A 57,671-nucleotide genomic window follows, 5' to 3' on the forward strand; every position below is an offset into this window, starting at 1 on the left:
ACTCATTGATATGAGATATGAAAAGAAAAGTACGATTTTAACAACTAATGTTGGTTTTAAATCCTGGGACGAGGTATTCCAAGATCCTAAGATAGCAAATGCAATTTTGGATCGTGTCCTCCACCATGCAACGGTAGTTAATATTATTGGTGATTCTTACCGAATTAAGGACCATCTGGAACGAGATAATTAGTAAAACTGTACATTCTTAAACAGTCAAAAGTGTACATGTTTATGTTGACATTTATACTTGTTAATAAAGGTATGAGTAACGGGCTTTTGCATCCGGCTACAATAGATATAAGTCAGAAGCTTGATAGGTTAATTAACGAATTTAATTACCGTAAAATATTCATAAAAAACGAAACTAAGATCTTTGAAGATGTAAAATAAAACAGGTATTTCTAGTTATTTTTTTGAATAACTAACATTTACATACTTGATGTTAGTGTTTTCATGTTGATATGTATGAAAAAATAGCATTGCTCGTGAAATTTGCATGTTGTTAACAATGTTCGTCTATGATCAATTTTCAATGTATTATACGTACTTCGATAACGGTAAAGAAATATTTATGTGACAGAATCTGCAATCACTGTACGTTCTGTGTGGAAATTTAAAAATTTAGAGTTATTAGCATATGGTAATTTACAATTAGGATGTAAAAGCTTATTAAACTAACGAGCAGGAATATGAACAAATCATGTTACATTAATAAGGCCTTTTCTTAATATAAGGGAAAAACTTTATGGGAAAAATGAATAGTTGAAATGACCACAATGGGGCAAAGGATTTTTCAGTGAATATAAGAAAAGCTATTAGAACTATTGGTTAATTTACTAAGAAATAGAGGGGTGGAGTTCATGTCTGTAAATATTAAAGTTTTAAAAGCTCTTCATGGAGATTGCTTAATTATAACTTTTGGACCAAAGCAAGACAAATTTATTCTAATTGATGGTGGAATAGGAAAAGAGTGTTATAGAAGTATAAAAGAGTTCATAAAAAGTCTTAAAGAGATGAACGCGACATTGAGATTACTGATACTGACACATATTGATTCAGATCATATTGATGGTATATTAAGGCTCTTTTCCGAATCTGATTTTGATACGAAAATAATTGATAGAATGTGGTTCAATTTCGGGGAATTTTTAGATAAAGAGTTAAAAGTAAGTAGAGAAAGTCAAAAAAGTGGGATTTTACTTCCTGACGAGACAACTTTAATTAGTTGGAAACAAGGAAATAACCTTGAGGAAATACTAAAGAAAGCTAGAATCCAGTATGAAAAAGCTGTTAAAAATTATGATGAATTTTACATAGACGGATCATATATACGGGTACTTTCACCAAGCTTAGAGATACTCAAAGCTTTTAATAAGCAGTGGATGGTAGAAAATGAGCAAGAAGTAAGAATATCAACGAAAACAGATTATAGTTTCTCGATAGAAGAATTAAATGATATGGAGTTTATTGAAAATATTTCGTTGGCCAATCGAAGTAGTATAGCATTTATTTTTGAGTATGAGAACAGAAAAGCATTGTTTTTAGGAGATGCATCAGCAGTAGAAATTGAAAAATCTTTGTCAAAGCTAGGATACTCTGAAGATAATCAACTTGAAATCGATATATGCAAAATATCGCATCATGCTAGTAAGCATAATACTAGTAATAATCTAATACGTATGATGAAATGTAAAAACTATATCATAAGTACAAATCTTACGGCATCGGGAAGACCGACTAAAGAATGCTTAAGTAGAATCATATGTAATTCTAAACAAGCAGTTAATTTTTACTGTAACTACGAAATTGATTTTAATACAATCTTCACTAAAGAAGAATTTGGAAAATATGAGATGAAGTTCATTACAATCGATAAGAGTGGAATCAATTTGGAGGATTTACCTAGATGATAGATAAATTTTATGATCAAGTAGTAGTTAAAACTTTGTACAAAGGAAGTCATTATGGTTCAGGAGTGTTACTACAAACAGAAAATAAAAACTGTTCATATTTGATTACTGCTTGGCATTGTTTAAATAATGACTTAACACCAGACTTAGATTCACTTCAGTTATTTCAGCAAACTAATGGGGAAATGAACCAGCTCAATATAATTCCAGATGGGACATTGATAATTGAAAAAAACGATATAGCAATTATTAAAATGAAGGCGATATCTGACCTCCCAATATATCGGATGGCCACTGTATCAATTGGTGAGCAAGTATCAATTGTTGGGTTTCCAAGAGCAATGGATAATAATTATAGTAGGATTAAAAGATTTCCTCTTGGAGCAAAAGTAATTAGTTTACCAGATGAGAATACTGTTACATTGAGTACTGAACAGACTTTGGAAACCTTAACACTAAGTGCAAAAGATGTAGTATCAAGCATTTCAGGAAGTGGAATATTCAAAGTTAATGAAGAAGAAATTTTTTTGTGTGGGATTATCATAGAATTAAGTTCACCTGATGGGGCTTTTGATGCAGTATGTGGTATCTCTCGAGAGTGTATACAAAAAAATCTAATTGATATCGGCTGGGATCCTATATGCGATATTAAAATATGTAGTTTTGATCTATTCAAAGATAAAGTAATCGAAATATTTGAAGAGCCTATGAATAGAATCTGCTCATTACAAATGCCAAACATAAGAAATAGCGTTAAACCTAATGACATAATAATGCATTGTGGAACGAAACTGGTATGGCCATACTCGGATAAGAATCTTTATAGTAAGGATATATGGGAAAGCTGGCTCCTTTATTTAATTTTTAGATCGTTGGAAAATCAAGATAACTTAAAAGATGGAAAATTCTATATGGTTGATAATGAGCGTGGTAAACGAAAAGTAAAGTTAATCTATGTAACTAATAAAACAACACTATCTGAATTCTTAAAAGATTATTTGGGTAATGCATATGTAGATGCAAGCAAAGATGCCTTCGTAATTATTAAAACTAAAAAAGAGCCTCAAATTAAGAAGCTTAACCATTCACTGATTGAAAGTGTTGTTAGAGATATTAGCAATCCTGTAAGCGTAAAGGAAGAAATGCGTATTGACGATGTCAGAAGTTGTATACGGAAGCTTTCATTAATTCATATAGGAAGAATAATAGAAGGCTTAAACATAATACTAGAAAACTATGTTGCAGAGGGCAATGACGATATAGATTTAGAAAGACAATTAGGGCAACGAATAGGAGAGATGTTAAATGAATTTTGATAAATATAATGAAGGGACATCATCTCTATCTTGTGAAGACAATTGTGGTTGGTTCCATAAAGTAAGCTGTTGGGTTGGAAAGGAATATGGTTACAATATTTATGTTTTTCAAGTAATAGTAGAAAATGAAAACGACTTAGAGAAATATTATGAAGCAATTGCAGCAACAATAGCTACAGATTTTCAAAGCAGATTAGAAAAAAGCATCGAAAAGTGGAATGTATATTTGGTCTTTTGTTGTAAGGAAAAGATATCTATGAAACTAAAAGGCGAAATTGAGCAAGATAAGTATTCAACGCGGAAATTGGTCTGGGATTCAATGGGGGAAAGTGAGATTAGAGAGAAAAGATATTTAAAAAATCGTTTATTTAATTTGAATATCTACGTTGATGACAATAATACAAGTGATAATATTTCGCTATTAGAAAAAATAAGAAGTATAAATTTGGATTTGTATCAGGCAATAAAAAATCCAGAAAAAGAAACAAGTCAGCAATTAGCGATTTATTTAGGAGGAAACTCAAGTGAACAAGAAGATTAAGGAAGTCAATATCGAAGCTTTTAGAGCTTATGAAAATTTGCAAAACTTTGATTTTGTCCATAAAGAAAGCGGAAATGTTGCTGACTTAGTAGTTATTTATGCTCCTAATGGTTATGGCAAAACATCCTTCTTCGACGCTATTGAATGGGCAGTTACTGATGAGATAGGAAGGTTTAAAAGTACAAAGGCAATAAAGCAAGAAGTTGATAGCGAAAAAGGAGATATATTAAAAAATAGAAAATCTAATGCGCTACAAGGATCTGTTCAGATAGTTAGTGAAAGCGATAGTGTTTTCGAAAAAAAGACCAAAAAGCGTACTGGTAATATGAAGAGTGACTATAAACCTGGTGATTTAGAAGCAATACCCCATGAACTGCAAGGAATATTGGATGAAAAAAATACATTCTGTACAACTAATATGTTGGCACATGATAAAATAACCAATTTTTTACACAGCTATACTGCTGAAGATAAGACAAAAGCACTTCAAATATTCTGGGATACAAGTGGTTACTCAGAAATTCTAGATAGGATATATGATTTATATGATGAAATTATGAAAAAAGAGAAATCACTGCATAGAGAAATTCAAAAAGAAGAAAGTGATTTTAAAGAATATAAATATGAATCAGTTAAAGAGCAAGATGTATACCGTTTAATTGATAGTTTTAACGCGGATAATAATGATTTCATAATTGAGCATGAAAACATAGTCGAAAATATAGATAAAGTATTAGAAAAGACTTATTCAATTTTGAGAAAAATCCAAGAATGTAAGGATCAGAATGAAACATTACTTAATTCAATTGAACTTCTAATTTCTGATTACCCGAACTATTTGTTAAATAAAACTAATTTTGAAGTATATAAAAACGAAAAAAAAGAACTAGAGAATAAGCAGAAGTTTTTAAATTTTATTGAGAAATTGTTAATTCGGAGAAAAAAAATACAAGGTGAAATAAATGAGTTATTAGAAGTTATAAATAATTGGCATATATTTTTAAACATTGAAGGAGAAGTTGTTGATAAAAAGAACTTAAAAAAGCAGCTTGAAGATGCTAAACCAGAATTGCAGAAGAGAGTAATTGAAGTTAAAGATATCATTATAAAGTGTAAAGAAAATGTTTCTGGGCATAGCAAAACTATAGAAAAAGAACTAGTGAGGAAAAGAAATCTCGAAATTGATTTTAAAAAGTACAATGAGAATAAAATCAATCTAAAAAAGTATTCAAATTTCCTAACAAAGGCAACTTTTGTGTTAGATCAGAGAGTAGAAAAACGCAAAATTTTAAGCTATGAAATAAGTAATATTGAATCATTTATAGGAAATAAATGTTCTATTGACCACATTAAGGATTTTTTGTCTAGAGAAATTTTAGATTCTAACACTAGACTTACTTCTCAGAAAAATGAAAAATCAGTTAATGAAGAAAAAATACAATTATTGGAACAAAAATACAACAATACAGTACTTTTACAAAATAAGATAAATCAACTGCTAATACAAGGAAAAGAATTTGTTGATATCACCAAAACATGTGAGTGTCCTTTATGTCATGCCAAATACGAAGATTATTCGACTCTTATATCAAGAATAACAGCGGATTATGAGGATAACTCAGAAGTAGAATACATAAAAAAAGAGTTGGAAGCAACTAAAAAAATTAATAATATGGTGATTGAAAACATAGTTATAGAGTCTGAGAATTTAAGAAAATTATTGGAAGAAATCTTGGAAGATAAGAAGATCGTATTTAGTAGACATAATGAAAGAATACATAGACTACAGCTACAAATAAATGATTGGAATAACATATCTGACAATTTAATGAATGAAAACGAGGGTATTCAAAAACTGTATAAGGAAATAAATATAAACATTCAAGATGCTGAAGCAATTACTTTGTTAAAAGCAGAAATATATAAAAATGTAGTTGACATATCTAGTAAAATAGAAGAAGAGGAGTCAAGAATTGCTGCGGATCTAGATTTACTAAACAATCTTGAAACCACATTAAAAGAAAATGAACTTAAAAATATTGAGCTTAGTGGGGAAATATTTGAATTAAATAATAACAATTCATATAACTCAATACTATTGTTTTTAGAAAATAAAAAACTTAGAGATGAAAATAATGATTTAGAAAGTGCATTGAAAAACATTGTGCATGTAAAAAACAACCTTGTTGAAGAGATGCTCTTGACTGATTCCGAATTAATCAATTTGCAGAATAAAGTTAAGGGTACTAACGAAGAGATTGCTCTTAAGTTTAATTCAATACTAATTAAGATTCAAGAATCATTAGTTGTTACAGATAGTTATCGATTACGATTAAAAAAGGTATTTGAAGTTGGTGACATTGAGAGTATTGACAATTATGAAAAAATAGATGAAAGGAAATCCAAACTCACAAAAAGAAATAATATATTAAAGCAAAATATATCTCTATTACAATCCATACTCTCTAACGTCAAGAATTTGAAAGAACATAATATATGGATTACTAAGAAAAAAGAAAATGATAGAAAAAAAAGAAAACTTGATAGTATTCGAGTGAAAATTAAAAACCTAGAGGAAAGTAAGAATATTGTAGAAAGTCATATCGTTACTCTGACAAATGCATATTTTAAATCAAATACGATCAACGAAATTTATCATAAAATTGATCCGCATCCAACGATGAATCATATCAAATTTCTTACTAAGCGTTCTGATAAGGGATTGCAAACAAACATATACACTTATGATAAAGATGAAGAAGAACAAATATCACCAATTCTATACTTAAGTTCTGCACAAATTAACATATTATCTTTATGTATATTCCTAGCAAAAGTTCTAACTGAACGTAACACAACATTTAGCACTATTTTTATGGATGATCCGATTCAACATCTCGATGGGATTAACCTGTTATCCTTTATAGACTTATTAAGGACTATTACTACTACTATGGGTAGACAGATAGTTATATCAACTCATAATGAACATTTCTACAACCTTATAAGAGTAAAGATGGATGAAAGATATTATATGTCAAGGTTTATCGAGCTAAATGGTGTAGGTGAGATTTGCAATAAAATCATTTAGTTGGACAGTTGGTAATAATGGCCAGATAAAACAAATAATTAAGTTGCTTTTAATCTTAAAATATAGCTGCTGTGGGAGAGAAATTATATGCTTGATTTTAAAGAACTTAGGGAAGATGGAGTAGATTTCGAACAACTTATCAGAGAATTATTATTAGCTGAGGGGCTAGAAGTACATTGGACAGGTGTAGGGTCGGACGGTGACAGAGATCTTATTGTGGAAGAATCATACGAAAGTGTACTAGGTTCTATAAAAAAAAAATGGGTGGTACAATGTAAGCATAAGGCTCTTAGTGGTAAGTCTGTTAGCAAAGATGATTTAAATATTTTAGAAACATGTCTTGCCGTAGGTGCAGAAGGATTTTTATTAGCGTGTTCCACTCAACCTACCTCGGCATTGTTAAGGCATTTTAAAGATATAGAAGATAGTCAAAAAATCCAAATTAAATATTGGGATTCCATTGAGATTGAAAAGAGATTAATGAAGCCAAATAATTTCCATCTAATAGACGTTTTTTTTGAGAAATCATCAAAGAAAATAGGATGGAAATTATTCAATACATTGGATTCTAAATTTTGGATGGCATATTATAAGAAGTATTTTATATATTTGTCATCTAGATCCTCATTAACATTTTGTGAGTTGCAATTCGTAGAAAAGTTAATTGAGGTCATTGAAGCTTTTAACGGTATTGACAAAAAGAAATTAATTGGGCTAGAAAGATGGACTAATAAAAGAGAATACTTAGTGCCAAGGGCAGTTCACTATGATGATAAAAATACTATTTTTACAGTTTTTTTGGATTATATGTTTTTTAGAGGCGAAAAACCAAAAGCAAGAGTAGTAGATTTTGATATTTATTTTAATCAAAACAATTGGAATATTGATGGAGTAAGAGTTAATTGGGATATTTGTTTTTTAGAAGAAAATTTTGCATCGGATCACTTCAATATAAATCATAAGGACTATTACAAAAACTACATGGATCATTTTAAAATTGGGTATGAGAGGGAAAATTCTATAATGAATTCTATTTTTAATGACTATGATTTTTTTGAAAAGGCCATAATCAATTATGAGTTACAAGACTGTATTGAATATGATAAATTTATACAAGGGCTCGATTATATAGAAGGTAATATAATTAGTTATCTTAAAAATACTGAAGGCGGTAGTTCACTAATTGAAACTGTTCTAAATGAATGTAAAGTTAAACATGATTTTGAAAAAGAGGATCAGCGTTTACAGAATACTTGGCAAATTTTATATTTAAATAGCATCATAAAGCTTAGAGAAAGAGGAATTCTATCTTCAAGCGTAGATCATCCAAAGGGTGTTATCGCCCTTAGTGAAATGGGAAAAAAGATGTGTAATTATTTTGATACATTTTTAAGGCAAGGTTGTCAATAACTTCGATCTATTTTGAGATCTAGAAAAATAGGTTCAATTTAAATCGCACATAATGGCTTGAATTTTTTATTTACAAAGAAACATAAAGTCTCTTTTTGAATAAAAATATAAAAAGCCAGTCCTTTAATGAATGAATCTACTTGAAAACTGATAGAATCGAATGGCATATGATTCTATAAAAATGAGAAAAGAAGATGTGTATTAGACGTATACTCTAGTTAAAATGTTGATAATATACAGATCCCTAGTTCTGTAAATTTGTGAATGGCTAAAAAGGACATACAAAAGACTTTATAAAAGTTGTAATAATGTTGAAGTTAGATAATGGTATGGTTATAGATTCAGAAGACCTTGCAGCTGAACAACGCGAAGCATACATAGAATTTGCAATACATTTGGCGGCGCCTAAACTTGCAAAATTATTATCTGAAGGACAAACTTCAATTGCTGATTCAAATCAATCATCAAATCAAGTAGTAAATGAAGCCTTTTTTAAATACCCTCTAATGATGACGTTAACAGGCTGCTCAATATCTTTCTGTATCTGAAGCTACAGTTATAGAGATGGAAGACGATGTTTGGTAAATTTCCCAAGTAATACGTTTAAGTAATACCATCAGGATTCCTAGGGATGAGTTAATTTAATGGGTGAAATTGGCGGTATTAGTAAATACAGAGAAGACATTTTAAAAGCTGATGCCGAGTTTGAGGAACAGAAAAGGCGTGATATAGGATATAAAACTAGAGTTAGTAAGCTACTACCTAATAAGAAATGATCCACATACTACTTGTTTTATTTAATTAGACAAGTTTTCAATGGACTTTTTTTGCATTTTTAGAGAAAAATAGTTATAATATAACCATCATATTTTATAATTCTACGAACCGCCTCTTTGCGGATGGTAGCTTTTATGTTTACTCACAGGCCCCGTTAGGAGTCTGTTTTTAATGACCGCATGCAGATGCGCAAAAATAGTTTGGAATAGACACATTTTACTAAAAAGGTAGACTGTGTCTTTTTTGTCGTCATAAAATTGACCGTTTGAAGTCCCTACACAAGAGTTGATCTGAATTCCAGGTGAAACAAACGGACGTTTAATTATAAAAAGGGAGGGTGGCTTAAATGTGTAATGGACCACAATAGGCGTGTCTTTTTTGCGTTTTTTAAAATTATATCGCTCAAAGAGCGTTTATATAAAAATAAAAGAGGAGGAGTTTCTGTGAATACAACAACCAAAATGAAGGGATTTGTTAAAGTAGTCGCTCACTATGCTTCAATCGAGGCAGTAGGAACACCAAAGGCAATTATTTGACGGACGCAGCTCTGAAGAATTATTTCTAGCTCAAACGGCATTGCTCCGGAAAAAGTCGAGGTAGTTATAACTGTTACCCGCAAAATTGCTGGTTTGCAGTTTATCGTCTGTGTAATTTGCTAGCTGTTCCCCAGCTTCAATGGCAACTTCTAAAGACTTTGTTTCAAATCCAAATTAACAAATGGTGAAGCCATTTTAAAAAAAAGTAGTTAAAATGAGTTCGAATTAGGGACTCATTTGCTTTTTATTATGTTAGATATTAACTAGAATTACTTTTGTATTTAACTAGAAAATAAGATATTATCTAATGCTAGTCTAATCTCTATAATTGATGTTTAGTTTGTTATTATCAGCTATTATTATGCTATCAATTAAGGAAACGAATAATGGTTTAAGATCTTTGATGTAATTAGAATATAAGGTTAAATCAGGAGTGATTTTTTCTGATGAGTAAAAATTTATTAGTTGTAAAATTTCGCGTACATAATTTTTAGCTTGATTAAATATTTCTAACGTTTCAAACTGACAAGGTTGGTTTTTTATAAACTCATTTAGAAAAGCAAATTCTAATTCATTAGCGCGATATTGCTTATTTATACAGGTCCCATTATTTTTATTATCTGAACAACGATATACGCGATATCGATTATTCTTTGATCCTGACCATCCAATACTCATACCGGATTTACAATAAGGGCATTTTAATAGGCCACTTAACAAGTGTGAACTAGACCTAGCTCTAGGTGATATTTGCCGTTTATTCACTAGTTGTTGTACTTTTTCCCATTTCTCTTTATCGATTATAACTGGCAAGCAATCATCATAAACTACCCATTCAGCTTTATCTTTTTTCGTTCTAATTTTTTTACTTGAATCAATCCTATTCCATACTAGTGAACCTTTATATACAGGGTTTTGCAAAAGCAACTTAATAGAACGAGCGGACCATTTTTTGTTAAATCTCGAAGGGATAGCCTCGTCATTTAGTATTTCTGCTATAGAAGTATAACCTAAACCATGATTAAGATATAGGTCAAATATCTTTTGGACAATTTCAGTTTCTCACTAATTCTTTATCTTTAAGTCTAAAACCGTATGGGCTTTGAGTTAGCCACTTTCCGTTGCTAGCAGCATGTAGCATGTTTTCAAAAACACGTTCTTTTATTCGCTCTCTTTCAAATTCAGCAACAGCTCCTAAAACTTGCAGTGTAAGCCGTCCAGAAGGAGTAGTTGTATCAAAAGATTCACTAATAGATATGAATGAAACATTATAATCTTGAAAGAGATCTATCATATTTAGCAGGTCTAAAAGTCTTCGGCTAATTCGATCTAACTTTGTGACTATAACGGATGAAATTTCACCTAGCTTTACTTTTGTAAGAAGGCTTTTTAATTGTGGTCTATTCGTAGATTTGGCTGAATAGCCATCATCTACAAAAACTAGCGGTTTAGCTTTCCAGCCCATTGCACGACAGTATGAGAATAAACGTACTTGTTGCTCTTTTAACGATATACCGTTTCTTGCTTGTTCATCAGTAGATACTCTACAATAAATTGCAATATTTTTGTGATTTTTTTGATCAGACCTACAATTCATTTTTATCCCCCACTTATGACTTATCTTTATTGCAACAAATACTAGATTCACATGTGTATGATTCCCTAGAAAAACAACTAATTGATAGAAAGAAAATCCTTCGTGAAAACAAAATTACTGTATTTAATGTTAAAGTGAATAATAAAGGGATTCGATATGCTACAAAGTATAAAGGGTATTTCCATGACAACTATATTGATTCCTTTATGATTAAGAATTATATTAATCAATACATTGAAAATAAGCCTTTTGATAATTAAATGATTCTCTGATAGAACTAAAAGGGTCTATATAACAATTAAATTGGGGTTGTTCTGGTAATGTGCGGAAGATTTGTTTTGACTACGGAGGAATTCATTACACTTGCTACACGTTTTATGATTGAAAATACACTAAATGATTATGCTCCAAGCTACAATATAGCACCTACTCAAAATGCGCTTGTCATTATAAGTCAAGATGGTAAAAATATTGCATCAAGTTTCAAATGGGGTTTGATACCGCAATGGGCAAAAGATATGTCTATGGGGGCAAAAATGATAAATGCTAGAGCGGAGACAATTGATGAGAAGCCATCTTATAAAAAGGTATTTTTCAGCCGAAGATGTTTGGTTCCAACAAGTGGTTTTTATGAGTGGAGAACAGAAGGGAAAAGTAAAATTCCTTATAGGATATACTTGAAAGAAACTGATGTGTTTTCATTTGCTGGCATTTGGGAAACATGGCTTAACCAAAATAACCAGCCCATTAACACGTTTTCCATTATCACAAGTGAAGCGAATGAGATAGTAAAACCCGTTCATGATCGTATGCCAGTAATACTTACGCCTGAACAAGAAAATGATTGGCTTCATCAATTGAATATAGACAAAGATTACTTAAAATCATTTCTAAAACCATATGATTCAAACAAAATGGACATATATCATGTATCAGCTTTAGTGAACTCGCCTAAAAACAACATTAAAGAATTGCTTAATCGGATTTCTTAATTCTTAAATGTGAACATCACTCTTATTTTCAGACAAATGTCCTAGTCCTCTTAACGATAATTACTAGGGCTTTTTTTTATTGCAAAATTAATAGAGTTATTAAGAGTCTTGATTGTAGGATTTAGTCGTAAATCATCTATTTTTTGTCGAGAAGAAGGATTTTTTGTTTACATATGGAATTGTTTAAGAATAAAGTTGAAGACTGGAAAAATTATTAAAACAATAATTATTAAGCGGTGCAAAAATAGTTTTAAAGGGTTTAATTTAAATAATTAAGGGGGCATGCAAATGGAATTTGAAATAGTTCCATCAGTCTCTGGACAAATGCCTGGAAAAAGGGCTTATTTAGTTCAGAGTAATTGGGATGACTGGTTTAGATATAACACGACATACATACTATCTTACGTTGATGTCTCTGGAAACAAATATAATATCGGCAGTTTAAAAATTGGAGAAATCAATCAATCAGATGCGCGTCCCAGCATTCCAGAACTATTCGAAAAATTAGGCGATCAATTTTTTTCTGTCGGTCAGGATGAATCATATTATAAAGAATTAAATATTTTAGGTGAAAATATTCGCGATGAAATACTTAATGGATTGAATGATATTGCATTCAACGACGTTCACTTCGAAAAAGCAAGAAATCAACATGTTCTTCACTCATCATTATTACGATCACTAACGACAGCCTCAGTAAAAGGTAAATTCCGTAGACTATCTCATGGCGGTGCGCGGTTATCAAGTTACAAATTTACCTACAAAGTTTTACAAAACAATCCAATAGATCTTTCTTTTAATGTTATTCCTGAATCTAATCCACCAACGAATATTCACGCACTCATTGGGCGAAACGGAGTCGGAAAGACACACCTAATTAGTAATATGATACAAACGGTTTTATCAGAAGGCAATCCCCCTAATGCGGATCCACTTGGTATTTTTTATGAAGACGTGGAGGGATCGAATAGCAAATATGAAGAAATGTTTGCGAACATTGTTTTAGTAAGTTTTAGTGCATTTGATACATCGCAATTACCACAAGAGCGTAATGTAGATTCACGAGGTATAAAATACTCATATATTGGACTACGACAAACCGATTCACACACAGGAGCATCACTTCCGCCAAAAACACCGAATCAACTAGCTGACGAATTTGCCGAAAGTGCATATAACTGTTGTCAAATATCTATTGTTCGATGGGTTAATGCAATTGAAACACTTGAAACTGACCCTCTATTCAAAGCGTATTCTATATCTAAGCTCACGCAGGTTAAGGAAGAAGCAGAATTTAAAGCGGAAGCTAGAAAAGTTTTTAATGATTTAAGTTCAGGTCACAAAATTGTATTAATTACGATGACTAGGCTTATAGAGACTGTGGAGGAGCGAACACTTGTATTAATGGATGAACCTGAAAGTCATTTACACCCCCCATTATTATCTGCTCTAATAAGGTCATTGTCTGATTTGCTAATTCATAGGAACGGCGTGGCTATTATTGCTACACATTCGCCTGTCATATTACAAGAGATACCTAGAAGTTGTGCTTGGATATTGAGAAGCAGTATTAGCAGAATATTAGCAGCCGATCGTCCAAGTATTGAAACATTCGGAGAAAATATTGGAGGAATAACTAGAGAGGTATTCAGGTTAGAGGTAGAAAACACGGGATTTCATAAATTACTCCAAGAAGCAGTCGGAAAATACGAAGAATATGATTCCGTTATAGATGCATTCAAGGGTGAAATCGGTCACGAAGCAAAGGCGCTAATTCGAGCTATGATTGCGAATAAGGAGTAAGGAGAATAATCTATGCGAAGACTATCAAAACCCCCTTTTAATGTAGCAACGGTATATACTGAGTGCATTAAGACAGTTAACGATGTGCAATTAAAAAATAAGTTGTCTGGTTGCTTAGCTGAAATTACTAGTGATGAAACCTTGTTTGAAACCCTTGCAGAAAACACACAATTATACCGATTCCCACTAAAAACAGTAGTTAATGGTTCAATAGATATTCCCGAAATGAAAAAAATATATACCTACAGGATGGTTAGCAATACTGGAAGAGAATATTATGATATGATATTTGAATCACCTAAAAATGGCATATGCCCATTGTGTGGTCAAAGAGAAGTTGAGACCGTTGATCATTATCTGCCCAAGACATTATACCCAACACTTGTTGTCACTCCTACTAATCTCATTCCTTCTTGTAGTGCATGCAACAGGATAAAATTAACCTCTATTCCTACTTGTAGTGAGGACGAGCCAATCCATCCATATTACGATGATATAGAATCAGAACGATGGCTCTTTTCAACATTAGCTCGTCTAGACTCAGGGTTTGTCATTAAATTTGAAGTTAGAGCACCAGCCACATGGAATCCAGTAAAAGTATTACGAGTTGAAAAGCATTTATCAAAATTCCTTTCAAGTTTGTATAGTAAAAGAGCAGGAGTAGAACTAACAGAAAAAAAACCTCGACTCAATGATTTGAGAAAAATAGGAATCACAATGGTCCAAGAATACTTGTCAGAATTGGCATATGATTTTTCACGTGTATACACGAACTCGTGGCAAACTGCAATGTACGAAACGTTAGCCGAAGACACATGGTTCCATGAAGAAGGAATCTACTTAATTGATTAACTTAGCATGACCTATTTAAATTTCTCGTGTAATATTATAAGGGAAGTGTAATAGTGAATAAAATGATAGTAATGCTAGATAATTTTATAAAAAAAGCTGCTATATATATTATAAAAAAAGATCCTTTTTTTATTGTAACGCCGAAATCTCATTTTGATAATCTGTCTTATAAGGCTAACCAGTATAATTCAACAATTAGAGAATTAGATAAACATAAAAAGGTGCTAAAAACAATAAACTTATTTATTCAAAGCGTCAACTTTGATTTGCTAGAATATGGTATTAACCCAAAAGACTATAATAAACACTATATAGTAATAAAAAGAAAAGATTCAGGCACATTAATGCTTATCGATGTAGAGACTTTTAACGAGTCGATAGATTTAACTAATATTAATCGATACAACACCAATATAATTGCTGAAGCGAGTATCAGTCGTGATTATGATGATACATACGAATTAGTTTCCATTGACTCATATCTACCAAGAAAAGGTTATGGGACAATTATTTTCAACAACATAATAAAAATAGTAAAGCAAAAATCAGGGGTTTTATTATATGGGGATATATGGGGTGGTAACAACGAAGATGGCAAATTAACGGCTTTTTATAATTATAATAAGTGCAATATAAGAAACGGTAAATTTTATTACAATATAAACAAATAAATGAACGTTGGATTGCAAATATTCGGCTGCGCATAATGCAGAAATAGTAATTTATATTCAGATGATATAGAACAGATCCGAGAGCAATTATTCATTGCAGTTGCGAATCATCTTTGCTAGACAATTTATTTATCAAACATCAAATAGATATTATCTAATGAGTCTTTACAGTTGTTACTGTAGAGCTTTTTTTATTTTATTTTAGCAGGAAAAATTACGTTCATGTGGAAATATGTAGAATATTATCAATTTAAGGATGGGCAGAAATGGGTGTATTTAACAATTTTTTAAATCAGATTGATTTCTTAAAGGTTAATATATTAGACGGCAAACCGGCATTTAAAAAACCTTTGTTATTATTACTATTAATATCACGGCTTGAACAAGGGATTTTAAATCAAAATAAAATATTATTTCAGGATATAGAGGAAGAGTTATCCGATCTTATAGTAAATTTCGGAGGTAGAAATTATAAAAGTGGACCAAAACCTAATCAACCTTTTCAATATTTAAATTCTTCTGAGTTTTGGAATCTACATTTGGCAAATGGGGAACCAGTTAGTAGCCAATATGACCTTCCTCTTAAGCTACTATGTGATAAAAATTCATTTGCTACCCTTGATGGTGATGTATATAAATTATTACAGTCATCTGCCGCATCCAGGGCAAAAGTTGCTCATTTCATTTTGGAAAAATGGTGGACAGATACGATTCAACAGGAGCTAGTAGAAGTATTGAAAATACCCATGTTGTCCGTTAGCACACCACAAAAACCAAGAAATAGAGATTTTACAGAACATGTATTAGCTAACTATAGATATAAATGTGCAATCTGTGGTTTTCAAGCTAGCTTTAATAAAACAAACTTTGGAATTGATGGCGCTCATATCAAATGGTTTTCTCAAGATGGTCCAGACACATTAGATAATGGCTTAGCGTTATGCAAAATTCATCACTGGGCATTTGATAAGGGTGTTATATCTATTAACTCTAGTGACTATAAGCTTCAAGTGTCTTCCAGATTTGTTGGTAGAGATCAAAATAGTATTGACATCATTGAAAAAATGAATGGTAGAGATCTTTTACCTTACAAAGAAGTAGCACCAAGCAATGACTTTATTGAGTGGCATAGCAAATATATATTTTTAGGCTGAAAATTGGGGTGAGTGATATGAATAAATATGGAGAAGCTGCCATTAAAGCAGTGAAAGTACTAGAATCTAATAAAATTTCACCGCTAGTTGCATGGGAGATTGCAGTCACAGAGATTTTTAGTAACAACGCTTCAAGTTGTGCAAAGGCATGTCCTAGAAATGCATTTTTGGCGTTGTGTGAAACAGGGATAGTTAATAATATCCCACCAGGTCTTTATACAAAATCTAAAATGAATAAAAGCTATGTATTGGAAGGGTTAACACTACTGAGAGAAGATTCACAATTAGCTGATGATATTAATAAACTTTGGAAGATGGTAATAGGAAATCAAAAGAAAGTGCATAACCATCAAATGAATGTATTAGTGTCCTTATGGAAAAATGGACTAATTAAATATTAAGGAGTAATCATATGGGACTATTTGATAAAATGGCAGATTCGTTTTTGCAAAACTTTCTTACTTTTACAGAACCTAAATTTCTCAAAGATTTTTCAAAAGAAAACCAACAATTAGATGATTTGCTCAAACTGTCTGAGACACTAAAAGATGGGGAAAAGAAAGATGCCATTGATAAAGATATAATCAATTTGAGGGCCGGTATTGAAGGTGAAGGCAGAGTCTATAACGAATTAAAAAACTCTTTCATACCATTTATCGGATTACATGATGTTAGACTTGAGTATAAAGGCTGCGCCGCTCAATTTGATTTTATTGTAATTACCAATAAATTTATCTGTGTGCTAGAATCAAAGAAGCTTTATGGGAACATTATTATCAACAAAGACGGTGACTTCATCCGAATGATTAAACAAAAAAATGGAGCAACATTTAGAGAGGGAATTTATAGTCCCATTACACAAAATGAGAGACATTCAAGCTTATTTAGAGAGATGCTATTAGATAATGAAATAATAAAACACACACCAGTGAAGTCATTAGTTGTATTTGCAAATGATAAGACAATAATCGATAAAAGGGAATGTCCAGTCAATATATCTTGCCAAATATATAAATATGACCAAATTAAAACATATTTAAATGAACAATTGAATGATAAGGATAACATCATGGATATACCAGGAAAAAATATGCTTAAAATTGCTAGATTTATTCTGGAAAATCACAAACCAATTGCATTTGATAACATTGCTAAATACCGTATAACAGAAGAAGACTTCCTAGTAGGATCTAAATATTCGAATAAAGAAATAGAAAAAGAGCAACAAAATAAAGAAGGATTACGAGAAAAACTAAAGGAATATCGTTTGCTTAAATCAAGAGAAGAAAACATAAAAGCATTTTACATATATAACAACAATCAAATGGAAGATTTAATACATAAGAAGCCTCAAACGATAGAAGATTTATTAAAGGTAAATGGATTTGGGGAAGCAAAAGTAAAAAAATATGGTAATGATATACTGGATATTTTTAAATGGTTCTCATAAGGGTACTTCGTGATAAGGTTAAATATATACTACGAAATTGCTAATTGGGGAGGTTCTAGTAGTTAATTTCTTTGCATTTTTACTGTTAATTGGTAGTGGTTTCTTTGTTTTTGGAATGGTATTGTAGCTTTATATAATTGGGGGGAATTGGATAGTGATAAAAACTGAAATAAAAGAAATTGAAGAATTTATTAATGCTTTACAGGAATACTTAAGTGAATATGTTGGGTATCAAATTAAATTGACCTTAAACGAAAATGAAACAGAAGAATTAGTTGCTTTCGATCTTCATACATACTTTCACTTTTCAAACCCTGATTTTAAAAAATCTGTTGAGAAATTGGCAAATATGTCCAAACAAATAATAAAAAAAGATGATTATAGTGTTGATTGGGAAGTTTTTCATAAACTAAAAAATAAATTGTCTGTTTCTTATGTTTTTGGTACATGTGAAGATGAGAAAATAGAATTTCAGAGACTACAATTTTTAAGTGATATTATTGAGTTGAGTCATAGAACTTATGAATCTATCAATACAACGCTAGGATTAATATATTCTTCTGCGATAGAAAAGCGCTATATTAAGGAACATTATGGATTTGAAATTATTGAGTTTGAGAGTCCTATTTCGATTAAGGAATTGTTTAAAGAAAAACCATTATTACGTGTTGTAGATGGAGAAATATTAAATATACTAATTGATGAAAATTTATTAGCTTATGGATTTGCTATTAATAAGCATGTAAACGAGAATTTTTCAGAAAAAATAAAAAATGATTTTGAAAAGAAAAGGATATTTAATAATTTCAAAATAGCTAAGCGTTCAATTATAGAGAATTATGAAGAAATACTTGCTAATAAAGGAGATCAAATATTAATAGAAAAGAACTCAGAAGATGAAAAATTATTTATGTATATAGTAAATCTATTTAAAGGTGGGCTCAAGAACGCAAATTTATCAGAAGATAATAATGCACATAATTTAATATATTTTAAAATTGATAATAGAGAATTAAATATATATAACCATGAAGAATGTGTTGTAGCTTTTAGTAAAGGCCAATGGAGGTTAAAAAATTATCACTTTTTACAATATCTTTTAATACAACACGTTTTATTAAGAGCACATATATTCTTTATGATGATGGAACCTGATAAGATTGGCAGAAATCTACAGGATTTGTTTGATGGGATAACAACCTTATATAACGTTATTAGAAAACTATCATCTGAAAACACAAGTTCAATTATTATGTTTGTACCTAACGAAGTAGATAATTTAAATAGTTATAGCGAAATTGATGAATTGGAAGCTAAGAATTTGTTAGGCACAGTTCCGTTAAAAGAGATACAGCATAATAGTATATATTTAAACTTGATAAAAGATAATGGTAAGCATTTAAATGTTAGAAATATAAGTGAGAACTACCTATCTATGTTATGTTCAATAGATGGTGCATTAGTGTTAGATTACAAATTAAATATATTAACTTATGGAGCAATAATTGACACATCGTTTGAAAAAAGCAGTTCTCAAACATATGGAACAGGAACGAATGCTTGTGAATATGCATCGAAAGATAGTTTAGCCATAAAAATTTCTGAAGACGGAGATATAAAAGTTTACCAGTCAGGTAAAAATGTTTTAAATATTTAAGGGGTGATATAGTGCCTAAACGTAAACGTTCATTATCAATCGACAAGAGAGTATAAGAAGGGCGTGGGCAAGGAGTAGGTGTTGACTATAAGCCGTGGGTTACTATTCAAGATGTACCTTCACTGGGTAGTGCAACGCGATTAAAGGGTAATAAAATTCCACGGCAATTTGAATTCTTTCGGATTTAGAAAGAAATTATTTTTATTTATTAGAAGACTCCGATTTAGTTGTTGATATTCGAGAACAATACTATAGAAGTTATAAAGATTTAAAAATGGAGACCATTTTTATACAAAAATCGCAAATTACAGAAGTTAAATGAACTTAAATATTATTATTACTATTATTATTGGGGATAAACGAAGATGAAAAAATTTCCGAGTTGCTTTCTCAACAACTTCATGAAAACTCATTTTCAATTGATGGAATATCTAGAGAAATCACATTAACTATAGAAAATGACAAAAATCAGTCTCTAGATTTAGATGATAAGTTCGTAAATACAGGAAAGTTTATAAATGATTAATCAAATCATGTATTGGGTCGAATTAATAGAATATGATTTTAGATGTCTTCATCATTTTACGTGAACATCGGGAAGTCTGAAATTAACAAATATTCGCAAGAAGTTGTTAGACTCATAACTGAGGTAAGGGACAAAGAATACAGGGTAGAAGTTTAGTTACCTTTCCTAAACGTTAAGCCGAGCGATATACAGGGAAGTAACTGATTTAGTTCGACTTATTATTTTACTTGGTCAATTATTCAATAGATTCCCTATTGGAACAAGGGATGAATAAGAACTCAAACAAAAGTGCTGATCGGGGGAAGAGTGTATTGAAAACTAAATCAAGAAAACTGTTCTTATACATTGATGAAAGCATTTTCAGTTATAATGGGCAAAATTACTTCGCTGTTGGGATGATGGCTGTTGTAGATGAAGCGAGTGAAAGTGTTATTGAGAAGGCATTAACAAATTTAAAGAACGATCCCGATATCCATGAAGAAAATACTAAGGAATGGGACAATAGAACATTAGAACGAGGGTATTTCCATGCGACTGACGATAGTAAGAATGCACACAGCCATTTATGCAATTCTATCAAAGAGCATCTAAATGCTAAAGTCAGCTACGTTGTATTAAAACCACATGATAGTAACTTTAACTTAACAGTTGAACAGAAACATCGAATCAATACAGAATTAGTTAGTTTAATAGCAACAGAATTTATCGGGGAAATAAAGATTGTAATTGAAAACAGAATAAGTTTCTCGGAAACTATTGCCCAACAGTTTTATGAGAATTTGTACGAGGTCATTGATGCCTCAGTATACACCCACCCCTGGTTATCGGCCAACTATCCTAAAATAGATATTGAAGTAGTGGGGAAAGAAAATCCGGGTGTTCAAGTAATCGATTTTATAACATGGGCCTTAAATAATTTCTATAGCAATAATAAAAAGGGTATATGGTTTGAGCGTCTATCCCTTCAACAGAGGATGAAATACGATCAACCAGATGGGGATTTGGCTGGTGGAGAATACTCTTTGGGTAATTCAATTAAGGAAAATCTAAACATTTATCTGCTTAACCCATATCCAGATGAAGCTTTTCCCTTAAATGATGATTTTTACAACAATATCTTTTTTGAGATGATCTACTTGCTTGCAGAACAAATATTAAATAAAATTTTCAGAGATGGATTACCTGAACATGTGATTCATTTTGAATCCGAGCTTAATGAATTGGTAACTCAGTTAAAAGGTGGTGCTACAAATTTGGAAATGATCAAAAAGGTTGCGAAGTTGTTTATACGATTGTTTGATACTATGCCTATATATTCAGAACTAAGAAAAGACATAGATTACAAAGCGTTTAAATTTATACTTCACGTTAGAAGATGCATGGGTTTAGTTGTAATGGAGAGATATATGGTTTACCTGCTGTTAAGGTGTTCAAAGAGATTAGGCAACAATTGGTAGAAGAACGAAATCAGGATCTTATTGGAGAACCCGATATCAAGCAACTAACCGATTTATTTTGAACGACTATTATAAAAAAATGGCTCCCAAATAAGCCCGATTAATGGAGAATGTGATGGTAATCAAGTTTGGGATTTTTAGTTTTCTTCTCAAATTTGTATGGTTATCGATGAAAATATATAAGGAGGTGAATCATACCCTGGTGGTATGAAGAAGATGATACAAAGAGAAAGCGTTGTAACCTTATGCGAACAATTAATCGCAGAATCAAAAGCAATTAAAGAAAATACTGGAAAACACTTTATAATTCAAAAAGTAGCCAATCACATATGTGAACGAGCATCAGAGATTAAGGACATTTGTTCAGTAGATAAGTATGATATATATTTTAACGGCAAGGTTGAAGTAGGTAAGTCAACTGCTATTTGCAATCTTTTTAATTTGGTGGATCGTAGCAAATTTACAGTAGATAAAAGACCTTCAGATGCTTTGTTGTTAAAAACAGCAAGTGGTAGGACAACTGTATGTGAAACTGTTATTACACAAATTGAAGATGATAAAAGTAAAATTATTGTTGATCCAGTTAGCGTAGAAGAATTTCATGTTCTCGTAAGGGAATATATAAAAGCTATCTCTCCTAATTACAATGCTGATACTGATTCACTTCCCCCAGAAGAATTAATAAGGGCTTTGAAAAACATGCTACATATTCCTTCAGAATACACAAGCAACGAGGATAGATATCAGTTCTTACTGGACAAATTTATGGTGGAACATACTGAAATAAATCAGAATGAATTAGTGAATATGCTTATAGTTGAGGTATCAAAGTATATAAATTATGAAAATAGAACTCAGATAGAATATTGTTGTGAGAGTGGAGATTTCAATGAGTGGTTGAAGAAACACTTTAATGATATAAACGATGGTAGGTTAGATAATTGTCCACTTCCGAGTAAGATATATATTGATATTAGGAAAAATGATATTGATATGGGTCTACCAAATTTTATTAGTCGTGTTATTGATACGAGAGGGATAGATGGCGGACAACGTAAAGACATACAAGATGTAATAAAGAATAAAAAGAGCATTTCGATCATGAATGATGAAATCGGTATGATCGGCGGAAACGCAGACTTGATGAACATAATGAAGCAAGTTCTTGTAAAAGAAAACATGGATCTAAGGCATAGAGTGTTTTTAATTGGTCTTGAAAGGGATTGCGAATTGAGTGATGTTCCTGACGCAGATGGGAATAGAGAATCAGGAAAAAAAATAAAAACGCAGCAAGCAATAAATAGAATGAAAAAATCAGGAATTAACTTTTCTTTTGAAAACATAGCTTTCTATAATTCCTTTTATGGTATAGCGATAGCATCGTCTAACAAAAAGATAATGAAAATATGTTCTGAGCAATATGATCAAGAGAAAAATGAGTTTTTCAACTTTATCGAAGATGGCCTGAAATTTATGTACTCTGGATACAGGAAGGAACTGATGGATCTTCTCGATAAGGTAAAATTACTTGAGAAAAACAGTATAACTGAGGAAGTTTTAATAAAGTTAGATCAGAGTAAAGACGCTGTAATTGTAACTAAAGAGGAAGCAAAACATCAAGTTTATGATTTGATTGGTAAATTAGAAGAAGAAATTCAAGGCACACATCCTTCTGTATTAAGGGCATCTGTAAATAGGTTAGGAATTTATCCAAGCTTTAATCTTTATGCGACCATTCAGAAACTTGGTGGTGAAGAATTTACCAAAAAATGTCTTGAAGTAAAAAGAGAATTGGTAGGAAACATTAAAGGAAGATTCGGATGTAGTGTTGGAATCGAAGAGGTAATATTACAAACTCTGCTTTCAAAAATTGACCTTGAATACTATAATTACTATGAAAAAAGTCGAGCATTATATTATGAAATATCTGATAGGGGACTCCATAATGTAGAAACATGGGAAAAGCCACTCCAGTATTGGGGGGACGGTAATAAAAAATATCGTGAGCGAGTTACAGTAGATATATTAAGGGAGGTAATGAAAAAAGAGGTGCAAAAGTCACTTTCGAAATTTTTGATATTAGATTTATTTTTTGATGGTTTGGTTAAATTTATGGATTTCAATCAACAATAAAAGGTTGAATTTTTAACCTAAATCCATCTTACCAATACCCTACTATGTAAATTGGCAAATAATTAAACATAGATGTTCCTAAATAGTTACTGCTATATTTAAGTTGACGAAGAAAGATTTCTATCCCAATGTGACAAAGACATCTCTATCACCTTTCAATCCCAGGAACGCGACCCCTCTCGCACGAATTTCGCGGAATTATACAGGGGAATCTACTAAGTCCTAAGGTTATCAGCCATACAGCGTGACAACCCTTGACATACGGTGTTTTTAGTAATGATGTATCACTTCCAAAAGTACATACTTTTAGAACAGTAAATCAAATAGAATATAAAGCCATAAAAAACTACCTTCAGGAAGTTTAAAAGTTAGTCTATAATTATTGTATATAATATAGCTGACTCTTGGACGATAATGGAGGTGTTTTTTATTAAGATAGGATATGCTAGAGTTTCAACAGCCGATCAGGAACTGGAAGCACACTAGAAATGTTAAAAGATTATGGGTGCGAGAGATTCATGGAGAAAATGTCATAGTCAATGGTATGTCATAGAAACTTTAAAAAATTTCATAATGAGTGGTAAATGTCATAGATAACCTTGTAAAAAACCACATTACCTTGCAAAATGTCATAGATAACTTGTAAAAAGCCACATTATCTTGCAAAATGTCATAAATAGCCTTGTAAAAAGTCATAGTTACCTTGTAAAATGTCATAGATAATACAAAATAGCGATATATAAGCTTTCTAAAGCTCTTTCGATTATAAACATGAGGGCTATTTTAAAGAAAAAGTTATAGTTTCCTTGGTAAATGTCATAGATAACACAAAACAGCGATATATAAGCTATCTAAGGCTCTTTCGATTATAAAAACGAGGCTATTTTAAAGAAAATGTCATAGTTTCCGCGGTAAATGTCATATTTCACGTGGTAAATGTCATAGATAACAAACAGAAACAGCTTTTTTTAACTTGTAAAGGATGTATATATACAAAAAGGGGATATATGAAATATTATTATAACTTTTGAAAAAATCGTATTTATCTTATCGTAGTTTTATAAATCCTTATTTAGCAGGCTATAAAATTTGAATTGAATATATAGCAATATATAGCAATATATAGCGAATATAGGTAAATGTCTATAATTATATAGTAAATATATAGTAATACTTCTAACCTCTATAATTATATAGTGAAAATATATAATAATAATATATTAATTATATATTATCCAATAAAAGTGAAAAGTAAGGTATTTTCTATTTAATCAAAATCTTGAATTGTATAAAATTGAAGTTATAATAAATTGACTACTTAAGTAATAGGGAATAGAATCGAGAAAAGGACAAAATTGGTAGATTAGGAACTGTCAGCACACTTGAAATTTAATAATAAAGTTTAAGAAATGTCTCGGCACTTCGCTTTAGCGATTGTGACCGAGCCTTATCTGTTTAAAAGGGGGAAATTGAAATGAGCGTTTAAATTTAAAATGTAGAAAAATATTATTATGTTATTGAAGGAAAAGATATTTGATTATAGCGTAAACGTATAATTCAATGGTAATCGGATGATTGCAGCCAAGTGTAAACACATAATAGTTAATGTAGTTAGCCATGGTTGACAAAATATATTAGGGGGAAAAAAGATGAAGAATATTGATGAAATTATAAAGGAAAGTAATCGTTTGATTCAAGAATCTAATAAACTAAAAGAATTATTTGAGATATTAGGCGAATCTGAGCCATTCTCACCAAAGTGCTTTGGATGTGAGGAATACCATAAATTTCTAAATGAACATACAAGGAAATACCCGGAGGTTTACTCAGAGGACTCATTTAATAATTCAGGGGATAAATCAGGGGATAAAATAACAAAAAATAATAAATATTAGAACAATTAAAACAAAATCATTAGGTAATAAAGCTATTTGTAGCAACCTTTAATTAAATATATCTATTAATAAAAAAAGGGCAATAGGCCCCCGACACGGTAGAGGTCATCGGTTCGAGCCCGGTTTCGCCCACCAACCACTAAGAAAAACCCTACATAATGTAGGGTTTTTCACGTTGTATCTCTGAGGTCCTTTATCTTTTGACGCTCTCGGTTGTTTTTGTGTAGTTATGTTTTTGTGTTTTTTGCTTCTTTCTCGTGGCCGATAGGTTAATGCACAGATTCCCAATTGTGATACGTGACAAGTAATTTGTTGCTATCGTCTTCGCTATGTTCAATCACTAGATGTGCAATGACTACGACTGCTGCAGAATCATTTAATAATCCTTCAACGACACCGCTTACATAGAATTTGTTTCCTAATATTCTTACATTCTCTGCATCTACTAAGACTTTAATAGGGAGTACACGCTCTTGATGCTCGACGATTGATTCTTTCCATTTTAAGACTAGATCGGCTTTTGCATATTGTTGCATTGAGACTTCCCATTGATTCATACTTTCTATGTTTCTGCCGTCATATGATGTACGTAATGATAAATAATCTCTAGTCATTTGCGTAGCATCAGCTATTGATGCTCTTGTTTCGCCTTCTTCTATTGACAAGGTGTCAGCTAATGAATTCTCTGATTTTGCCAAAGTTTTTAAAGCGTCGCCCGATACACCTTTTATGTTCTTGATGCGAATGCTTTCTGATATTTCGCGAAATAAACTTTGTTTTTGTACTTTGTTAAAAGCACCAGAAGTATAGGTTGTAATTACGCCGGTGTTATGAACTTCGTTCCATTCTATGTCGTAACCTAAAGCTTCATATATAATTCTTAGAGGAATAAAGGTTGCACTCAACTGTTGATTTAACACTAGAGCAGAGTCCATTACAAATTGTTTGCCATTTACGAAATATTCCTTTTTGTTTACGGTCATGACAATTTCAATTGCATCTTTTTTGATTTTAGCTTGTTTCAAAGTAGCATCCCATGTTACTTCGGCCTCGGCAGCTTCTGCACTAACACGTAAAGGCACTAAAGTGCGACCGTTGCTATCTATGTATGGCCTCACGTCGTTAAATTGAACTTTCAATCCGTTTACATAGAGATGAATCTCCGTTAGACTCGCTTCTGCAAAACCGATATTGAATCCCATGAACAACAATATAGTGATGATAAAAGATAATAGTTTTCTCATTTTTCATCCCCCATTTTTAAAGAAATTTTCAAATTAGTAATTTCTAAAGAAAAATATTTGTGCATAATTGTAAACAGTATGCCTACTATTAGTTTAACATAACATAGTACTTCACTTAAGTTTTTTTAAGTCACAGGGTTGTTCGGGAAGATGTTAGTAAAATTCTAAATTGACTTGACGCAGACAATTGAGATATGTTATCATAACATTATCGAAAATGATTATCATTTCTAAAGATGCGGGAGGTTTGATAATGAGTAATCAAACAAAATGTAAATGCAAGAATTGCCAATGCCATACAGGTGGCTGCGGGTGCAAGAAGTAGAATAGCGCTTTGTCGTTTAATGGGAGCCCGAATTTGGGCTTCTTTTTTTCGTCGCTATTCAATTGGCATTACATGAGTTGCGCTTAGGACTTTTAGTAGTATCAATGTGTCGATTATTGATTTTTGTGATTTATAAGTTTAGGATAGAGATGAAATGAGGTAGATATATATGAAAAAAGTTGCAATCTTTGATTTTGATGGGACTCTATATTCTATAGAAACATTTACATTTTTAATTCAACAGCTTAAAAAGCAAAAGGGCTATCGACTGAAATACCGTGAGTTTAATATTCGGTTCTTCTTTCCGTACTTAGCATTCAAGCTTGGTTTTATGAAAAAAAGCAGAATGCGAAATGATGCTTTGAAGCTTTTTGTGAGTTTATTTCGTAATATGAATGAACAAAAGATATATGAGTTCTTTCGGGTCGCCTACAAGGACTTAAAGGTTCATGTAAACGATGCGGTTTTCCGTGAATTCCAATTATTAAAGGAGCAAGGATATATTAATATTTTAGTATCTGGTGCTGTGATGCCATTACTACATTTCGTTAAGAACGATATACCTTTTGATTACGTTGTCGGTACAGAGATACCGATGAAGAATGGAATGTATGATTCTCAGCAAGAGTTTTTGTATGTTCAAGGGGCGGTAAAGGTAGAGAAGTTACAAGAGATCATTAGTAAGTATGAGTCGATTGACTGGGGTAGCAGTGTCGCGTTTGCGGATAGTTTGTCGGACTTGCCGGTCTTAGAGACTGTAGCGAAGCCAACTTGTGTTAAGCCAGAGCCTGAGTTGAGAGATATTGCTCTGGCAAGAGGTTGGAGGATATTATAAATATATGCTGATCCAATGTAATAACAGCAAGTGTACTGGATAGAACGAGTATTGAATAATACGAGGCAGTTGAAATCTGTCATTACGACATAAATAAATAAAAAGAATTGCTACGACAGCATACATTTGCATTGGATGGTAGCGCAAAATACTAAGACTAGCATATGTGAGAATTCCCTGTCCTGCGAGAAGTGCTAAATATTGATTATGTAAGAAATAAAACATGAGAATCATGAAAATACCGTAGCTTTTATACTCCACTTGTAATAGATGTGCTATCGATACAATCGCGACTAGGCCGGAAGCTTTCCATACCCAGGTGAACTTGGAATCGATAAGCCAAATCGTAAGTAGTCCAAGAAATAATGTAAAAACGATATTTAGATAATTGCTTTGGAAAGCTAGGTGAAATGGGATTTGTGATACGATGGCAAGGACAAAGAGTCGAATTGCATAGTTTTTTATATTGGATGTTTTGCGATAGCCGAGTGCTACTGCATAGGCAAAGATCGGGAATGCAAGGCGGCCGATGATTCGGAATTCGCTAACATCGGGGAAAAATATAATCCCAATATGATCGATTAGCATGGTAAGAAATGCGATTACTTTTAACAAGATCTCAACTCCTTCGTATAAATTTAATATAGATGAAAAGGTGAATTTTTACAACAAATACTCCTGGCATATTATTGCTAGGAGTATTATTTTTTTTAATAATTTTCTAAAACTCATGATTGATTTCCTCACATGACCATGTTATGATTTATAACATAATTATGTTAAGGAAGGTGTCGTAAACATGAAAAAGATAGAAGCTATTTTAAGGCCAGAGAGGTTACAGGAAACAATTAAGGCTTTAGACGAAATTGGAGTCACTGGTTTCACGGTTACTCAAGTCGTGGGGAGAGGTATTCAAAAAGATTCAATGGGTGTATACAGAGGGCAGAATTACAAGGTAAGCTTGCATCCGAAAGTGAAGTTAAAAATTATTCTTTCTGATTACATGGTACAAAAGACAGTACAGGCCATCATTAAAGCAGCACAAACAGGTGAAGGCGGGGATGGAAAGATTTTCGTATCTGCTTTAGAAGAGGCATATAATATTCGCACAGGATTAGTTGATGACTCTATTGATGAATTGAATCAAAAGGAGGAGAACTAATCAATGGAATTGATACATTTAAATACGGTTTGGATTGTTTTAGCAGCGGCTATGGTTTTGTTGATGGAAGGCGGATTTAGTTTATTAGAAGCAGGGCTTGTTCGTACGAAGAATGCTGTTAACGTTACAATGAAAATTTTTGTAGACTTAACAATTGGAGCATTATCGTTCTGGGTTGTTGGTTTTGCGATTATGTTTGGTGCTGATGCGTTTGGACTTTTTGGTACTTCATTATTTGGCGCACCACAAGGAATTGAGTTAGGATTAGATTTACCAGCGGCAGCATTCGTTTTGTTCCAGATGGGATTTGCGATTGCGTGTATTTCGATTATTTCTGGAGCAGTTGCGGAACGTATGAATTTTAAAGCATATATTATCATTGCGATTTTAGTAACAATGTTTGTTTATCCAATCTCTGGTCATTGGGTATGGCATGGAGATGGGTGGTTGGCGGCACTTGGTATGAAGGACTTTGCAGGATCTGCAGTCATTCATGCGATGGGTGGTTTTGCAGCGTTAGCGATTGCTTGGAAGTTAGGAGCTAGAAGAGGAAGATTTACTTCTGATGGAGGAGTGAATGTATTTGCTCCAAGTAATATCCCGCTTGCTTCTGCAGGGGCGTTCTTGCTTTGGTTCGGTTGGTTTGCCTTTAATGCAGGTAGTACGCTAGATGCGTCTGATGCATCGTTAGCTACCATTGCGTTAAATACGATGCTTGCGGCGGCAGCTGGTGGTACGTCTTCGTTACTATTCACGATGTTTAAGTTTGGTAAGACCGACCCGAGTATGACTATTAACGGGTCGTTATCTGGTCTGGTTGCAATCACAGCAGGTTGTGCATTTGTGGATCAATGGAGTGCAATTATAATCGGTTTAATCGCTGGTATCATAGTAATTGGTGCTACATTGTTAGTCGACAATAAGCTACGTATTGACGATCCAGTAGGAGCTGTTGCGGTACATGGTTTTAATGGTTTCTTTGGTACTGTGGTTCTTGGGTTGCTTGATACAGAAGCTGGGTTATTAACGACTGGTGAAACAAATTTATTTTTCGTTCAATTATTAGGTGCGGTAGTGATTAGCGCTTGGGGATTTGTTGGTGGATTAGGTGTAGCCTATGCAGCAGATGCACTGGTAGGACTACGTGCCACTGTAAGAGAGGAAGAGGAAGGGCTAGATATGGCTTACCATGGTATTCCTGCCTATAACGAATTGGAACGCTTTACTGATTTGCCAAAAAGCCTATACGATTTCCAAGATTCTACTGGTGTGGATATCATTCAACCGAATGGAATGGCTAGAAAAGGCTAATATAAGCGATGTATCATACTTTTTGAGTAATTTAAAGCCTCAACTTCGGTTGTGGCTTTTTTCATTACTGCTTTAGAATTGCGTGTAGTATGCTAAAATATATACGAGTAATTGACAATGCAATAGGATAAGCAGCCAAATAGGATTTCTCTGAGGAGGGGCGCTATGTTTGAATATGAGTCTAAGCACGAAATGCGAGGTATGCAAAGATGTGATTTAGTCAACTATTTCATAGAGATTGGTGGGCATGCCATAGCTGCCAATGAATATCGTGGACAAGACGGAGAAGACCAGGAATGGAAGGTTGTTGTCAATCCGCAAGAGTCCATTGTGATGGGAGCACTCGTATTGCCGGTCACTGTGTTACATATTTATACGAAGAGTTCCGTGCATCACTCGATATTTGTAGAAAGATTTCGTAAGAAATTTTTGTCTGCTGGGGGATAATGTATTTCTTTCGTTACATATAGGAGGACATGAGTATGTCTTTTAAGGATAGAGTAGTGATTGTTACTGGCGCGGCAAAAGGAATTGGTCGCGTGATTGCAAAAAGATATTGCGACGAGAAAGCGAATGTAATAATCGTCGATATTGACTATGAATCAGGTAAGAAATGCTTGGAAATGCTGACATCTAGTGGAAATAAAGCGGAGTTTTTTGAGGTTGATGTCAGTAAGTCTGAAGATATCGATAGTTTCATGCAAAAAGTGGAACAAAGATATGGTAGAGTTGATGTTTTAATCAATAATGCTGGGATTTCAGTATGGAAGCCACCGGAAGAGTTGATGGTGGATGCAGAGCCGCACTCTGAAGCGTATGCTGCATCAAAAGGTGGGATTATAGCGTTGACCCAAACTCTTGCCGCTTCTTATGCGAAAGATCATATACGAGTGAATTGTATTAGTCCAGGGTGGATCCAAACACAGGACTATGACCAGCTTCGAGAGATTGACCATCTCCAGCATTTCTCGCAAAGGGTAGGTAAACCCGATGATATCGCGAGCGCTTGTATATATCTCACGCATGGGTCGAATGATTTCATATTGGGGACGAATCTCGTCATTGATGGTGGAATGACGAAAAAAATGATGTATAGGGAGTAAATGATCAGTATATGAAATTGTGGTCTCTTATCACTCAACAGGCAGAATCCTGAAATACCACAAAACCCTATTGAAGATCAATATATAATACCAACCTATGAATGATGAAGTAGTCATTTTGTAATAGAATAGTAAAATCTTTTTTTAGATAAGTAAATTAGGACTGTTTTGTCTTTAGTGGTTATGATATTCTTGTAGTGAAATTATAATCATAATTGACTATATAGAGAATCACTACTGGAAAGAGGGGACCTCATGATTAAAAGACTGAATAGCCTGAAATTGAATGTGAAGTTACAGTTATTAGTCGTTATTGCAATTTTCATTTCATTATCGATTCTACAAGTCATCTCCGTATTTCGGAATGCAAGCTTTACGGAAGAACGAGCATTGCATACAATGGATGACAAAAGAGGCGCTTTAGAATTTTTCATTAATACAGAGATACAACAATTGCAAGAAGTGATTAGCACGAATATTGCTGAAAAGCGCTTAATTGACGCGCTAGCGACTCAAGATCGCGAAATTATAGCGAAAGAATTAGATCATACGTTTTATGCGTTACAAAGGGAATTTGGGATTACAAATCTTCAAATCAACGAATTGGATCTAAAGGTGTATTATCGTAGTCACAATCCTTCAAGTTTTGGTGATGACGTAAGCGAAAGGTCGTTGTTACAAAACGTAATGAAGAACAAAGAAGTAGTAAGTGCACTAGATTCTGGTGCCACGGGACTGGCGCTTCGTTCTGCAGGAATCATTAAAGATTCAAGTGGCAGAGAGTTAGCTGTTTTAGAAGTAGCGAAAGTGTTGAACGATGATTATTTGATTAATCTTAAAAAGGGATTTGGTGTGGATTTCTCAATATATTTTGATAATGAACTAACATTTACATCGATTACCAATGGAAGTGGTCAAAGAATTGCAAACTTTAAAGCTACGAATCAGGAACTAATACAAAATGTTCTTAAAAAAGGTGAAAATTGGTCAGATCGGATTTCTGGCTATTCTAACTATGATATATTTGCGAGCTTTTCTCCTATTAAAAATGCCGATGGTAAAGTATTAGGGATGTGGATGGCAAGTTCTAGTGCATTGCCTTATGATGAAAGAAACCAAGCAGATATATGGATTGGTGTGGTGTTCCAGATTGGTATTCAAATCATCTTCTTCCTGCTGTTATATCCAATTGTTCAATATAAGATTTTACCAATTGCAGATATGACGACTGTCATCTCATCAGTATCCGATTATGATTATCAGAAGGAAGTAAAGAGTTCACACTTAAAGCATACCGACGAAATTGGTGAAATGGCTTCAGCCATCCAAAAGATGCAAGACAATACGAAGAAAATGATTAATCAGATTCGTACAAATTCTGAGACAGTGTCTGGTGCATCGGATGACTTATTACATTTATCAGAAAAAACTTTAAATTCATTGCAAGAAGTAGAACTGTTAATTCAGAATATCCAGCAAGTATCCGATAATCAAGTGAATATTTCCAACGAAACGGCAACATCTATGGAAGAAATGGCTCATGGTATTAACCATGTTGCGGAAACGGCTTCAGGGGTTACAGAAGAAGCTACGGCTATGAAACGAGAAGCAGATCAAGGAAAGCTAGCAGTAACAGGCGCGGTTCAGAAGATGAGTGATATTAAATCGAGTGCTAAACAAATCTCTGATGCTACGAATCGCTTAATTACGGGATTAGACAAGATTAATATCTTTGTTAATACAATCAATGACATTTCAGCACAGACGAACCTACTTGCTCTTAATGCAAGCATAGAAGCAGCGAGGGCCGGTGAACATGGAAGAGGATTTGCCGTAGTAGCGGAAGAAGTCCGTAAACTTGCCGAACAGTCTGCTGGATCGACGAAGGAAATCAATTCAATCGTACATGAAATTAAAGACATTACACAGATTACTTTGAAATCCTTGCAAGAAAACCAAAAAGAGACAGAAGCTGGTATTGAGTCGATTGAAAAAGTAGATGTAGCATTTGTAAACATTATTAGTGCGATTAACAACGTTGCGGAGAAGATTGAGAGTCTATCGGCTGTATCGCAAGAAATGTCTGCTGGTTCTCAGCAGGTGAGCGCATCTGTCAATGAGTTATCGAACATCTCGAAAGAGGCAAATGATCACACGATTGCAATTACAGACAAGATTAAAGAGCAAGTACATGCAATAGAAAATATCACTCAATCTTCCCAGAGCTTGTCAGATCTTGCGCACGATTTAGAAAATATTGTAACGAAATTTAAAGTCTGAGATTATACGCTTTAAACAAGAATGTATTCAATGAAATAATGTTAATATTGACTAGATAAGTATGAATATACGAGTAACGTGAAGATATACTAGTGAAAAACGGGCTATCAGTAGTCCGTTTTTTGTACACTCCTTAAGTACTATTTTATTCAATTGATTATGATGTTAAAATTGACATAACATATCTTATTTGTGAGGAATAGTCTATGAGACTTATAGCGCTTAAAAATATCATCAATGAGACGTATGTACTAGCTAAGTCTGTTTTGTCGGATTCGGGACAAACGCTTTTAAAGGCGGGCTCTACCCTTTCACCATCTATGGTCAATCGTCTAAAAGAACGAGGGATTCCTTTTGTGTATATTGAAGATCCTTTGACGGATGGGATTAACCCGGTTGATGCAATATCGGAGGAAACTAGACGTAAAACACTACAAAAAACCACTACTATTCTAAATAACTTATTTAAGAAAAAACAAGAACGAATTATAGGGTCTAAAGATTTGGACCTAAGAAATGAAATTAATGCAATTATTACTGATATTCAAGCACATCCAAGCAGTATGTATAATTTAGTGAATATACAAAGCATGGATGATTATTTGTTCCATCATTCTGTCAATGTCGGGATTATTGCGATTATATTGGGAACAGGCATGGGATATACTAGAAACCAGTTAATAGAGTTGGGAATTGGAGCAATCCTTCATGACGTAGGAAAGACTTTAATCCCATTAGAAATTTTAAATAAACCGGATATTCTAACGGAAGAAGAATATGCAGTCATGAAACAGCATTCTCAATACGGTTATGAAATTCTAAAAGATCAGCCGGGGGTACCGCTTCTTTCTGCTCATATTGCGTTTCAACATCATGAGCGTTGGAATGGTTCGGGTTACCCACGAGGTATATCGGGTAAAGAACAACATGAATATGCTAGAATTGTGGCAATAGCAGATGTATATGACGCTTTAACTTCTACTCGATCCTACCGTCAACCATTCTTGCCCCATGAAGCGGTAGAAATGCTTTTCGGAGCGGGGAATTTCCACTTTGATTATGATTTAGTGAAGTTGTTTAGAGATAAGATTTCAATATACCCCGTGGGAATGTCAGTGCTATTAAATGATGAACGGATTGCTGTAGTATCAGAGGAAAACAAAATCAGCCCACAAAGACCGAAGGTTCGAGTGATTATGGATCGAGATAAAAAGCCAGTAAAAGACAGCTATGAAATAGACCTATATTTGGATCCGAAAATTATTATAAAAGAAGTTATATAGAAGAATAAGAGGTCACTCAAACGAAAATTCTCCTAGGAGTTAGGAGAATTTTTTCATTGATTTTACAATCATTAACATATAAGATTATGGTGATGCGCTACTACAAAAGAACCATGACGTATGTACCATGTGATAGCAGTGTTGTTGATATAATTATATTGGGGGAATGGCTTTTGAACTCACCACTTATTTTAGTCGTCGAGGACAATGTATCGAATCTTGTTTTGGCCACTCGATTACTAGAGAAGCAAGGATGGAATGTGTTAAGTGTAGATAATGGTGAGAAAGCAGTGGAAATTTATCAGCAGCATGATTTTCATGCTATTTTGATGGATGTGCAAATGCCGATTATGGATGGTTATCAGGCAACTCGAAAAATCCGAGAAATCGAGAAAACAACTGGAAGAAGAACGACAATCATTGCTTTAACAGCATTTGCAATGAGAAGCGACCGCGAGAAATGCTTGGAAGCAGGAATGGATGACTATTTGACAAAACCAATCATTGTAGATGATTTCTTTAGTAAAATGAAACATTATTTAGAGTCCTAGGAGGATACTATGAAGAAGATTGCAGTGATTGATGATAATAAAACCTTTCGGCATTTTGTCAAACAAATTCTTGAGCAAAGCAATTATCATGTAGAGGAGTTTGTCAATGCAGATGAATTTTTCTCAACTGAAAAAGAAATTTATGGTTATGATTTAATTTTGATCGATTATAATATGCCTGGAATGAATGGAATTACAGCCCTGGAAAACATTAAATTTAACCCAGTAACTCAAGGGGTACCAGTGTTGCTGGTGACAGGAGAACCTGAGCGCAAAGTAGTAGATGTCGCTGTACGGTTAAAGGTGAATGACTTTATCTCAAAACCAATTGATCCGGAATTTCTCGTGGAAAGAGTCAATAAGTTACTACGATATTAGAGATATATTGCCTCTTGAGTTTCAAATGCCCTTTTTAGTAAAGATAAGTCTTCAATCAATTGTGTAGTGGTACTATACTGATTTTGCTTAATGGAGTGAGCGATTGTTTCACATATTTCATGAATCTCATGAAAGTGAATTGTTTTGGCAATTCCTTTTAAGGAATGAATCTGTTGATATATCCGATCGAAATACATACGATTAATGATTTCGTCGGATTGCAAATCAAGGGTATACTGATCAATGGTCGCCCAAGCGTTCTTAGAGTCTTGTAAATAAAGTACTTGGCATTCCTTGACGATAGATTCTATAGATTTGTTTTGGTTATGATTCTGACTCATAATCATTCTCCTTTCATTCCCTATTATAGGTGGTATATGATGAGTTTAAAAAAGAAGACACTCCTTATTCTAACAGTTACAGCCTCTAGCTTACTAGCGATATTATATATTTTTTGGAGGTCGATTTTTCTCGGGAACTTATTAGAGGTAGAAGAAGCCAATCACTTCCGTACTTTGAAACAAGTAAAGACAACTTTTGAAAAAAATATGATCATACGAGACGTTTGGATACCATGGGTATCAAGAAGTACTTATGCTAGATAACGATGGAGAAGTTTTTCTATAAATTTTTAACTGACGAACTGGAGACAATACGAACAGAGACGACACAATTTCCTGTTATAATAATAGATGCTAGTGATTTTGATAAGAAGAATTTTAAAGATATCTTGCACTCCCACCAAGCCTATCAGTATATTGGGAATGATATCATGTTTTAATCCCATTGCAATTGCCAGATTAATAACGCTTAGAGTAGAATATAACTGAGGAGGAATTAAGATTGAGGATCATGATAATCGATGATAGTGAATCAAGCCGCAGTCTGCTGGAGCACTTATTACGAAAAGCTGAGTACGATGAAATCCTAGCATTCTCTTCTTTTCACCAAGCTTTACCGTATATCAATGATACAATTGATCTGATTCTTCTTGATATAATTATGCCGGAAATTGACGGGATTAAGGGCTGTGAAATTGTACGTAATCAACTAAAACTTAAAGATATACCAATCATAATGGTAACGGGAGAGAAGGAAATAGAAACGCTAAAAGCTGCTTTTGAAGCGGGGGCAAGCGATTATATAGAAAAACCTTTTCATAAAATTGAACTATTAGCTCGCATGAGCTCTTCGCTGCGTTTGAAGCAAGAAATTAAGGCTAGAAAAGCGCGCGAAAGTGACCTCCTAGACTTAACGAAACAGTTAACGGAATTAACAGAGGAACTTCAAGAGAAGAATAAAATCCTGGAGAACTTATCGACAATTGATGGGTTAACGGGGATTGCAAATCGTAGAAAATTAGATGACACGTTACTCATGTACTGGAAGAAAGCACAAAGAACGAAACAGCATTTTTCAATCATCATGTTAGATATTGATAATTTTAAGGCTTATAACGATCATTATGGACATCAAAAAGGAGATGAAGTTTTACGGCTAATAGCGCATGTCATCAACCTTGTTCCTAAAAGAGCGGATGATTTATTTGCCCGATACGGTGGTGAGGAATTTGTCGTTCTTCTACCAGATACAGCTGAGAACGGCGCCTACCAAATGGCTCAGAGAATTCAAAAGGAAATTATTGAGCTAGCTGTTCCACATCATTTTTCTTTAGTGAAAAGTGTTATAACTGTAAGTATGGGGATTGCTACCTTTTCTGACTGTTGTGATTTACAAGCAGAGGAGCTTTTACGTCAGGCAGACCATGCCCTGTATGATGCGAAAAGAACCGGCGGCAACAGAATAAAGGTATTTGGAGGGCGTAATGTCTAAGAACATAGTGATAGTGGACAAAGATTTAGAAGATTTAATCCCTGGCTTTTTGGACAATAGAAAAAAGGATATCATGAATCTTATGCATTATGTGGCACAGAAGGATTTTGAATCGATACGAATTATGGGGCATAGCATGAAGGGTTATGGTTCTGGTTATGGGTTTCATAAGGTGACTGAAATAGGAAGAGTTCTAGAATTAGGTGCTAAGGAGCAAAATGAAGCAATCATACTAGAGCAAATTGAAGAAATGGAAAAATATTTTGCGAATATAGAAATAATTTTTAATGATTCTATGTTATAATTATTCCAAGTTTTCTTTTTAAGGTGGTAATGGAATGATACAAAAACAGCTTTCCTATTTGCTCGTAAATGATATTCTTGCCAAAGATGTTGAAGATCCAAGGGGTTCTGGTTTGCAGTTGCTTAGTAAAGGTCATCGTTTAACCCCTAAAGACATATCACTTCTTATTAAATATGAGATTACCACTGTTCATGTAGAGGAAGAAGAAAAGAAAATATCAGATGCAATCATTCATCAGGTACATAATTTATGGTCTAACATTAACCAAGAGTTTAATGAATCTTATATAGAAAATTTAAACCAAGTAAAGCAGCTTTTTAATAGCGTAGCTTTAAATGAGGATAATTCGTCGATTGACCAAGTTCTCAGTAATTTTGCGCCAGTTTTGGAGGGGGCATTGAATCGTAGCTATCTTCTGCATGTACTGCACAAGATTAGAGGGTTTGACGACTATACCTATCGTCATTGCTTAAATGTGAGCTTACTATCCGGTGTAATTGGCAAACTCTTAGGATTGTCTCTTGATGAAATCACGGAATTAAGCCAAGCTGGTCTATTACATGATATAGGTAAAATGAAAATTAGCAATGATATTATTAATAAACAAGGCCGATTAACGAACGATGAGTATAATCGGATTCAATTCCATACAACATACGGGTATGAAGTGTTACAAGGAATGGCGATTCCTACGAAAATACAAACGGCTGCATTGGCACATCACGAAAGGCTTGATGGTTCCGGATATCCTTTAGGACTTAAGGGTGATGAGATTCCTTATTATGCGCAAATCATTGCCATTGCTGACACTTACGATGCCATATGCTCTGACCGTGTATATCATAAGAAAGAGTCCCCTTATATTGCGATAGAAGAGCTGAATAAAGGGATATATAATGGTCATTTCAATCCGCAAGTAGTATTGACATTTACACACTTTCTCATAAGTGGATATGTTGGATATCCAGTACTATTAAATAATGGGAAAAGAGCTAAGATTATGCTAATCCACACAGATGAGCCACAACGACCACTACTTTTATTGGATGGAGAGTACATTGATCTTCGTAAAAAACGAGAGTTGCATATTAAAGATATAATCTTATAGAGAAAGTGAAATATGTGGCGAATGCCAAGTTTTCTTTATAAGCGAAATGAATAATTATATTGAAAAATTATTCATATACAATATAATGAATTATATTAAACTATTGTTCTAAGTAGTGGAAAAAGGGTGGTGTAGAATCATTGGTCTATAAACATGCAAAACCGTTTATAAGAGCCTTTTCTAGTATTGCCAAACAGCAATTCGGACAAAACGTTCATATTGGCGAGCTACATAAAGGAGAGTCCCAAATTACTACCAAAGATGTAAGCATTATTGTAGGTGTTACCAATGAATTAGTGGGACAGATTATTTTTGGGATGGAACAAGATTGCTCGAAGGCTATTGTCAAAGCGATGATGGGCGGCATCGAAGTGTCTGAATTAGATGATATGGGCAGAAGTGCATTACAAGAATATTTTAATTGGGTATGCGGGAATGCAGCAGCGAACTTTATAGATTATGATCCTCCTTATACAATTGATATTACTCCACCGATCATTAGTATTGGGATATCGAAAATATATCCAAGTTGTCCTGAGGTTTATTCTGTACCATTACAGCTAGATTCAGGCATTTCAGTAGAACTTACAATGTCAGTTAAAGAACGATTTTAATTGGAAGAGGTGGAATTTATATGAAGGTACAATGGTCAAGTGATCTTGAAACGGGTGTAGGAATTATTGACGATCAGCATCGAAAACTTGTTGATCGAATCTCTGATTTTGTTGATGCTGTAGCTGAGAATAATAACGAAGATATTGAAGAAACAGTAAACTATCTTATTGGTTATACAATTCAACACTTTGGTGCAGAAGAATTGATTATGATTCGCCATGGCTATGTTGATTTTAAAAACCATAGAGATGAACATACTAGATTTATTAAAATGGTATATGATGCGAAAAAGTCATTAATTTCAGACAATCTTTCCATTCAGCAAATAGAAAACTTGCGAGATGAATTAGTAGATTGGGCAATAAACCATATTAAGGTTATGGATAAGGATATTGCTAAACATATTAAAATTTAAAAATAATAGATTGCTAGGAGGAATTATACGTGTCCGCAAAGGTGTTAATAGTTGATGACGCAGCATTTATGAGAATGATGATTAAAGACATACTCTCTAAAAATGGTTTTACAATTGTTGGGGAAGCTGCAAATGGTGAAGAAGCAGTAGAAAGATATAAAGAACACACGCCAGATATCGTAACTATGGATATTACTATGCCTGAGAAAGATGGCATTGCTGCTCTTAAAGATATCAAGAAGATAAACCCAGCAGCGAAAGTGATTATGTGTTCTGCTATGGGTCAACAAGCGATGGTTATTGATGCGATTCAAGCAGGTGCCAAAGATTTTATTGTGAAACCTTTCCAAGCAGATAGAGTACTTGAAGCTATCAATAAAGCGTTAGGTTAATAGGAGGAGTCTTGATGAAAGACCCGATCCGTAACATAACCGCATTTCAACTAGACGTATTAAAGGAAATTAGTAATATTGGTGCAGGGAATGCTGCTACCTCCCTATCAAAGCTTCTAAATAAAGCGGTAGATATGGAAGTTTCTCGTGTTTTACCAATGCATTTTAATGAAATCACTGAATACGTGGGTGGCGCAGAGCACATCGTTGCAACTGTATTTTTGCGCATTCAAGGTGATATTTCAGGGAATATGTTTTTCGTCATTAGCACTGAGGCAGCCCGGGAGCTTGTAAAAGATTTAATTGGGCAAGCAGAGGAAGAGTTTACTGAAATGTCATACTCTGTCTTGCAAGAAATAGGAAATATTTTATCAGGATCGTATCTCACGGCCTTATCGGATTTTACCGGACTAGACTTACAACCAAGTGTACCATCTTTAGCTATAGATATGGCAGGAGCGCTACTAGGGGAAGGTCTTATGGAGCTTGGACGTAGTGGCGATTATGCAATTCTAATAGATGCTAAAATTGGACTTCGTGAAACTCTTGAACTAACAGTAGTTCAAAATGGGGGAGGTCATTTTTTCTTATTGCCTGATCCTGAGTCTTTTGAAAAATTGTTTACCGCGTTAGGGGTGCAAAACCATGGAAGTAGTTAAAGTATGGATGGCCGACTCAAACGTTGCCAAATTCCCCAATTCCATTAGAACAACAGGGTTAGGTTCATGTGTTGGCGTAACCTTATATGATCCAGTGACAAAAGTTGCTGGTATGGCGCATGTTATGCTTCCATCTTCAACGCTAGCCAAGAATGATGAATTTAAAAGTGCGAAATATGCTGATACAGCTTTGCCTGAATTGTTACAAATGGTTCTAAAGGAAGGTGCAAGCAAAGCTAGATTAGTGGCGAAAATGGCCGGTGGAGCCCAAATGTTTAATTTTGCAGGTGGGTCGGACACGATGAAAATAGGCCCTCGTAATGTAGAGGCGTGTAAAGAAGCGCTGAAAAAACTAGGCATACGTTTAATCGCTGAAGATACTGGTGGGAATAGTGGAAGAACCGTTGAGTTGTTTACAGAAACAGGAGTATATTTAATTAAAACAGCATCTAGAGAAACTAGAGAAATATAAGTATAGGCTGAGGAGATATCCTTAGCCTATATTGCCATATTATTAAAAGGACGTGGCTCAAAGTATATGAGCAATATAGGAGGTATTTAAATGGACATCGTGAAAAATGGCGAAAAGGAAGCAATGATAATACCAAAGGGTCGTATAGACATGAGCAATTCTCATATTCTAAAAGATAAATTACTTGAGCTTTATAATGATAGCTATTTATTTATTACAATAGACTTTTCCGATGTTGCAGGAATTGATAGCTCAGGATTAGGGAAATTGCTATTATTCCAAAAAAAGCTGAAAGAAAAAAATGGGGAATTAAAAATCATTAATGTGAGTAGTGAGTATATTAAAAAGATGTTTGAAATGATCCACCTAAACAAAGTAATTCACATAGAAACGTTATAAGTGATTAACGACTTGAAGAATTCTTCGGGATGAGGGGTTACCTATGAATGTAAGACTAATAGAACAGGCAGAAATACAATTAAAAAAATTAACACAAGCAATTGAACAAAGCCCTGTTTCTGTTGTCATTACTGATGTGTCTGGCACAATCGAATACGTGAATCCTAAGTTTATTGAAGTCACAGGTTACACATTAGAAGAAGCCATTGGTGCGAACCCACGAGTCTTAAAATCAGGTATACAATCGACACAATATTATAAAGATATGTGGCGCTTGCTAGCCTCAGGAAAAGAATGGCGTGGAGAATTCCATAATCGTAAGAAGAACGGTGAGTTATACTGGGAATGGGCCTCCATATCACCGATTAAAGATAATGACGGGGAAATCACACATTTTGTAGCGGTAAAAGAAGATATAACGGAACGAAAATTGGCAGAGGAAAAGCTAGAAAAAGCATATGAAGAAATTAACTTGAATTTGAATAAGGCTGTGGAGCTACATAAAAAGTTCATGCCAACTTCTATGCCAAGAATTGAAGGCTTCAACTTATCTGCTCACTATATGCCTGCCCAAAAATTAGGTGGGGATTTCTACAATATCATCGATTTTGAAAATCAGACGCTCATTTATATTGTGGATGTTTCTGGGCATGGACTTGACGGTGCAATGCTTACTATTTTCCTGCGTGAAACAATTAATCATTATATATATGAGGAACATGCGAAACACAGATCATTAACTTCCAAGGGTATTTTGAATTTTATAAAAACGCAATGTTTAAAAGAAACCATATTAGAAGAACACTTTGTATGCCTTCTAGTAGGAGTATTAGACAAACATACAAATAAATTCTCATTTAGTAATGCTGGGATTCAAATCCCCATATTTATAGCCAATGAGGATGGCAGTATTTCGACGTTAGAAATTCAAGGAATGCCGATATCTTATTATATTGATCCACAGATGTATGAATTTACAGAAATAGAGATTGAAATGGATGTAGGATCCACGTTGTTTATTGCTACGGATGGTTTAATTGAGCAAGAAAATAATGGGGTACCCTTCGGACTACACCGAATCCACACATTTTTAGAGAAAAACTACTTTAAGGAATCGCAACAGCAGGTCATTAATATGAATGAGTTGTATTTCAAATTTCTTGATGGAAATGCCTGTCTCGATGATGTAACTTTCCTTGTAATTCAAAGGAATCCTAAAATATTAAGAGCATGGAATTTTAAAATTAACAAAATTGAAGATATTGCGTCATTAGAAAAGCAGTTATCTAAACTCATTTGTTGTAATGAAATAAATATGAATTCTTTTTTTATTTCGTTACAAGAAATTATAACGAATGCCATAGAGCATGGTCATAAGATGAATCAATCGAAAATAGTAAAGATTGATATTTTTTTATTTAAACATTTTCTTAAATTACAAGTAACGGATCAGGGCGAAGGTTTTGATTGGCGAAAGAGAATTGATAAGAAAATCGATCTAGAGAATTATTCCGAACGGGGTAGAGGAATTTCATTATCATCTATGTGTTGTGAAGCCATTGATTATAATGAAAAGGGAACAACAGCAACACTATTTTTCAAGAAAAATAACTCTGAAAATAATCTAAATTAATATATAGCAAGATTAATAAAGGGGTAGTCATTTGAACCGCAAGCTACGACTGTTAAGCATAACTTTATATATTCTAGCACTACCTCTCATTTCCTATTTTTTTCAGGATTATATTGTAATCGAGATTATGTCCTTGTTATTGTTGATTGGCATTGGTCATCACTTCTGGGGATATTTAGGCGCTGTCTTTACATCTTCCGTATGTGTAGGTCTTGCAACCATTGACTATTTTATTTATGGTCAGGGTAGTTATTTAATGTATGTTTTTATTGCAATTAACATGTTCGCAAACGCAATATTTGGGATGAAAATATTATTGAACGATGTTATTTTGAATAACGATGATAGCTATAGCGAGACCCTGCAAGAGTTAAGTGATAGTAAGGAACAGTTTCGCATCCTTTCTCGTGCTACACAGGATGCTATCCTAATTGTTAATGATCGAGGGCAAATTACTTATTGGAACGAAGCAGCCCACATAATTTTTGGCTATACATTTGAAGAAATCATTAATAAGCCATGGTATCTTTTAATTAATCAACACGAATATTACGATGCTTTATTAGAAGGACTCAATAAGTTTCAAGAACAAGTGGATACAGGGTGTATTGAAGTATTAGAAATCATAGCACTCAAGAAAGATGGGTTGGAAATACCTGTAGAGATTACAGTATCGACAATCTTCATGAGGGAACGTTGGAACGCTGTTATTGTTGTACGTAATATAGCGGACCGTAAGAAAGACGAGGAAAAGATTCACCGACTAGCGTACTATGATAGTTTAACGTCACTTCCTAACAAAGTTCGTTTTCAGGAAGCAGTCGATGAATTGATAGTTTCTCAAAAGAGTCTCTCCACTGATTTTGCCGTTTTTATGTTAGACTTAAATCAGTTTAAAACGGTGAATGATTCTTTAGGTCACAGGATTGGCGATATGTTGCTAATAGAAGTCGCTAAGCGATTAAGATTTTGTTTTCCTGAAGTGGAGAACATCTATCGCTTTGGTGGAGATGAATTCGCTATAGTGATTGATAATTATTACAGTGATACCGCTTTAGAGAACCTAGCTCTTACCATCATAAAACAATTTGAAAAGCCATATGAAGTAGAGGGTATGAATATTTTCTCTTCTGTGAGTATTGGCATTAGCTGCTTCCCTAAAGATGGAACGGATATGATTACATTATTGCGCTGTGCCGATACTGCAATGTACAAAGCAAAAACTGGATCGATTAGTAATTATGTATTCTTCTCAAGTGAAATGCATGCACAAGAAATGGAGAAGCTTGCAATTATTAACGATTTGCAGCAAGCGCTAGAGAGAAACGAATTTGAACTGTACTATCAGCCACAATTCTCGCTGAATAAGCAAGAAGTCTATGGTTTTGAGGCATTAATACGTTGGAACCATCAAGAAAAAGGCATCATTCCACCATTAAAATTCATTCCGATTGCAGAAGAAACTGGGATTATTATAGAAATCGGTAAGTGGGTACTTCGTACTGCTTGTCTACAGCAAGTCGCTTGGTATCAACAGCATGCGAAAGCAATGTGTGTCGCTGTGAATATTTCTATGAAAGAGTTCCAAAATACTAGCTTTATAGGCTCTGTTTCCAATATAATAAAAGAAACGGGTATCGATTCTAAATATTTAGAACTCGAAATTACAGAAAGCATTGCTATGTGTGATGTGAAGTTTGTTATTCAGACACTGATTCAATTAAAAGAGTTGGGAGTATCTATATCCATTGATGATTTCGGTACGGGATATTCCTCTTTACATGTGCTAAAGACTTTACCGATTGATCAACTGAAGATTGATCGATCGTTCATTCAAGATATTCAAAGTAACCATCAGGATAAAGCAATCGTAGAGACCTTTATTACGCTAGCTAAAAAATTACAGTTATCTTTAGTAGCAGAAGGTGTTGAATTAGACGATCAGAGGAAGTTTCTGGAGGAATTACATTGTGATATTATACAAGGGTATTTAATTAGTCCTCCGTTAAAAGCACAAGACACGTTAAGGTATCTCCAATAATGCAGACTATAAGACATCATATAACTGAGGTGTAACATGAAAAGTAGCTTCCTTTTTAAATGTGTGAAGCAGAACAATACCATAGAATATTGTAGCTTGGATGAATCACTTCATCTTACAGAAGAACAGATTGTGCTTTTAGAGCAAAAAGTTCAGGATGCATTTAATGGGAAATGTATAGACTGCTCTATTTCCTTTGGGAAAAAAGATTGTATGCTTGTTTTGCGTCCCGTTATTAAAAACCATGAAATTGTTGAGGTGATTGGTCATCTCATAGATTTAAGCCATTATCACACGTTTAAAAATACGATTCAATTATTACCTAATATTATATTTAAAGCTGAGAGAGATTCAGAGACGGGAGTAATTCGCAAGACATTTAATGAAGGTGCGATAGCGAAAGAGCTTGGTATTCTCACAGAACAAATTATAGGCAAGTCCGTAAATGATCTTTATCCAAAAGAATTAATTGACATTATGATTCCTGCGTTCAATCGAGCATTTGCAGGAGAAACAGTGGAGTTTTTGTCTGAATATCAAGGCAGGGTATTTAATAACCTTGTGAAACCGGTTGTCCCAGGTTCGGAGATAATTGGCTATGTTACTGAAATTACAGATCATAAATTAGCGGAACGAAATCTTAAGCATCTTATCCATCATGATCAGTTAACAGGCTTACCGAATCGAATTTTATTCCATGACCGATTGACACAAGCAATTATTCAGGCAAAACGTCGTAACACGAAACTCTTTTTACTCATGTTTGATTTAGATCGATTTAAACTCGTGAATGATAGTTTAGGCCACGCAGTTGGTGATAAATTATTGCAATCCGTTGCGAAGCGAATGGAGAAAAGCCTATGTAATGGAGAAACAATTGCACGTATAAGTGGCGACGGGTTTGCCATGATATTGGAGAATGTATCCGATACTAACAATATCAGAACATTTGCAGATAATATTATCGAGAATCTATCGTGCCCGTATTTAATTCAAGGAAACGAATTGTATATAAGCTCGAGTATAGGCATTAGTGTATTCCCTGATGACGGTAGTGATTATGATACATTAATTAAGAATGCAGATATCGCGTTACATCAAGCAAAAGATCGAGGAAGTAATACATATCAGTTCTACACATATGACATGTACTCGAAGAATGCAAAACGTTTAAAGCTTGAAAGTGATTTGCGTAAGGCGATTGATTATCAACAGTTTGAAGTATATTATCAGCCGCAGATGGATGCAAAATCATGCCAAATGATAGGAATGGAAGCTCTGATTCGTTGGCATCATCCAGATATAGGTTTGATAACACCCGCAGAATTCATACCAGTGGCAGAAGAAACAGGGATGATTATAGCGATAGGCGAGTGGGTAATGAAAGAAGCATGCAAACAGACTAAGAAGTGGCATGATATGGGTTATAAACCAATTAAGATATCTGTGAATTTATCACCTAAACAGTTCCAACAGGAGAAATTAGTGGAAAGCGTCGCACAAATATTAGCATCTACAGGATTAGAAGCGAATTATCTCGTGTTAGAGATCACTGAAAGCATTAGTATGTATAACATTGAATTTGTAATCCGTACCCTGGAAGAATTAAATAAGTTAGGGATTCAAGTATCGATTGATGATTTTGGCACTGGATATTCCTCGTTGCTTTACTTGAAGAAGTTTCCGATTCAATCTCTTAAAATTGACCGTTCTTTTATCAACGATATTACTAGGGATGCGGATGATGCAGCGATTGCCCTAGCAGTCATAGCTATGGCCCATAGCTTAGATTTGAAAGTGATTGCAGAAGGGGTAGAAACTGAGGAGCAATTACAATATCTTAAGCAGAATAGTTGTGATAACTTCCAAGGCTACTTGATGGGCAAACCAGTACCTGCGAATCAATTCGAACAATTCTTCTTGAAAAAGTTCGAATAATTGTAAAAAATTATTGTTAAAAAATTGTCATCTGTAAAGTAAAATATAATTATATACAATAGGAGGTAATGTACAAAAGATGAAAAGAATAGGATTATTTCTATTAGTAAACATGCTTGTATTATTAACGATTGTCATTGTGACGACACTTTTAGGTGTGGGTCAATATATTGAACCAACGGGAATCAATTATACTAGCTTATTAGCATTTAGTATGGTAGTAGGTTTCTCAGGCGCATTTATATCTTTAGCAATATCTCGTTGGATGGCTAAAATGATGATGAATGTGCGTGTGCTTGATCCACGTGCTAACCTTTCACCTAGAGAAAGAGATCTAGTGGAGAAAGTTCATACGTTTGCTAGAAACGCTGGTATAACAGATATGCCAGAAGTAGGGATCTATAATTCACCGGAAGTCAATGCATTTGCAACAGGTCCGTCTAAAAATCGATCATTAGTAGCAGTATCATCAGGCTTATTACAACGCATGGATGACGATGCCATTGAAGGTGTATTAGCCCATGAAGTTGCCCACGTAGCAAATGGTGATATGGTAACCATGACGCTTGTTCAGGGTGTCATCAATACGTTTGTAGTGTTCTTATCTCGTGTTGCCGCTTTTGCTGCGTCGAGATTTGTTCGCGAAGATATGGCGCATATAGTACATTTTGTACTTATCATTGTTTTTCAAATTTTATTTGGAATCCTAGGAAGTATAGCTGTAATGGCATTCTCGAGATATAGAGAATATCGTGCTGATTTTGGTGGAGCTGATTTAGCAGGTAAAGAGAAGATGATTCGAGCGCTTCAACAAATCAAGCAAAGCGTGCATATGGTGTCTCAGGATCAAGAGGCATACCAGTCCTTGAAGATTAACGGCGGGAAAAGTAAGCTGTTAGGATTATTCGCATCACACCCTGATTTAGATGATCGTATTCGCAGACTTCAAGAAAGATAGTCGCGTAGCAATAGCGAAACGCTAATAATGCAATAACAAAACAATAAGGGTAACGATAAGCAATTGAAACATTTGCTTATCGTTATTTTTTTAGGAAAAAAATGAGAAATAGCAGGTATTGTGGAAAATGTTGTAGAAATATAGTGGATGTAGAAGTATATGTAAACTCAAGGGATTTTGTGGTTTTGTAATATGTAGCTGGGAGGTATGCGCATGTCATTCCTAAGCGTATTGAAAAATAGTTACAAAGAGCAAAAAAACGCGTCAGCACCTGTAGATTATTTTGTTGATGAGATCATTCGAGATGCGTGTAATCTTAAAGCTAGTGATATACATTTTGAACCTAGTAAGAGTAAATATCGAATTCGTATACGCATTGACGGTAAACTTCAAGAGCGCATTAACGGGTATATGAATCAGTATCAACATATGATCAATCGCATTAAGTTTCTCGCGAATATGAATATAGCAGAGAAAATTACCCCACAAGATGGGGCTCTGCGTTGGAATAACCCAGAAGTTGATATGAGAATATCAACAATGCCTACGCCCTTTGGGGAAAAATGTGTGGTTCGAATCTTAATAAGCCAGCAGCTTAGTGCTAACTTTCAAAGCCTAGGGATGTCACCATTGCAGCAACAGCATATATCAACTTTACTTCGTAAAAACAGCGGTTTAATTGTTGTAACGGGTCCTACTGGATCGGGGAAATCAACGACTCTCTATACGTCTCTTCACTACTTAAACCATCCACAGCACAACATCATAACGGTTGAAGATCCAATTGAATACATGATTGACGGTATAAATCAAATGCAAATCCACGAACAAAGAGGCATTACTTTTTCTCAAGCGCTTCGATCGATTCTTAGACAAGATCCTGATGTAATCATGATTGGAGAAATTCGCGACCATGAAACCGCAGACATTGCGATTCGCGCATCACTGACAGGGCATCAAATTCTCTCTACACTCCATACGAACGACAGTGTAAGTGCACTCTATCGCTTAATGGATATGAACATTGAGCCTTACTTACTAGTACAAGGAATTAGTGCAATCCTATCACAAAGACTTGTAAGAAAAGTTTGCTCCCATTGTTTTGGCAAAGGATGCGATTTGTGCTATTGCACTGGCTATAGTGGGAGAACAGGTATCTTTGAAATTCTTACAATGGATGAGACAATTACAGAATGTGTCTTGGAACGTAAATCAGCGTCAGTTTTACGTGAATATTTACAGGAGAAGAAGTGGTCGTCGATGCTGAAACAAGCAGAACAACTAAAAGAGAAGGGTGTTATTGATGCAACTGAATATCAAGAACTATATTTCTCTATTATTTAATCATAAAGTGGATCGGACCAAATTTGCGAAACAACGCAGCAAGAGGTATTCATACCAGCAATTATCTTTGATCACTAAGCAAATGGCAGACTTACTGGCCTCAGGAGTAGATTACAACATTGCGTTTTTCACATTAAGTAAACAATCTGCTGGAGGAGCAATATTTCGCAATGATCGTTGGAGAATTCTATTAGAAGAAGGGAAAGACGTGTCGGCGGTATTCCGATATTATAACTTTCCTGAATTATGCGTACATACTATAGAAGCTGGAGAACAATCTGGTCGGTTGATTGAGAGTTTCCGATTACTTAGTGAATATTATGAGAACCTTGCAGAATTGCATGCCAAAGTGGTACAAGCAATTATTTATCCATGCATGATACTGATCACGATATCATTTAGTCTTTATTTCATGATTCATTATGTATTACCGAATTTTCAGCGTCTATATATAGGTATGGGTATTCCGATACCGGAAAGTACTGCTTTGATTTTCAAAATCCATGCTTTTCTCCTCCAATATCAAACTTTAATGATGATAGTAGCTGCGATAATATTGGCAATTATTATGGTTATGCTTCGCTCAAAATTTTTGCGTAGCTACATAGCATGGTTTTCATTTTACCTACCGGGGTTACGCCATATCATGCGACAAGTATATACCCATCATTTAATCATGCAGTTATCACTGCTAATTCGCGGGGGTTTGTCCGTTCAACAATCATTTGAATATATTGATCGACTTTTTTATGGGCCGATTGCAATAGATATGAAGGAGATTAAAGTTAAGGTTTTAAAAGGGGAAACATTAAGTACTATATTTCGTGATATTCCATATTTTGATTTTAACCTTATTAGCTTTCTTGAAATGGGAGAGACAACGGGATCTTTACATACGAGTTTTACAGGTGCAGAAATCTACTATAGTCAAAAAATGAAACAGTCTACCCAATTGGCGATTAAGCTGATTGAACCAACTGTAATTTTTTTAATTGGAATTTCTGTTGCTTGTATGATTTTAGCGCTATTACTTCCTGTATTTGATCTACTAGAGACGATTTAGCCTGAGTATTATTTAGAAAGGTGATGAATGGCGGATGCGAATACATATTGGAAATCGGCACGGATTTACATTGATTGAACTTATGATTTCTTTAGCTATTATTATCATGGTAACAGCAATAGCGATTCCAAATTTTCAGAAGGCAGGAGAAAAAGCACAAATCTCTGCATGTAGTGGTAACCAGAAGGTAATTCTGGCCCAAGTAGACAACTATTACTTATCTGAGAAGTCTTTCCCTGTTACTACAATTGCAGGGTTAGGTCAGTTTTACCCTGGGTTTGATATGAATCAACGGATTACGGAATCAAGTACTGATTATTATCATAAGGCTTATCACGATTTACAAACGGAACAAAGTATGTGGCATCCCATAGATATGCAAGAAATGAAAGATAAAGGGTATCTTAAGGAAATTGTTACATGCCCAAAAGACGGAATCTATTTGATAAAAATAGAAAGCGGGCAAATCAGTCAAATCATGTGTTCTGTACATGGCGATCTCAATGGAAATTAGGTAGGGCTATATGAAGACGGCGCTTAATAAGAAAGGTTTTACGCTATTAGAAACTTTATTGGTGGTCACAATTCTATGCTCGCTTATGATACCTGTATATCCGCTTGTAATGAAACAATATCATTACTATCAATTAGAGAATGAAGCTGAGACATTGGCTAAGTTTTTGGAAAAAATGAGGCAACAAGCAATATTAGAACAACAGCCGATGATGATTCGGTTTTCTACGACTGAACCGTATAGCTACGGGTTGAGGAGCGGAGTGCAAATTGTGAATCGTCATTATCTTTCGCAGGGACTTGAAATGACAACAAGTATTTCTGGTAATCAGTTCTACTTTAACTTCGTGGGCGAACCTAGAGATGTAGGTGGCACCATATCTCTGGTGCAAGCAAATGGAGAAATGAAACAAATTATTATCCATCCTTTTTCGGGGATCATTGAGGTGCGGTAGATGAGGTACGATAGACGAGGTGTAACAGATGAGTTGCGATAAGTCGTCCAATCAAGGCATGGTGTTGGTAGATGTCTTGCTATCGATTCAAATCTTTCTAGTTTTAATTCTATTTATGGTCACAACAATTACATTTCATCGTGAAGCAATGAACGCACAAGACAACCAACAAACAGCGCTTTACATTCTGCAATCGGAATTGGAACAATATATTGCTCGGCGCGAGCCACAGGACCAGTCATGGGTAATCGAAAGTGATAATTATCCTGTGTTTCATATTACTTTCAATACAGTTTCAGTGGAGCATTCGTTGTGGTTGATTACGGGCATCATTCAATGGGAGCAAAATAAGAAATCAAAGGAGATAACGTTAGCTACATATGCTTTTCAAAAATGATTTTAGATAATTATGCGTAGCTTATAACGGGGGACTTATACACTGTGTGTTTCGCCAAAGATAGTTCGTCGCTATCTTACTTCAGAATGGTGGTGTCTCTATCAGAACTAAAGGCTTTACACTAATAGAAGTACTGATTGCTCTACAGCTAATCGCGATCGTGTTTAGCTTTTTTGTGATTGGCAATCGACTACTTGTTCAGGAATGGCATATGGGTAAAGAGGTTCAAAGACAATTAGCATCCGAGAGATTGTTTTTACAGTATCTCGGTCAAGACTTTGAAAGGGCATCTCATGCTATGAAGACTAGCAACTATTTATATGTATATCTGAAGGATGGGACAAGCTATCGCTATCATTATAAACCAGTAGAGCAAAGATTAGATAAAGGCACCCGGAATGCAGGGGGCATAAGTTATCTAGGAAGAATTACGGCTGGTGTGAATCTAACGAAATTTTCTTATGAAGTAGATTCATTTGGTGTGAGTATTCAATATTCATTGGGAAACGGTCCAGATAGAGAGATGTTTTTCCGTTTTAAAGCCCAATGACATTGGCAATTTTGCGTTGCAAAATTTATTGAAGGAATTTTATTGAAGAAACTTTATTGAAGGATGAGTAGGAATGTATATCAATAATAGACAAGGGAAAGTTCTACCGATTGTTCTTACATTTACGATTCTGCTTCAGACAGTCACTAGCTTTATGTTATCGCAAATTACTATAAATCAGGAGCTCGTTGAGATTCATAAGGCACAGGTTTATGCAGATTATGCAGGTGAATCGGGGTTTCAAATGGCATTGTCGAAACTTTCAATGGACTCGCTTTTCACAGGCAATTATGTAGTGCCGTTTGACGCCACAATATGGAACAATGCGCTGATAAAAAATGTGAATATTCACTATCAGGTATTGCCTATCGGAACAGAACATGTAAAAATAAATGTAACTGCTACTTTGACTTTTGAACATATAGAATTTCCTGTTCAAAGAAAAGTAGTGGCGCGTGTAAATAAGACAAGCTTGGAAATATTACGAAGAGAAGCTTATGATTTTTAATGGAGTGGGTGTGTTGGTTTGAATATATACTTAGTAGGTATGATGGGGACAGGTAAGTCGACCATTGGTCATGCAATAGCTAGTACTCTACAAGTACCATTTATCGACTTAGATACAGTAATAGAAACGCAAGAAGCGATGAAGATTTCAGATATTTTTGATTTGCGTGGAGAACCGTACTTCCGAATGTTAGAAACCAGTGCATTACGCAATACTGGATTAGTGGGGAATCAACCTACAATCTTATCCGTTGTCGCTACTGGGGGCGGAGCATTCGAGAAAGAAGAAAATCGGAATATAATGGAAAGCTATGGGTACACGGTTTGGCTACAGACAGATATTGACGAAATTGCCCATAGACTGGCATCGGACACGACCCGCCCATTGCTACGAGAAGAGAACTTTGCTAGTTTACGTTCTCGATTACAAGAAATATTTAATAAGAGAAAAGACAATTATAGTCTTGCAAGTGTTCATGTCAATACTGATGGCAAGTCAATAGAGCAAATTGTTGCAGAGATTATTGAAGCAACGAAAAAATAATTTTGACGTTTGTTTGTTTAAATACTATTATTAAGAGGTTATACTGAGGAAAACTAGTAATTATGTATGCACAGCTAATAAATTAATAGAAGTGATTCTGAGTATGCTGTAACGTGAAAGAAACGGAGGACAAATAGAAAATGTGTGGAATATGTGGGGTATATACGAAGAATGTTCCTCTATCATCATATAATGAACAAGAAAACCAACAAAAAACGGAATGCAAAGAAATATTAGGGAAAATGACGGAACAAATTCTACATAGAGGGCCCGATGACTTTGGATTTCATGTCCATGGTCCTGTGGGATTAGGTTTTCGTCGATTAAGCATTATTGACCTTGAAGGTGGACACCAACCACTTTCAAATGAAGACCAAACAATTTGGATTGCCTTTAATGGTGAAATCTATAATTATAAAGAACTTCGTGAAGATTTACTTGTCAAAGGTCATGTATTTGCCACGGATAGTGATACAGAAGTAATTGTACATTTATACGAAGAGTATGGTGTTAACTGTGCAAACAAGTTACGTGGAATGTTTGCTTTTTTAATTTGGGATTCAAAACAGCAGAGGCTCTACGGAGCTCGTGACCCTTTTGGCATTAAGCCGTTTTATTACATTCAAACGGATCGCCGATTTGCTTTCGCTTCGGAGATTAAAAGCTTATTGCAGATACCGGAGTATGATGCTTCCGTGGACGAGCAATCTTTTTTAAATTATTTAACTTTTCAATACGTTCCAGATCCGATGACGATGTTTAAAGACATTGTAAAGGTTCCTGCAGCGCATTATTTCGTCATTGAAAATGATGTGATGCAAGTGGAGCGCTATTGGCATGCGGAATTTAAACCTGACGAAACAAAAGATTTGTCGTACTTCGTTGAGGGTATTCGTGATGTCATGCGTGATTCGGTAAAGGCGCATTTAGTCAGTGACGTTCCAAGAGGGGCATTTCTTTCTTCAGGAATAGACTCTAGTAGTATAGTTGCGCTTGTGAAGGAAATCGAAGATGTCCGCACGTATACAGTCGGTTTTGATTGTGGGAAGTACAATGAAGCGGACTTTGCAAGGGAAACGGCGAACTATATTGGAACGAAGCATGAAGATCTTACGATTACTTCAGAGATGTTTTGGACAAACCTACCACGACTGATATGGCATCAAGACGATCCTGTTGCTGACCCTGCTGCAATCGCATTATATTTTGTAGCTAAAATTGCGAGTGAACATATCACCGTGGTACTGTCGGGTGAAGGGGCAGATGAGATTTTCGGGGGATATAACATTTATCATGAACCGGAATCTTTGAAACTATTTCAATACATTCCACCAAGCGTTAAAAGCACTTTAGCGGAAGTGGCGAGTATGCTACCTGATGGAACGAAAGGGAAGAGTTTCTTACAAAGAGGGGCGAAATCTGTAGAAGAGCGATTCTATGGTAACGCATTTATATTTAATGAAACAGACAAACGAAATCTTTCTACATTAGAAGAACGATTCTTCCAGTATTATAGAAAGCCCTCCGATATCACACAAAGCATTTATGGTAGAGTCAAGTCCTATGACGACGTGACAAAGATGCAATATTTAGATCTACACACGTGGTTACCTGGTGACATTTTAATGAAAGCGGATAAAATGACGATGGCGAACTCGTTAGAGCTGCGTGTACCATTCTTAGATAAGAAAGTGTTTGAATTTGCTGCTACGATACCAACCAAGTATCGGATTCACAACGGTACGACGAAGTATGCCTTACGTGAAGCAATGAAGCAAATTCTGCCAGAACCAGTAGCAAACCGCAAAAAATTAGGATTTCCTGTCCCAACTCGCGATTGGTTACGAGGAAACCTCTATGAGCCGATAAAAGAACTTATTATTTGTAGCGACACAGAACATCTATTGAATAAAAATGAAGTTCTGCAACTTTTAGAGATTCACAAGTCTGGAAAAGCAGACATGAGCAGAAAGATTTGGACGATTGTGGTCTTTATGCTATGGCATAGGATTTTTATTGAGAAGCAAGATGAATTTATTCCTCAAGGTCGTAAAAGGGAATATTCATTTTCTTACTACTATAGAAAGCATAAGTTTTTAAATAGTGGCGGGTATCACTAGGTTAGCACATCAGATTTTACATCGTGTTTCATTCATATAGGAAAAAATGATCTGGATGATACACGTTACTCCATTGGTCATGATTTAAAGGATCTATTACTGTGATGATATTATTTGCGGTTTTTATAGCATAAAATTCACTGAAATAGGTTTCTGTTTTAATAAAATAACTATATAGAGTAGGGCTGGTATAATCTCGCGGTTGAAAAAAATGAGATTTTACTAGCTCTTTTTGTTTATGTATCAGACGGTCGTTTACAATTTCTTCAAAAAGTTCACTTGGAATCTCTTCATTTGCTAGAATATCGTAATATGAACTGTCTGAAATTTTAATGAATATTTGCATAGGAGCCACATAAAATACATAGTTATTTTTTATCGAATCATCTATAGTGTGCTTAGAAATACCAGGGAAAATCGTTGTCTCTTCTATTAATTTTAGTTGATTTTCAGAAGTTTTTTCTCGCTTTCCATTAGTATTCGATATAGAATGTTGTTGTGGTAAATCTACATAGATTTGGTATTTGTTATATTCATTATCATTTACCACATTTTCTTCCCATTTTATGATAAAATGGTCATGGGTATTTAGACTTTCACTTGTCAAATCAATCGTATTGGCAATCGTGGTAGCTCGCAAGGAGACAATACCCACAAGTAAACAGATTGCTATATAAATGAATCTTATCCAATTCTTCATCTTAGACCTCCACACTTTTATTCATAGATATATTTTCATACATAACTCTTCTTGCGGTTTTATAGTAACATAAAGAAAGTTGAAAATTTTACTGTTTTTTGTAAATGGTCTGAATTTTATTTCGACACTTTTTGATAAATTTTTGTAAACTTTCTAGACATAGTGTGAGAATAAAAAGGGGGATTTATGTAGGGATTTCCATATTAGGGTTAACGATTGATTAAAGAACAATAAATGGGAGGTTAGAAAATGAGAATTAAGATTCGAACGAAACTATTTGGCGCATTTGCTGTAGTTCTAGCACTCATGATTGCGATGGGAATTATAGCGTTCCTATTAATGGAGAATATGAATCAAGCGAACGAACAAGCAATACAGAAAATGGAAGAAATCATTTTCTTTGTCGAGCGCGAGGTAGATCACCTACAATGGGTGAATAACTTGGCCGACTCATTTGTGTTGAACAAA

The 57,671-nt window shown here is 34.2% G+C and carries 59 protein-coding genes and 2 pseudogenes (1 of these 61 running past the window's edge); 56 read left to right on the top strand and 5 right to left on the bottom strand.

Annotation, left to right across the window (positions count from 1 at the left end; translation table 11 throughout):
• The 9 genes from BHU72_RS05575 to BHU72_RS16385 all read left to right on the top strand — a co-directional run.
• Positions 1-193, top strand: a 193-nt coding sequence (locus tag BHU72_RS05575; RefSeq protein ID WP_176720392.1) for an ATP-binding protein, incomplete at its 5' end; no start/stop codon positions are given.
• Between the two features lie 41 nt (positions 194-234).
• A complete protein-coding gene (locus tag BHU72_RS16510; RefSeq protein WP_367114462.1) occupies positions 235-393 on the top strand; it encodes an aspartyl-phosphate phosphatase Spo0E family protein in 159 nt (52 codons plus the stop codon).
• 470 nt (positions 394-863) lie between these two features.
• Entirely contained in the window at positions 864-1,913 is a 1,050-nt protein-coding gene (locus BHU72_RS05580) for a ComEC/Rec2 family competence protein (RefSeq protein ID WP_069701655.1), read from the top strand.
• Complete coding sequence (locus tag BHU72_RS05585) at positions 1,910-3,229, top strand: ABC-three component system protein (protein WP_069701656.1); 1,320 nt, start codon at positions 1,910-1,912, stop codon at positions 3,227-3,229. The genes BHU72_RS05580 and BHU72_RS05585 overlap by 4 nt, the downstream gene beginning before the upstream one ends.
• On the top strand, positions 3,219-3,770 hold the full coding sequence (locus BHU72_RS05590; protein ID WP_069701657.1) for an ABC-three component system middle component 1: 552 nt from the start codon (positions 3,219-3,221) through the stop codon (positions 3,768-3,770). The genes BHU72_RS05585 and BHU72_RS05590 overlap by 11 nt, the downstream gene beginning before the upstream one ends.
• Positions 3,754-6,861, top strand: coding sequence for an AAA family ATPase (locus tag BHU72_RS05595; RefSeq protein WP_069701658.1), 3,108 nt, complete (start codon positions 3,754-3,756; stop codon positions 6,859-6,861). The genes BHU72_RS05590 and BHU72_RS05595 overlap by 17 nt, the downstream gene beginning before the upstream one ends.
• Positions 6,862-6,948: 87 nt before the next feature.
• The gene (locus tag BHU72_RS05600; protein WP_069701659.1) at positions 6,949-8,271 is read left to right on the top strand and encodes a restriction endonuclease; all 1,323 of its coding nucleotides are present in this window, start codon (positions 6,949-6,951) and stop codon (positions 8,269-8,271) included.
• A gap of 308 nt (positions 8,272-8,579) precedes the next feature.
• A complete protein-coding gene (locus BHU72_RS05605; protein WP_069701660.1) occupies positions 8,580-8,819 on the top strand; it encodes a hypothetical protein in 240 nt (79 codons plus the stop codon).
• A gap of 96 nt (positions 8,820-8,915) precedes the next feature.
• Positions 8,916-9,047, top strand: a complete 132-nt coding sequence (locus BHU72_RS16385; protein ID WP_301553493.1) for a hypothetical protein — start codon at positions 8,916-8,918, stop codon at positions 9,045-9,047.
• Positions 9,048-10,139: 1,092 nt separating this feature from the next.
• Here BHU72_RS16385 and BHU72_RS16625 read toward each other — a convergent pair.
• Positions 10,140-11,181, bottom strand: a pseudogene (locus BHU72_RS16625) (recombinase family protein); the annotation flags it as partial.
• 29 nt (positions 11,182-11,210) lie between these two features.
• On the opposite strand from BHU72_RS16625, the gene BHU72_RS15840 reads away from it, so the two are divergent.
• From BHU72_RS15840 to BHU72_RS05675, 13 genes and pseudogenes are all read left to right on the top strand, one after another.
• Complete coding sequence (locus BHU72_RS15840; protein ID WP_069701663.1) at positions 11,211-11,441, top strand: hypothetical protein; 231 nt, start codon at positions 11,211-11,213, stop codon at positions 11,439-11,441.
• Positions 11,442-11,501: 60 nt separating this feature from the next.
• Positions 11,502-12,173 carry an SOS response-associated peptidase gene (locus tag BHU72_RS05625; RefSeq protein ID WP_069701664.1) on the top strand — a complete coding sequence of 224 codons (672 nt, stop codon included), beginning with the start codon at positions 11,502-11,504 and terminating at the stop codon, positions 12,171-12,173.
• Between the two features lie 288 nt (positions 12,174-12,461).
• On the top strand, positions 12,462-13,976 hold the full coding sequence (locus BHU72_RS05630; RefSeq protein WP_069701665.1) for an AAA family ATPase: 1,515 nt from the start codon (positions 12,462-12,464) through the stop codon (positions 13,974-13,976).
• A 12-nt stretch (positions 13,977-13,988) separates the two neighbouring features.
• Positions 13,989-14,828, top strand: a complete 840-nt coding sequence (locus BHU72_RS05635; protein WP_069701666.1) for an HNH endonuclease — start codon at positions 13,989-13,991, stop codon at positions 14,826-14,828.
• A gap of 53 nt (positions 14,829-14,881) precedes the next feature.
• Positions 14,882-15,499, top strand: a complete 618-nt coding sequence (locus BHU72_RS05640; protein ID WP_069701667.1) for a hypothetical protein — start codon at positions 14,882-14,884, stop codon at positions 15,497-15,499.
• Between the two features lie 266 nt (positions 15,500-15,765).
• Positions 15,766-16,653, top strand: coding sequence for a phosphorothioated DNA-binding restriction endonuclease (locus BHU72_RS05645; RefSeq protein WP_069701668.1), 888 nt, complete (start codon positions 15,766-15,768; stop codon positions 16,651-16,653).
• Between the two features lie 17 nt (positions 16,654-16,670).
• Positions 16,671-17,054 carry a DUF6979 family protein gene (locus BHU72_RS05650; protein WP_069701669.1) on the top strand — a complete coding sequence of 128 codons (384 nt, stop codon included), beginning with the start codon at positions 16,671-16,673 and terminating at the stop codon, positions 17,052-17,054.
• A gap of 11 nt (positions 17,055-17,065) precedes the next feature.
• Positions 17,066-18,103 carry an NERD domain-containing protein gene (locus tag BHU72_RS05655; RefSeq protein ID WP_069701670.1) on the top strand — a complete coding sequence of 346 codons (1,038 nt, stop codon included), beginning with the start codon at positions 17,066-17,068 and terminating at the stop codon, positions 18,101-18,103.
• A 154-nt stretch (positions 18,104-18,257) separates the two neighbouring features.
• On the top strand, positions 18,258-19,760 hold the full coding sequence (locus BHU72_RS05660; RefSeq protein WP_069701671.1) for a hypothetical protein: 1,503 nt from the start codon (positions 18,258-18,260) through the stop codon (positions 19,758-19,760).
• An 11-nt stretch (positions 19,761-19,771) separates the two neighbouring features.
• A pseudogene (locus BHU72_RS16515) lies at positions 19,772-20,010 on the top strand (heteromeric transposase endonuclease subunit TnsA); the annotation flags it as partial.
• Between the two features lie 587 nt (positions 20,011-20,597).
• A complete protein-coding gene (locus tag BHU72_RS05665) occupies positions 20,598-21,743 on the top strand; it encodes a DUF3800 domain-containing protein (protein WP_069701672.1) in 1,146 nt (381 codons plus the stop codon).
• Positions 21,744-21,950: 207 nt separating this feature from the next.
• Entirely contained in the window at positions 21,951-23,876 is a 1,926-nt protein-coding gene (locus tag BHU72_RS05670) for a hypothetical protein (RefSeq protein ID WP_069701673.1), read from the top strand.
• Positions 23,877-25,525: 1,649 nt separating this feature from the next.
• Positions 25,526-25,771 (top strand): hypothetical protein, encoded by a 246-nt coding sequence (locus BHU72_RS05675; RefSeq protein ID WP_069701674.1) that lies wholly within the window; start codon positions 25,526-25,528, stop codon positions 25,769-25,771.
• 269 nt (positions 25,772-26,040) lie between these two features.
• On the opposite strand, the gene BHU72_RS05680 is transcribed toward BHU72_RS05675, so the two are convergent.
• Complete coding sequence (locus BHU72_RS05680; protein ID WP_069701675.1) at positions 26,041-27,015, bottom strand: copper amine oxidase N-terminal domain-containing protein; 975 nt, start codon at positions 27,013-27,015, stop codon at positions 26,041-26,043.
• A gap of 494 nt (positions 27,016-27,509) precedes the next feature.
• Between BHU72_RS05680 and BHU72_RS05685 the strand changes: the two genes are divergently transcribed.
• Positions 27,510-28,175, top strand: a complete 666-nt coding sequence (locus BHU72_RS05685; RefSeq protein WP_069701676.1) for an HAD family hydrolase — start codon at positions 27,510-27,512, stop codon at positions 28,173-28,175.
• Here BHU72_RS05685 and BHU72_RS05690 read toward each other — a convergent pair.
• Complete coding sequence (locus tag BHU72_RS05690; protein WP_069701677.1) at positions 28,170-28,790, bottom strand: TraX family protein; 621 nt, start codon at positions 28,788-28,790, stop codon at positions 28,170-28,172. The two genes, BHU72_RS05685 and BHU72_RS05690, sit on opposite strands and share 6 nt — an antisense overlap.
• Before the next feature lie 184 nt (positions 28,791-28,974).
• Here BHU72_RS05690 and BHU72_RS05695 point away from each other — a divergent pair, with 184 nt between their 5' ends.
• The 8 genes from BHU72_RS05695 (at position 28,975) to BHU72_RS05730 (ending at position 36,243) form a co-directional block, all read left to right on the top strand.
• Positions 28,975-29,337, top strand: coding sequence for a P-II family nitrogen regulator (locus tag BHU72_RS05695; protein WP_069701678.1), 363 nt, complete (start codon positions 28,975-28,977; stop codon positions 29,335-29,337).
• A 3-nt stretch (positions 29,338-29,340) separates the two neighbouring features.
• Positions 29,341-30,648: an ammonium transporter gene (locus BHU72_RS05700; RefSeq protein WP_069701679.1), complete on the top strand. Its 1,308-nt coding sequence runs from the start codon at positions 29,341-29,343 to the stop codon at positions 30,646-30,648.
• A gap of 165 nt (positions 30,649-30,813) precedes the next feature.
• Positions 30,814-31,095 (top strand): MoaD-like domain-containing protein, encoded by a 282-nt coding sequence (locus BHU72_RS05705; protein WP_069701680.1) that lies wholly within the window; start codon positions 30,814-30,816, stop codon positions 31,093-31,095.
• A 35-nt stretch (positions 31,096-31,130) separates the two neighbouring features.
• On the top strand, positions 31,131-31,751 hold the full coding sequence (locus BHU72_RS05710; protein WP_069701681.1) for an SDR family NAD(P)-dependent oxidoreductase: 621 nt from the start codon (positions 31,131-31,133) through the stop codon (positions 31,749-31,751).
• Between the two features lie 255 nt (positions 31,752-32,006).
• Positions 32,007-34,031 carry a methyl-accepting chemotaxis protein gene (locus BHU72_RS05715; RefSeq protein ID WP_069701682.1) on the top strand — a complete coding sequence of 675 codons (2,025 nt, stop codon included), beginning with the start codon at positions 32,007-32,009 and terminating at the stop codon, positions 34,029-34,031.
• Between the two features lie 206 nt (positions 34,032-34,237).
• On the top strand, positions 34,238-35,314 hold the full coding sequence (locus tag BHU72_RS05720; RefSeq protein ID WP_069701683.1) for an HD-GYP domain-containing protein: 1,077 nt from the start codon (positions 34,238-34,240) through the stop codon (positions 35,312-35,314).
• 56 nt (positions 35,315-35,370) lie between these two features.
• Positions 35,371-35,865 (top strand): response regulator, encoded by a 495-nt coding sequence (locus BHU72_RS05725; RefSeq protein ID WP_218076106.1) that lies wholly within the window; start codon positions 35,371-35,373, stop codon positions 35,863-35,865.
• A gap of 9 nt (positions 35,866-35,874) precedes the next feature.
• Positions 35,875-36,243: a response regulator gene (locus BHU72_RS05730; protein ID WP_069701684.1), complete on the top strand. Its 369-nt coding sequence runs from the start codon at positions 35,875-35,877 to the stop codon at positions 36,241-36,243.
• On the opposite strand, the gene BHU72_RS05735 is transcribed toward BHU72_RS05730, so the two are convergent.
• The gene (locus BHU72_RS05735; protein WP_069701685.1) at positions 36,240-36,584 is read right to left on the bottom strand and encodes a hypothetical protein; all 345 of its coding nucleotides are present in this window, start codon (positions 36,582-36,584) and stop codon (positions 36,240-36,242) included. The two genes, BHU72_RS05730 and BHU72_RS05735, sit on opposite strands and share 4 nt — an antisense overlap.
• A 39-nt stretch (positions 36,585-36,623) precedes the next feature.
• Here BHU72_RS05735 and BHU72_RS05740 point away from each other — a divergent pair, with 39 nt between their 5' ends.
• The 24 genes from BHU72_RS05740 to asnB all read left to right on the top strand — a co-directional run bounded on the left by BHU72_RS05740 (position 36,624) and on the right by asnB (position 56,503).
• A complete protein-coding gene (locus tag BHU72_RS05740) occupies positions 36,624-36,848 on the top strand; it encodes a hypothetical protein (RefSeq protein ID WP_069701686.1) in 225 nt (74 codons plus the stop codon).
• 2 nt (positions 36,849-36,850) lie between these two features.
• Positions 36,851-37,024 carry a hypothetical protein gene (locus tag BHU72_RS15845; RefSeq protein ID WP_176720419.1) on the top strand — a complete coding sequence of 58 codons (174 nt, stop codon included), beginning with the start codon at positions 36,851-36,853 and terminating at the stop codon, positions 37,022-37,024.
• Between the two features lie 71 nt (positions 37,025-37,095).
• Complete coding sequence (locus BHU72_RS05745) at positions 37,096-38,076, top strand: GGDEF domain-containing response regulator (RefSeq protein ID WP_069702021.1); 981 nt, start codon at positions 37,096-37,098, stop codon at positions 38,074-38,076.
• Positions 38,069-38,380 carry an Hpt domain-containing protein gene (locus BHU72_RS05750; RefSeq protein WP_069701687.1) on the top strand — a complete coding sequence of 104 codons (312 nt, stop codon included), beginning with the start codon at positions 38,069-38,071 and terminating at the stop codon, positions 38,378-38,380. Before BHU72_RS05745 ends, BHU72_RS05750 begins: the two co-directional genes overlap by 8 nt.
• A gap of 34 nt (positions 38,381-38,414) precedes the next feature.
• Positions 38,415-39,488, top strand: a complete 1,074-nt coding sequence (locus BHU72_RS05755) for an HD-GYP domain-containing protein (protein ID WP_069701688.1) — start codon at positions 38,415-38,417, stop codon at positions 39,486-39,488.
• Positions 39,489-39,628: 140 nt separating this feature from the next.
• Positions 39,629-40,102: a chemotaxis protein CheX gene (locus tag BHU72_RS05760; RefSeq protein ID WP_069701689.1), complete on the top strand. Its 474-nt coding sequence runs from the start codon at positions 39,629-39,631 to the stop codon at positions 40,100-40,102.
• 20 nt (positions 40,103-40,122) lie between these two features.
• Entirely contained in the window at positions 40,123-40,518 is a 396-nt protein-coding gene (locus tag BHU72_RS05765) for a bacteriohemerythrin (RefSeq protein ID WP_069701690.1), read from the top strand.
• A gap of 29 nt (positions 40,519-40,547) precedes the next feature.
• Positions 40,548-40,910 carry a response regulator gene (locus tag BHU72_RS05770; RefSeq protein WP_069701691.1) on the top strand — a complete coding sequence of 121 codons (363 nt, stop codon included), beginning with the start codon at positions 40,548-40,550 and terminating at the stop codon, positions 40,908-40,910.
• A 14-nt stretch (positions 40,911-40,924) separates the two neighbouring features.
• On the top strand, positions 40,925-41,569 hold the full coding sequence (locus BHU72_RS05775; RefSeq protein ID WP_069701692.1) for a chemotaxis protein CheC: 645 nt from the start codon (positions 40,925-40,927) through the stop codon (positions 41,567-41,569).
• On the top strand, positions 41,556-42,041 hold the full coding sequence (locus BHU72_RS05780; protein ID WP_069701693.1) for a chemotaxis protein CheD: 486 nt from the start codon (positions 41,556-41,558) through the stop codon (positions 42,039-42,041). The genes BHU72_RS05775 and BHU72_RS05780 overlap by 14 nt, the downstream gene beginning before the upstream one ends.
• A 90-nt stretch (positions 42,042-42,131) precedes the next feature.
• Complete coding sequence (locus tag BHU72_RS05785) at positions 42,132-42,440, top strand: STAS domain-containing protein (RefSeq protein ID WP_069701694.1); 309 nt, start codon at positions 42,132-42,134, stop codon at positions 42,438-42,440.
• 43 nt (positions 42,441-42,483) lie between these two features.
• Complete coding sequence (locus BHU72_RS05790; protein ID WP_069701695.1) at positions 42,484-44,073, top strand: SpoIIE family protein phosphatase; 1,590 nt, start codon at positions 42,484-42,486, stop codon at positions 44,071-44,073.
• Between the two features lie 31 nt (positions 44,074-44,104).
• Positions 44,105-46,114 carry a putative bifunctional diguanylate cyclase/phosphodiesterase gene (locus tag BHU72_RS05795; protein WP_069701696.1) on the top strand — a complete coding sequence of 670 codons (2,010 nt, stop codon included), beginning with the start codon at positions 44,105-44,107 and terminating at the stop codon, positions 46,112-46,114.
• Between the two features lie 36 nt (positions 46,115-46,150).
• Entirely contained in the window at positions 46,151-48,052 is a 1,902-nt protein-coding gene (locus BHU72_RS05800; RefSeq protein WP_069701697.1) for a sensor domain-containing protein, read from the top strand.
• 79 nt (positions 48,053-48,131) lie between these two features.
• A complete protein-coding gene (htpX, locus tag BHU72_RS05805; protein ID WP_069701698.1) occupies positions 48,132-49,010 on the top strand; it encodes a protease HtpX in 879 nt (292 codons plus the stop codon).
• Positions 49,011-49,223: 213 nt separating this feature from the next.
• Positions 49,224-50,354, top strand: a complete 1,131-nt coding sequence (locus tag BHU72_RS05810; RefSeq protein ID WP_069701699.1) for a GspE/PulE family protein — start codon at positions 49,224-49,226, stop codon at positions 50,352-50,354.
• On the top strand, positions 50,314-51,417 hold the full coding sequence (locus BHU72_RS05815) for a type II secretion system F family protein (protein WP_069701700.1): 1,104 nt from the start codon (positions 50,314-50,316) through the stop codon (positions 51,415-51,417). Before BHU72_RS05810 ends, BHU72_RS05815 begins: the two co-directional genes overlap by 41 nt.
• Positions 51,418-51,451: 34 nt before the next feature.
• Positions 51,452-51,931 carry a competence type IV pilus major pilin ComGC gene (locus BHU72_RS05820; RefSeq protein ID WP_069701701.1) on the top strand — a complete coding sequence of 160 codons (480 nt, stop codon included), beginning with the start codon at positions 51,452-51,454 and terminating at the stop codon, positions 51,929-51,931.
• A 10-nt stretch (positions 51,932-51,941) separates the two neighbouring features.
• Positions 51,942-52,385 (top strand): pilus assembly FimT family protein, encoded by a 444-nt coding sequence (locus BHU72_RS05825; protein ID WP_069701702.1) that lies wholly within the window; start codon positions 51,942-51,944, stop codon positions 52,383-52,385.
• Between the two features lie 28 nt (positions 52,386-52,413).
• Positions 52,414-52,782, top strand: a complete 369-nt coding sequence (locus BHU72_RS05830) for a hypothetical protein (RefSeq protein WP_069701703.1) — start codon at positions 52,414-52,416, stop codon at positions 52,780-52,782.
• A gap of 100 nt (positions 52,783-52,882) precedes the next feature.
• The gene (locus tag BHU72_RS05835) at positions 52,883-53,332 is read left to right on the top strand and encodes a prepilin-type N-terminal cleavage/methylation domain-containing protein (RefSeq protein WP_301553512.1); all 450 of its coding nucleotides are present in this window, start codon (positions 52,883-52,885) and stop codon (positions 53,330-53,332) included.
• A 73-nt stretch (positions 53,333-53,405) separates the two neighbouring features.
• Complete coding sequence (locus BHU72_RS05840) at positions 53,406-53,840, top strand: hypothetical protein (protein ID WP_069701705.1); 435 nt, start codon at positions 53,406-53,408, stop codon at positions 53,838-53,840.
• A gap of 18 nt (positions 53,841-53,858) precedes the next feature.
• Entirely contained in the window at positions 53,859-54,383 is a 525-nt protein-coding gene (locus BHU72_RS05845) for a shikimate kinase (RefSeq protein WP_083248283.1), read from the top strand.
• Between the two features lie 140 nt (positions 54,384-54,523).
• Entirely contained in the window at positions 54,524-56,503 is a 1,980-nt protein-coding gene (gene asnB / locus BHU72_RS05850; protein ID WP_083248284.1) for an asparagine synthase (glutamine-hydrolyzing), read from the top strand.
• Positions 56,504-56,531: 28 nt separating this feature from the next.
• On the opposite strand, the gene BHU72_RS05855 is transcribed toward asnB, so the two are convergent.
• Complete coding sequence (locus BHU72_RS05855) at positions 56,532-57,203, bottom strand: hypothetical protein (protein ID WP_069701706.1); 672 nt, start codon at positions 57,201-57,203, stop codon at positions 56,532-56,534.
• Between the two features lie 249 nt (positions 57,204-57,452).
• Here BHU72_RS05855 and BHU72_RS05860 point away from each other — a divergent pair, with 249 nt between their 5' ends.
• Positions 57,453-57,671, top strand: the 5' portion of a protein-coding gene (locus tag BHU72_RS05860; RefSeq protein ID WP_069701707.1) for a methyl-accepting chemotaxis protein. Its footprint extends 1,341 nt past the window's final position; only the first 219 of its 1,560 coding nucleotides appear in the window; the start codon lies at positions 57,453-57,455; its stop codon lies off the right edge, out of view.

The organism is Desulfuribacillus stibiiarsenatis (genome assembly GCF_001742305.1).
GTDB classification, from domain to species: Bacteria; Bacillota; Bacilli; order Desulfuribacillales; family Desulfuribacillaceae; genus Desulfuribacillus_A; species Desulfuribacillus_A stibiiarsenatis.

What these genes read in the sequence shown, in the direction of transcription:
- BHU72_RS05800 (WP_069701697.1), top strand. Translation starts at nt 46,151, where the DNA reads ATGAAAAGTAGCTTCCTTTTTAAATGTGTGAAGCAGAACAATACCATA.
- BHU72_RS05740 (WP_069701686.1), top strand. Translation starts at nt 36,624, where the DNA reads ATGAGTTTAAAAAAGAAGACACTCCTTATTCTAACAGTTACAGCCTCT.
- BHU72_RS05675 (WP_069701674.1), top strand. Translation starts at nt 25,526, where the DNA reads ATGAAGAATATTGATGAAATTATAAAGGAAAGTAATCGTTTGATTCAA.
- BHU72_RS05810 (WP_069701699.1), top strand. Translation starts at nt 49,224, where the DNA reads ATGTCATTCCTAAGCGTATTGAAAAATAGTTACAAAGAGCAAAAAAAC.
- BHU72_RS05605 (WP_069701660.1), top strand. Translation starts at nt 8,580, where the DNA reads ATGTTGAAGTTAGATAATGGTATGGTTATAGATTCAGAAGACCTTGCA.
- BHU72_RS05700 (WP_069701679.1), top strand. Translation starts at nt 29,341, where the DNA reads ATGGAATTGATACATTTAAATACGGTTTGGATTGTTTTAGCAGCGGCT.
- BHU72_RS05600 (WP_069701659.1), top strand. Translation starts at nt 6,949, where the DNA reads ATGCTTGATTTTAAAGAACTTAGGGAAGATGGAGTAGATTTCGAACAA.
- BHU72_RS05855 (WP_069701706.1), bottom strand. Translation starts at nt 57,203, where the DNA reads ATGAAGAATTGGATAAGATTCATTTATATAGCAATCTGTTTACTTGTG.
- BHU72_RS05715 (WP_069701682.1), top strand. Translation starts at nt 32,007, where the DNA reads ATGATTAAAAGACTGAATAGCCTGAAATTGAATGTGAAGTTACAGTTA.
- BHU72_RS05590 (WP_069701657.1), top strand. Translation starts at nt 3,219, where the DNA reads ATGAATTTTGATAAATATAATGAAGGGACATCATCTCTATCTTGTGAA.
- BHU72_RS05670 (WP_069701673.1), top strand. Translation starts at nt 21,951, where the DNA reads ATGAAGAAGATGATACAAAGAGAAAGCGTTGTAACCTTATGCGAACAA.
- BHU72_RS05785 (WP_069701694.1), top strand. Translation starts at nt 42,132, where the DNA reads ATGGACATCGTGAAAAATGGCGAAAAGGAAGCAATGATAATACCAAAG.
- BHU72_RS05775 (WP_069701692.1), top strand. Translation starts at nt 40,925, where the DNA reads ATGAAAGACCCGATCCGTAACATAACCGCATTTCAACTAGACGTATTA.
- BHU72_RS05710 (WP_069701681.1), top strand. Translation starts at nt 31,131, where the DNA reads ATGTCTTTTAAGGATAGAGTAGTGATTGTTACTGGCGCGGCAAAAGGA.
- BHU72_RS05720 (WP_069701683.1), top strand. Translation starts at nt 34,238, where the DNA reads ATGAGACTTATAGCGCTTAAAAATATCATCAATGAGACGTATGTACTA.
- BHU72_RS15845 (WP_176720419.1), top strand. Translation starts at nt 36,851, where the DNA reads ATGGAGAAGTTTTTCTATAAATTTTTAACTGACGAACTGGAGACAATA.
- BHU72_RS05685 (WP_069701676.1), top strand. Translation starts at nt 27,510, where the DNA reads ATGAAAAAAGTTGCAATCTTTGATTTTGATGGGACTCTATATTCTATA.
- BHU72_RS05655 (WP_069701670.1), top strand. Translation starts at nt 17,066, where the DNA reads ATGGGACTATTTGATAAAATGGCAGATTCGTTTTTGCAAAACTTTCTT.
- BHU72_RS16385 (WP_301553493.1), top strand. Translation starts at nt 8,916, where the DNA reads ATGGGTGAAATTGGCGGTATTAGTAAATACAGAGAAGACATTTTAAAA.
- BHU72_RS05580 (WP_069701655.1), top strand. Translation starts at nt 864, where the DNA reads ATGTCTGTAAATATTAAAGTTTTAAAAGCTCTTCATGGAGATTGCTTA.
- BHU72_RS05585 (WP_069701656.1), top strand. Translation starts at nt 1,910, where the DNA reads ATGATAGATAAATTTTATGATCAAGTAGTAGTTAAAACTTTGTACAAA.
- BHU72_RS05695 (WP_069701678.1), top strand. Translation starts at nt 28,975, where the DNA reads ATGAAAAAGATAGAAGCTATTTTAAGGCCAGAGAGGTTACAGGAAACA.
- BHU72_RS05645 (WP_069701668.1), top strand. Translation starts at nt 15,766, where the DNA reads ATGGGTGTATTTAACAATTTTTTAAATCAGATTGATTTCTTAAAGGTT.
- BHU72_RS05750 (WP_069701687.1), top strand. Translation starts at nt 38,069, where the DNA reads ATGTCTAAGAACATAGTGATAGTGGACAAAGATTTAGAAGATTTAATC.
- BHU72_RS05780 (WP_069701693.1), top strand. Translation starts at nt 41,556, where the DNA reads ATGGAAGTAGTTAAAGTATGGATGGCCGACTCAAACGTTGCCAAATTC.
- BHU72_RS05630 (WP_069701665.1), top strand. Translation starts at nt 12,462, where the DNA reads ATGGAATTTGAAATAGTTCCATCAGTCTCTGGACAAATGCCTGGAAAA.
- BHU72_RS05635 (WP_069701666.1), top strand. Translation starts at nt 13,989, where the DNA reads ATGCGAAGACTATCAAAACCCCCTTTTAATGTAGCAACGGTATATACT.
- BHU72_RS05680 (WP_069701675.1), bottom strand. Translation starts at nt 27,015, where the DNA reads ATGAGAAAACTATTATCTTTTATCATCACTATATTGTTGTTCATGGGA.
- BHU72_RS05840 (WP_069701705.1), top strand. Translation starts at nt 53,406, where the DNA reads ATGTATATCAATAATAGACAAGGGAAAGTTCTACCGATTGTTCTTACA.
- BHU72_RS05830 (WP_069701703.1), top strand. Translation starts at nt 52,414, where the DNA reads ATGAGTTGCGATAAGTCGTCCAATCAAGGCATGGTGTTGGTAGATGTC.
- htpX (WP_069701698.1), top strand. Translation starts at nt 48,132, where the DNA reads ATGAAAAGAATAGGATTATTTCTATTAGTAAACATGCTTGTATTATTA.
- BHU72_RS05755 (WP_069701688.1), top strand. Translation starts at nt 38,415, where the DNA reads ATGATACAAAAACAGCTTTCCTATTTGCTCGTAAATGATATTCTTGCC.
- asnB (WP_083248284.1), top strand. Translation starts at nt 54,524, where the DNA reads ATGTGTGGAATATGTGGGGTATATACGAAGAATGTTCCTCTATCATCA.
- BHU72_RS16510 (WP_367114462.1), top strand. Translation starts at nt 235, where the DNA reads ATGTTGACATTTATACTTGTTAATAAAGGTATGAGTAACGGGCTTTTG.
- BHU72_RS05735 (WP_069701685.1), bottom strand. Translation starts at nt 36,584, where the DNA reads ATGAGTCAGAATCATAACCAAAACAAATCTATAGAATCTATCGTCAAG.
- BHU72_RS05730 (WP_069701684.1), top strand. Translation starts at nt 35,875, where the DNA reads ATGAAGAAGATTGCAGTGATTGATGATAATAAAACCTTTCGGCATTTT.
- BHU72_RS05765 (WP_069701690.1), top strand. Translation starts at nt 40,123, where the DNA reads ATGAAGGTACAATGGTCAAGTGATCTTGAAACGGGTGTAGGAATTATT.
- BHU72_RS05625 (WP_069701664.1), top strand. Translation starts at nt 11,502, where the DNA reads ATGTGCGGAAGATTTGTTTTGACTACGGAGGAATTCATTACACTTGCT.
- BHU72_RS05825 (WP_069701702.1), top strand. Translation starts at nt 51,942, where the DNA reads ATGAAGACGGCGCTTAATAAGAAAGGTTTTACGCTATTAGAAACTTTA.
- BHU72_RS05820 (WP_069701701.1), top strand. Translation starts at nt 51,452, where the DNA reads ATGCGAATACATATTGGAAATCGGCACGGATTTACATTGATTGAACTT.
- BHU72_RS05790 (WP_069701695.1), top strand. Translation starts at nt 42,484, where the DNA reads ATGAATGTAAGACTAATAGAACAGGCAGAAATACAATTAAAAAAATTA.
- BHU72_RS05815 (WP_069701700.1), top strand. Translation starts at nt 50,314, where the DNA reads ATGCAACTGAATATCAAGAACTATATTTCTCTATTATTTAATCATAAA.
- BHU72_RS05650 (WP_069701669.1), top strand. Translation starts at nt 16,671, where the DNA reads ATGAATAAATATGGAGAAGCTGCCATTAAAGCAGTGAAAGTACTAGAA.
- BHU72_RS05705 (WP_069701680.1), top strand. Translation starts at nt 30,814, where the DNA reads ATGTTTGAATATGAGTCTAAGCACGAAATGCGAGGTATGCAAAGATGT.
- BHU72_RS05745 (WP_069702021.1), top strand. Translation starts at nt 37,096, where the DNA reads ATGATAATCGATGATAGTGAATCAAGCCGCAGTCTGCTGGAGCACTTA.